Origin of the sequence: Dyadobacter beijingensis DSM 21582 (assembly GCF_000382205.1) — a bacterium.
Classification (GTDB): domain Bacteria; phylum Bacteroidota; class Bacteroidia; order Cytophagales; family Spirosomataceae; genus Dyadobacter; species Dyadobacter beijingensis.
The window spans coordinates 1,557,132-1,614,802 of sequence record NZ_KB907786.1 but is presented as its reverse complement, the minus strand read 5'-3'; the positions used below and the strand labels follow the sequence as shown (position 1 = coordinate 1,614,802).

Annotated in this window: 52 protein-coding genes, 1 tRNA gene and 1 pseudogene (2 of these 54 cut by a window edge); 27 read left to right on the top strand and 27 right to left on the bottom strand. The window is 52.4% G+C overall.

Annotation, left to right across the window (positions count from 1 at the left end; all coding sequences use genetic code 11):
- From H144_RS0106725 to H144_RS0106685, 9 genes are all read right to left on the bottom strand, one after another.
- Positions 1-60: the 5' portion of an MFS transporter gene (locus H144_RS0106725; RefSeq protein ID WP_019941286.1), read on the bottom strand. 1,074 nt of this gene lie to the left of the window's left edge; the window shows 60 of its 1,134 coding nt (coding positions 1-60); its start codon is at positions 58-60; its stop codon lies off the left edge, out of view.
- A gap of 72 nt (positions 61-132) precedes the next feature.
- Complete coding sequence (locus H144_RS0106720) at positions 133-882, bottom strand: metallophosphoesterase family protein (protein WP_019941285.1); 750 nt, start codon at positions 880-882, stop codon at positions 133-135.
- Positions 879-1,655, bottom strand: coding sequence for a metallophosphoesterase family protein (locus tag H144_RS0106715; RefSeq protein WP_019941284.1), 777 nt, complete (start codon positions 1,653-1,655; stop codon positions 879-881). Before H144_RS0106715 ends, H144_RS0106720 begins: the two co-directional genes overlap by 4 nt.
- On the bottom strand, positions 1,652-2,710 hold the full coding sequence (locus H144_RS0106710; RefSeq protein WP_019941283.1) for an ArsO family NAD(P)H-dependent flavin-containing monooxygenase: 1,059 nt from the start codon (positions 2,708-2,710) through the stop codon (positions 1,652-1,654). Before H144_RS0106710 ends, H144_RS0106715 begins: the two co-directional genes overlap by 4 nt.
- Positions 2,697-3,287, bottom strand: coding sequence for a hypothetical protein (locus tag H144_RS0106705; protein ID WP_019941282.1), 591 nt, complete (start codon positions 3,285-3,287; stop codon positions 2,697-2,699). Before H144_RS0106705 ends, H144_RS0106710 begins: the two co-directional genes overlap by 14 nt.
- A gap of 25 nt (positions 3,288-3,312) precedes the next feature.
- A complete protein-coding gene (gene arsB, locus H144_RS0106700; protein WP_026350471.1) occupies positions 3,313-4,347 on the bottom strand; it encodes an ACR3 family arsenite efflux transporter in 1,035 nt (344 codons plus the stop codon).
- On the bottom strand, positions 4,344-4,793 hold the full coding sequence (arsN2, locus tag H144_RS0106695; protein ID WP_019941280.1) for an arsenic resistance N-acetyltransferase ArsN2: 450 nt from the start codon (positions 4,791-4,793) through the stop codon (positions 4,344-4,346). Before arsN2 ends, arsB begins: the two co-directional genes overlap by 4 nt.
- A gap of 15 nt (positions 4,794-4,808) precedes the next feature.
- Positions 4,809-5,375, bottom strand: a complete 567-nt coding sequence (locus H144_RS0106690) for a DUF6428 family protein (RefSeq protein ID WP_019941279.1) — start codon at positions 5,373-5,375, stop codon at positions 4,809-4,811.
- 47 nt (positions 5,376-5,422) lie between these two features.
- Positions 5,423-5,755, bottom strand: a complete 333-nt coding sequence (locus H144_RS0106685; protein WP_019941278.1) for an ArsR/SmtB family transcription factor — start codon at positions 5,753-5,755, stop codon at positions 5,423-5,425.
- Positions 5,756-5,927: 172 nt separating this feature from the next.
- Here H144_RS0106685 and H144_RS0106680 point away from each other — a divergent pair, with 172 nt between their 5' ends.
- The 5 genes and pseudogenes from H144_RS0106680 to H144_RS34810 form a co-directional block, all read left to right on the top strand.
- Positions 5,928-6,629: a low molecular weight phosphatase family protein gene (locus H144_RS0106680; RefSeq protein ID WP_019941277.1), complete on the top strand. Its 702-nt coding sequence runs from the start codon at positions 5,928-5,930 to the stop codon at positions 6,627-6,629.
- A gap of 89 nt (positions 6,630-6,718) precedes the next feature.
- Complete coding sequence (locus H144_RS0106675; protein ID WP_019941276.1) at positions 6,719-7,333, top strand: sigma factor-like helix-turn-helix DNA-binding protein; 615 nt, start codon at positions 6,719-6,721, stop codon at positions 7,331-7,333.
- A 37-nt stretch (positions 7,334-7,370) separates the two neighbouring features.
- On the top strand, positions 7,371-8,252 hold the full coding sequence (locus H144_RS0106670; protein ID WP_019941275.1) for a phosphatase PAP2 family protein: 882 nt from the start codon (positions 7,371-7,373) through the stop codon (positions 8,250-8,252).
- 426 nt (positions 8,253-8,678) lie between these two features.
- Positions 8,679-8,870: a hypothetical protein gene (locus tag H144_RS0106665; protein WP_019941274.1), complete on the top strand. Its 192-nt coding sequence runs from the start codon at positions 8,679-8,681 to the stop codon at positions 8,868-8,870.
- Between the two features lie 8 nt (positions 8,871-8,878).
- A pseudogene (locus H144_RS34810) lies at positions 8,879-9,616 on the top strand (recombinase family protein); the annotation flags it as partial.
- Positions 9,617-10,400: 784 nt separating this feature from the next.
- Here H144_RS34810 and H144_RS0106650 read toward each other — a convergent pair.
- The 5 genes from H144_RS0106650 to H144_RS0106630 all read right to left on the bottom strand — a co-directional run bounded on the left by H144_RS0106650 (position 10,401) and on the right by H144_RS0106630 (position 15,418).
- Positions 10,401-10,472 (bottom strand) — tRNA-Arg (locus H144_RS0106650).
- 101 nt (positions 10,473-10,573) lie between these two features.
- Positions 10,574-11,245 (bottom strand): NUDIX hydrolase, encoded by a 672-nt coding sequence (locus H144_RS0106645; protein ID WP_019941273.1) that lies wholly within the window; start codon positions 11,243-11,245, stop codon positions 10,574-10,576.
- Positions 11,246-11,259: 14 nt separating this feature from the next.
- Positions 11,260-11,793 (bottom strand): hypothetical protein, encoded by a 534-nt coding sequence (locus H144_RS0106640; RefSeq protein ID WP_019941272.1) that lies wholly within the window; start codon positions 11,791-11,793, stop codon positions 11,260-11,262.
- A 281-nt stretch (positions 11,794-12,074) separates the two neighbouring features.
- Positions 12,075-14,081 carry a 1,4-alpha-glucan branching protein GlgB gene (gene glgB / locus H144_RS0106635; RefSeq protein ID WP_019941271.1) on the bottom strand — a complete coding sequence of 669 codons (2,007 nt, stop codon included), beginning with the start codon at positions 14,079-14,081 and terminating at the stop codon, positions 12,075-12,077.
- A gap of 128 nt (positions 14,082-14,209) precedes the next feature.
- Positions 14,210-15,418: a dipeptidase gene (locus H144_RS0106630; protein ID WP_019941270.1), complete on the bottom strand. Its 1,209-nt coding sequence runs from the start codon at positions 15,416-15,418 to the stop codon at positions 14,210-14,212.
- 188 nt (positions 15,419-15,606) lie between these two features.
- On the opposite strand from H144_RS0106630, the gene budA reads away from it, so the two are divergent.
- The 8 genes from budA to H144_RS0106590 all read left to right on the top strand — a co-directional run bounded on the left by budA (position 15,607) and on the right by H144_RS0106590 (position 23,822).
- Complete coding sequence (budA, locus tag H144_RS0106625) at positions 15,607-16,434, top strand: acetolactate decarboxylase (RefSeq protein ID WP_019941269.1); 828 nt, start codon at positions 15,607-15,609, stop codon at positions 16,432-16,434.
- Positions 16,435-16,488: 54 nt separating this feature from the next.
- A complete protein-coding gene (locus H144_RS0106620; RefSeq protein WP_157504479.1) occupies positions 16,489-17,499 on the top strand; it encodes an alpha/beta hydrolase in 1,011 nt (336 codons plus the stop codon).
- A 54-nt stretch (positions 17,500-17,553) separates the two neighbouring features.
- Positions 17,554-18,231, top strand: a complete 678-nt coding sequence (locus H144_RS0106615) for a response regulator transcription factor (protein WP_019941267.1) — start codon at positions 17,554-17,556, stop codon at positions 18,229-18,231.
- A complete protein-coding gene (locus H144_RS0106610) occupies positions 18,228-19,481 on the top strand; it encodes a sensor histidine kinase (RefSeq protein ID WP_019941266.1) in 1,254 nt (417 codons plus the stop codon). Before H144_RS0106615 ends, H144_RS0106610 begins: the two co-directional genes overlap by 4 nt.
- A gap of 170 nt (positions 19,482-19,651) precedes the next feature.
- A complete protein-coding gene (locus H144_RS0106605) occupies positions 19,652-21,169 on the top strand; it encodes a Do family serine endopeptidase (RefSeq protein WP_063826379.1) in 1,518 nt (505 codons plus the stop codon).
- A 54-nt stretch (positions 21,170-21,223) separates the two neighbouring features.
- Positions 21,224-21,799: a DUF4136 domain-containing protein gene (locus H144_RS0106600; protein ID WP_169409371.1), complete on the top strand. Its 576-nt coding sequence runs from the start codon at positions 21,224-21,226 to the stop codon at positions 21,797-21,799.
- Positions 21,796-23,088: a PqqD family protein gene (locus tag H144_RS31525; RefSeq protein ID WP_019941263.1), complete on the top strand. Its 1,293-nt coding sequence runs from the start codon at positions 21,796-21,798 to the stop codon at positions 23,086-23,088. Before H144_RS0106600 ends, H144_RS31525 begins: the two co-directional genes overlap by 4 nt.
- Positions 23,089-23,180: 92 nt before the next feature.
- Positions 23,181-23,822, top strand: coding sequence for an HAD family hydrolase (locus tag H144_RS0106590; RefSeq protein ID WP_019941262.1), 642 nt, complete (start codon positions 23,181-23,183; stop codon positions 23,820-23,822).
- Here H144_RS0106590 and H144_RS0106585 read toward each other — a convergent pair whose 3' ends face one another.
- The gene (locus H144_RS0106585) at positions 23,823-24,323 is read right to left on the bottom strand and encodes a DinB family protein (protein ID WP_019941261.1); all 501 of its coding nucleotides are present in this window, start codon (positions 24,321-24,323) and stop codon (positions 23,823-23,825) included.
- A 93-nt stretch (positions 24,324-24,416) separates the two neighbouring features.
- Complete coding sequence (locus H144_RS0106580) at positions 24,417-25,208, bottom strand: class I SAM-dependent methyltransferase (protein ID WP_019941260.1); 792 nt, start codon at positions 25,206-25,208, stop codon at positions 24,417-24,419.
- Between the two features lie 203 nt (positions 25,209-25,411).
- Here H144_RS0106580 and H144_RS0106575 point away from each other — a divergent pair, with 203 nt between their 5' ends.
- The 4 genes from H144_RS0106575 to map all read left to right on the top strand — a co-directional run bounded on the left by H144_RS0106575 (position 25,412) and on the right by map (position 28,484).
- Positions 25,412-26,227: an AraC family transcriptional regulator gene (locus H144_RS0106575; RefSeq protein WP_019941259.1), complete on the top strand. Its 816-nt coding sequence runs from the start codon at positions 25,412-25,414 to the stop codon at positions 26,225-26,227.
- Between the two features lie 167 nt (positions 26,228-26,394).
- Complete coding sequence (locus H144_RS0106570) at positions 26,395-26,769, top strand: VOC family protein (protein WP_157504477.1); 375 nt, start codon at positions 26,395-26,397, stop codon at positions 26,767-26,769.
- Positions 26,770-26,924: 155 nt separating this feature from the next.
- Complete coding sequence (locus H144_RS0106565) at positions 26,925-27,704, top strand: DUF3050 domain-containing protein (protein ID WP_019941257.1); 780 nt, start codon at positions 26,925-26,927, stop codon at positions 27,702-27,704.
- A gap of 15 nt (positions 27,705-27,719) precedes the next feature.
- On the top strand, positions 27,720-28,484 hold the full coding sequence (gene map, locus H144_RS0106560; RefSeq protein ID WP_019941256.1) for a type I methionyl aminopeptidase: 765 nt from the start codon (positions 27,720-27,722) through the stop codon (positions 28,482-28,484).
- Here map and H144_RS0106555 read toward each other — a convergent pair whose 3' ends face one another.
- The 3 genes from H144_RS0106555 to H144_RS31520 all read right to left on the bottom strand — a co-directional run bounded on the left by H144_RS0106555 (position 28,485) and on the right by H144_RS31520 (position 32,654).
- Positions 28,485-29,174, bottom strand: coding sequence for an SIP domain-containing protein (locus tag H144_RS0106555; protein ID WP_019941255.1), 690 nt, complete (start codon positions 29,172-29,174; stop codon positions 28,485-28,487).
- Between the two features lie 137 nt (positions 29,175-29,311).
- Complete coding sequence (locus tag H144_RS0106550) at positions 29,312-30,160, bottom strand: helix-turn-helix domain-containing protein (RefSeq protein WP_019941254.1); 849 nt, start codon at positions 30,158-30,160, stop codon at positions 29,312-29,314.
- Entirely contained in the window at positions 30,120-32,654 is a 2,535-nt protein-coding gene (locus tag H144_RS31520; protein ID WP_033402367.1) for a M1 family metallopeptidase, read from the bottom strand. The genes H144_RS0106550 and H144_RS31520 overlap by 41 nt, the downstream gene beginning before the upstream one ends.
- Before the next feature lie 201 nt (positions 32,655-32,855).
- On the opposite strand from H144_RS31520, the gene H144_RS0106540 reads away from it, so the two are divergent.
- From H144_RS0106540 to H144_RS0106530, 3 genes are all read left to right on the top strand, one after another.
- The gene (locus tag H144_RS0106540) at positions 32,856-35,225 is read left to right on the top strand and encodes a S9 family peptidase (protein WP_019941252.1); all 2,370 of its coding nucleotides are present in this window, start codon (positions 32,856-32,858) and stop codon (positions 35,223-35,225) included.
- Between the two features lie 31 nt (positions 35,226-35,256).
- Complete coding sequence (locus H144_RS0106535; RefSeq protein WP_019941251.1) at positions 35,257-36,045, top strand: 3-keto-disaccharide hydrolase; 789 nt, start codon at positions 35,257-35,259, stop codon at positions 36,043-36,045.
- A gap of 158 nt (positions 36,046-36,203) precedes the next feature.
- The gene (locus tag H144_RS0106530) at positions 36,204-36,971 is read left to right on the top strand and encodes an SDR family NAD(P)-dependent oxidoreductase (RefSeq protein WP_019941250.1); all 768 of its coding nucleotides are present in this window, start codon (positions 36,204-36,206) and stop codon (positions 36,969-36,971) included.
- Here the strand turns inward: H144_RS0106530 and H144_RS0106525 are convergent, their stop codons facing one another.
- A complete protein-coding gene (locus H144_RS0106525; RefSeq protein ID WP_019941249.1) occupies positions 36,972-38,255 on the bottom strand; it encodes a PQQ-dependent sugar dehydrogenase in 1,284 nt (427 codons plus the stop codon).
- A gap of 171 nt (positions 38,256-38,426) precedes the next feature.
- Here H144_RS0106525 and H144_RS0106515 point away from each other — a divergent pair, with 171 nt between their 5' ends.
- The 5 genes from H144_RS0106515 (at position 38,427) to H144_RS0106495 (ending at position 43,544) form a co-directional block, all read left to right on the top strand.
- The gene (locus H144_RS0106515) at positions 38,427-38,753 is read left to right on the top strand and encodes a hypothetical protein (RefSeq protein WP_019941247.1); all 327 of its coding nucleotides are present in this window, start codon (positions 38,427-38,429) and stop codon (positions 38,751-38,753) included.
- 208 nt (positions 38,754-38,961) lie between these two features.
- Positions 38,962-41,598 (top strand): glycoside hydrolase family 2 protein, encoded by a 2,637-nt coding sequence (locus H144_RS0106510; protein ID WP_019941246.1) that lies wholly within the window; start codon positions 38,962-38,964, stop codon positions 41,596-41,598.
- Positions 41,599-41,608: 10 nt separating this feature from the next.
- Positions 41,609-41,866: a hypothetical protein gene (locus tag H144_RS0106505; RefSeq protein ID WP_019941245.1), complete on the top strand. Its 258-nt coding sequence runs from the start codon at positions 41,609-41,611 to the stop codon at positions 41,864-41,866.
- Positions 41,867-42,079: a type II toxin-antitoxin system VapC family toxin gene (locus H144_RS0106500; protein WP_019941244.1), complete on the top strand. Its 213-nt coding sequence runs from the start codon at positions 41,867-41,869 to the stop codon at positions 42,077-42,079.
- Positions 42,080-42,365: 286 nt separating this feature from the next.
- The gene (locus H144_RS0106495; RefSeq protein WP_019941243.1) at positions 42,366-43,544 is read left to right on the top strand and encodes an AGE family epimerase/isomerase; all 1,179 of its coding nucleotides are present in this window, start codon (positions 42,366-42,368) and stop codon (positions 43,542-43,544) included.
- On the opposite strand, the gene H144_RS0106490 is transcribed toward H144_RS0106495, so the two are convergent.
- The 7 genes from H144_RS0106490 to H144_RS33195 form a co-directional block, all read right to left on the bottom strand.
- Complete coding sequence (locus H144_RS0106490) at positions 43,541-45,712, bottom strand: c-type cytochrome domain-containing protein (RefSeq protein ID WP_019941242.1); 2,172 nt, start codon at positions 45,710-45,712, stop codon at positions 43,541-43,543. The genes H144_RS0106495 and H144_RS0106490 overlap by 4 nt on opposite strands.
- Positions 45,713-45,757: 45 nt before the next feature.
- Positions 45,758-47,212, bottom strand: a complete 1,455-nt coding sequence (locus H144_RS0106485) for a DUF1501 domain-containing protein (protein WP_026350466.1) — start codon at positions 47,210-47,212, stop codon at positions 45,758-45,760.
- Positions 47,213-47,239: 27 nt separating this feature from the next.
- Positions 47,240-49,558 (bottom strand): PSD1 and planctomycete cytochrome C domain-containing protein, encoded by a 2,319-nt coding sequence (locus tag H144_RS0106480; protein WP_026350465.1) that lies wholly within the window; start codon positions 49,556-49,558, stop codon positions 47,240-47,242.
- A gap of 304 nt (positions 49,559-49,862) precedes the next feature.
- Positions 49,863-51,641: a DUF885 domain-containing protein gene (locus H144_RS0106475; protein ID WP_033402469.1), complete on the bottom strand. Its 1,779-nt coding sequence runs from the start codon at positions 51,639-51,641 to the stop codon at positions 49,863-49,865.
- Between the two features lie 99 nt (positions 51,642-51,740).
- Positions 51,741-53,273 (bottom strand): DUF1501 domain-containing protein, encoded by a 1,533-nt coding sequence (locus tag H144_RS0106470; RefSeq protein WP_026350464.1) that lies wholly within the window; start codon positions 53,271-53,273, stop codon positions 51,741-51,743.
- Between the two features lie 11 nt (positions 53,274-53,284).
- Positions 53,285-54,919 (bottom strand): DUF1800 domain-containing protein, encoded by a 1,635-nt coding sequence (locus H144_RS0106465; RefSeq protein WP_019941237.1) that lies wholly within the window; start codon positions 54,917-54,919, stop codon positions 53,285-53,287.
- A 40-nt stretch (positions 54,920-54,959) separates the two neighbouring features.
- The gene (locus H144_RS33195; RefSeq protein WP_169409370.1) at positions 54,960-56,156 is read right to left on the bottom strand and encodes a T9SS type A sorting domain-containing protein; all 1,197 of its coding nucleotides are present in this window, start codon (positions 56,154-56,156) and stop codon (positions 54,960-54,962) included.
- A 405-nt stretch (positions 56,157-56,561) separates the two neighbouring features.
- Here H144_RS33195 and rbsK point away from each other — a divergent pair, with 405 nt between their 5' ends.
- The gene (gene rbsK, locus H144_RS0106455; protein WP_026350463.1) at positions 56,562-57,473 is read left to right on the top strand and encodes a ribokinase; all 912 of its coding nucleotides are present in this window, start codon (positions 56,562-56,564) and stop codon (positions 57,471-57,473) included.
- On the top strand, positions 57,466-57,671 hold the start of the coding sequence (locus H144_RS0106450; RefSeq protein WP_019941234.1) for a nucleoside hydrolase. It continues 736 nt past the right edge of the window; 206 of the gene's 942 nt are visible here — the first part of the coding sequence; it begins with the start codon at positions 57,466-57,468; the stop codon falls past the right edge of the window. The genes rbsK and H144_RS0106450 overlap by 8 nt, the downstream gene beginning before the upstream one ends.

Genomic DNA, 57,671 nt, shown 5'->3' with positions numbered 1-57,671 from the left:
AAACGTCAAGCTGAACGATGCATACATTGGCAATTTTAACTCGTCAATATGCTTTTGCATCCTTGGGTGATGGATTTATCTAGCCTTCACAAACCTTTAATTAACGGTGAAGCATTTACACTTTCCTTAGGGCTAATATGCTTTTCTGAGACTATCGGCAAATGCATTGGGAAGCAGGCTCAGCTCAACAGCTTGCGCGGCTTTTTCGACATCGTATTTAATCCTGACAAACTCCAACTGAACGGAATTCTTTAGCATAGTGCCGGCTGATTGGTCAATCGTTAAAAGCACATAGCATGCTCGCGCGTCCCCGTCCTTGGGTTTACCCACAGAACCCGTATTGATCAGGTGGTGAAATTGGTCGCTACCGCCTTGACCTGAATTGATGATACGGTGATAAGGCTTGTGTGAGTGGCCAGAGCAAAGTATGTCGGCCTTAAATTCCTTTACCAGATCCACCATATAATCCTCTGATAGCTCCTGCAACAAATATTCGTTAATGCTTCTCGGGCTTCCATGGACAAGCAGCATGTGCAGCTGTTGATCATTAAGTTGAAATTCTAACCTCAGATGCCTCGGGAGTGTTAAGAGATAGTCCCTTTCCTTGCTTCCAACCAGCTTATACGCGTATTCGCTGTTTTCTTCAGTGTCGCAATCGCCTTTAGAAGGAAGTATCTTTGAAACTTTTAGGTCGTGGTTCCCGGCTATCGTAGCTATGCCATGTTTTCGGATCAGACCAATTACCTGATTGGGCCACACGTTGTAGCCAACCAAATCCCCCAGGCAGTAAACCGCGTCAGGCTGTTGTTTTTCCAGATCTTCCAACACCGCCTCAAAAGCGGGAAGATTGGCATGGATATCAGATAGAAGTGCTATTTTCATTTTCCCAGTCGTAGAGATTCCGCATATGCATCCGGAAGGATACTTTCTTCCACCGCCATGGCCGCTTTTTCAACATCGTACTCAAAACGAATAAACTCAACTGTGACACTTTCCTTGCTGGAAGTGGACGCATCGGCATTGATGTGCAGGATTACATAACCACCTCTTGGGTCACCATCCTTGGGTTTACCAACTGAGCCTATATTGATCGCGTGACGGAAATAATGAGTGCCGTCCCGCTCGACTGAGTCCAGGATCCTGTGGTAAGGTTTGTGCGTATGACCAAAAAGCATCACATCTGCCCCAGCCTGCTCCATGATCCGCAGCATACTTTTCTCGTCGCGATCTTCAAATAAATACTCGTTGATACGGCGGGGGCTACCATGTACCAGCAGCACTGAAAGTGGCTTATCATTTAAATGAAAATCCAATCGTAAATGGGCAGGCAACGTACGAAGGTAGGCTCTTTGCTCATTCTTCATAATCTCATTGGTGAATGCAATCGAAACCTTGCCGTTAGCCTTTTCATCATCGGTCTTATAAGCACACCCGCAGTCGTCACTGCTTCTGCCGATGCCAAAATCATAATTACCGGCTATGGTTGGTATCCCGCGTTTTCTAATTTCGTCTACAACCTCGTTAGGCCAGATATTGTATCCTACCAAGTCCCCAAGGCAGTAAATAGCATCAGTATCGCGGGTTTCAACGTCCTTAAAAAATGCTTCCAATGCCGGAAGATTGGCGTGAATATCTGAAAAAAGGGCAATTCTCATAAATCATTATTTAAGTATTCAATAATCTCAGTGACAGTCTGACGTGCCGAACGGCCTACCCCTATTAATGTTGCAGATGCGAAACCAGTGAAACTGCCATAACCCACCAGCCAGAGCCCGTTTAACTTTAAGGCCTTCGTGCCTTCACAGTCGACTTTTCCATCTTCATTGATGATGCCTAGATCTTTCAGGTGCCCTGTTGCAAAGCCAAAACCAGTACACCAGATCACCACATCAAATGGCTGGCTGCTGCCATCATGCCAGATAACGCCGTCTTTATAAAACTGCTTGAAGGTTTCGCGTGCATGAAGCACACCACGGTCGCGGGCCTGCTTTACAGGCGGTACCATCACGATGTTGCCTATGTTGTACTGGGCCGCATTAAACTCCCTCCCTTCCTTCATTGCATGGTATTTGGCCGATGCCACATCAAAAAGCACCCTGCCATCCACATCATCAGGTAAGAATTGTGGCTCTTTGGCTGTTGCCCAAACCGTGGTTGCCACCGTGGAAACTTCGGCCAGGATTTGCGCCCCAGAATTTCCCCCGCCGACTATTAACACGGATTTATCTTTGAAAGGAAGCGGGTTTTTATACTCGGATGAATGCAGCTGCTGGCCTGTAAACAAGTGCTTTCCTGGGATATCGGGGACGAACGGATTTTGAAAAGTACCGGTAGCCGAGATAATCACCTTGCCCAGATAATTTCCTTGGTCAGACTCTACCGTAAAAATGCCGCCCAGCTTTTTGACACTCATTACCTTGGCACCTCGCTGTATTTGGATTTGGTACCTTTCCTGATAGGCGTTCAGATAATCAAGCACATCTTGTTTTGAAGGAAACCCGCTTCCGGGTTTAGGCATGATCCAACCCGGCAAGGAGCTTTGTTCTGCCGGTGAAAACAAACTAAGTGAATCCCAGCCCTGTTGCCAAGCGCCACCACCATGTTGTTGGTCATCCAGGATGATATATTTCAGCGTTGTCCTGCGCAGAAAGTAGCCGCAAGCTAACGCGCTCTGTCCGCCACCGATAACGATCAGATCAAATACCTCCATGAGTCATCTGGCAGCAGTTCAATTTCTTGCAAACCCGCTCATAAACGGCGACCGGCTTCTTAAACATCAGAGCAGCGTGGAAAATCCCCATCAATATTCCCCCGGGGATTAACTGCGTGACCAATCCGGTAAAAATGCCGTATGTGGGAAGGCTTGAAAAGGTACTAATCAACACCAAACCGTCAGGCGTCAGGTGAAGCTTGATCACCAGGAAAACTGCAATGGATGCAAAATGAAAGCCATTTACCATTAAATGGATAATGTATTCCCAACGGGGTAGCCCGCCCATAAACGCCCTACTGTCTTTTTCCATGTATGCATCAAAACCTAATACGATAATGTCGATCGCGACCAAGGAAATGCCCACATAGAAAGCGAGATCTGAGCTACCCAAATAGAGAAAATAAAGGATCAAGGGAAACAATAGTGCCCTGATGGTATGGGTGATGTGCTCGTTTCTGCTCTCTGGGTGTAGGTAAAGTTTATACCGGACCAGGTGTAAATAAAAGCCGTCAAATATGGCAAGCAACGCAAAGCTGATCAATAGGATAATCGTTATTAAAAATGCAGTTTCCATTCGTCAAGGATTCGGTTTGTAATAGTTAAACTGAAAACTTCTTTTGCTGTTTGAGCGCGAAATTGACCATCAGGATCAGTACCGGCACTTCTATCAGCGGTCCAATCACAGCAGCGAACGCTGCACCCGAATCAATGCCGAATACCGCTATTGCGACCGCAATCCCAAGCTCAAAATTATTCCCTGCCGCAGTGAAGGCCAGCGATGTTGATTTGGCATAATCCGCGCCTGCACGTTTTGAAAGGTAAAAGGCAGAGAAAAACATGATTACAAAATAGATCGTCAGCGGCAGCGCGATGCGCAGCACGTCAAACGGTATACTGACGATCAACTGCCCTTTCAAGCTGAACATGACCACGATCGTAAATAGCAAGGCAATTAACGTGATTGGGCTGATGGCCGGAAGGAATTTTTTCTCGTACCATTCCTTGCTAAACAGCATGGTCAGTACGACCCTGGAAATAATACCCGCCAGAAATGGGATGCCCAGATAGATGAATACGCTTTGGGCGACCTGCCCGATGGTAATATTAACTTCAAACCCTTTTAGTCCGAAGAGAGGCGGCAAAATCGTCACAAACACGTAGGCATATACCGAGTAAAATAAGACCTGAAATATGCTGTTGAAAGCGACCAGCCCTGCAGCATACAAGCGGTCGCCATTAGCCAGGTCATTCCAGACAATGACCATTGCGATGCATCGGGCAATGCCGATCATAATAAGCCCGGTCATGTACTCGGGCTTATCAGGCAAAAAGATTACGGCCAGGCCAAACATCAGCAATGGCCCTACAATCCAGTTTTGAATCAGTGAGAGCCCCAAAATCTTAGTGTTGTTAAATACCTTCGGCAGCTCGGCATAGCGCACCTTTGCTAGCGGCGGGTACATCATCAGAACCAAGCCAATGGCAAGCGGCACGTTTGTCTGCCCTGAATTAAACTGATTGATGAAATCAGGTGTGCCTGGCAAGAAATAGCCGATTGACACACCGATAAGCATGGCTAAAAAGATCCATAAAGTCAGATAACGGTCTAAAAAAGAAAGCCGTGGGGTGTTCATGCGTTTTGGTGCTTTAAATTACGTTTCATGACAACAGCCGAAGATGGGCAAAGGGTGCTAAACTGTCTGGTCTGCTGAATGGTCTCGGGCACTTGCTCACGGTTCACTGGCGCGAAACCATACCGTTCAAAGTAATGGTCAGCTGTGGTTGTGATCAGATATACCGCTTCCAATCCTCGTTCGTCTGCACCTGTCAGTAGCTGCCTGACCAACTGCCCGGCAATACCTTTGCCCTGGTGGGTTGGACTGACAGCAACTGAGCGCAGCAGGCCGACGGGCCCGAAGAGTTCAAGACCGGCGACGCCAACAAGCGTCCCGTCTTGTTTCGCCAGAAGAAAATTGCGCAGGCCGGCTGGTAAATCTTCGGTAAGTAGGTCAGTTTTTTTTAGTAAGCTGACCACCAATTCTTTTTCTTCCGGCCTGGCATTATCGATTTGAATGCTCATAATTCTTTAACTTGATTAACAACATCCTGAACCAGGCTCGCAGCACACCGCCTCAGAAGCGACTAATTCCAGCTCCTGTTTGACCGGGGCAGGCGCGCAGCATGAGCCTTCCGCAGATGATGTGCCGCAGCTCTGGTTGCGTGTGAGCGCCTTGCATTGGGTAAAGTCCGGAACCAAGTTGACTGTGAATGTTTCGCCATCGGCAGCAAACTCACCCGGATACATCTGGCGCGTATCAAACTTTGAATTACCAAATTCGATCTTCACAGTTGCGTCCGGATCCAAAGGAAGCGTTTTTTCAACCAGGTTGACAATTTTAAGTGCTTTGCTGACCTTCATGGAGCGGTCCACCTCCTTCACCGAAGGCTCCCAAAGCTGCACGATAATCTCTGTCCAGCTATTCATTATCCCGCCGCAGTCCACCGAAACAATAGGCGCTTGCTTGATCTCGGTAATGTGGTAAGAGCTGTCTACAAACTTGCCTTCTTCATACTGGAATTGCAGATGTAAATCTGGATTTTGTTCTAGAGTGCTTTTAAATTCACCCCACGTCATTGGATTTAATTGGCTCATGGTTTTCATTGGTTAAATGCAATATTACGATTGATATTTTCAAAAAAATACCCTGCTTAATTACAGCAGGATGTAGCGAGGGCAAACGTCTCAAGCAAAGAGCCGAAAGTTTTTTGTGCTTCCTCCCAAACTTCGGGATTGATGCAATAACATACCCGGGGTGGGTTAATTTCCCCCTGAATAATCCCGATCCGTTTCAGCTCCTTCAAATGCTGGGATACGGTCGCCTGCGCAAGTTCGAGCTCATCGACCAGGTCACCACAAACACAGGCTTTCCTTGCAATCAATAGTTGGAGAATCGCAACCCTGGCCGGATGTGAGAATGCTTTGGCCAGATCCGCAATCCGGTTCTGTTGTTCGGTGAATATTTCGGTTTTCGTAACTCCCATGATGCAAATATAAAGACTGATTTTTCAATTGCAATATTACGATTGATTTTTTTGAAAACTTTTTCAGTCTGTAACATCCATGAAACCTAGTATGCTTAAACTTTTTTTTGCTCGATAGATTCTAATCGTATCTTTACGATTGATTTTCCATATTCACTGACAACAACCAAATATGAACCTGATCAATTTGTTGATAGTAACCTTTTTAAGCACAGTTTCAATTATGCCACGTGAAAGCACCACCAGTAAAAGATCCCTCAATCCAGAGCTGGCCTCCTACATTAATTCAGTAAAAAATGACTTTTCACACATACCTCAAGACCGAAAAGAAGAGCTTGACAAGATTACCGGGTACATCCAAAAGCAGGTGGATGCCGGCCAACCAGTGCAGCTGACCTATATCTGCACCCACAATTCCAGACGCAGCCATTTCGGGCAAATTTGGGCAGCAGCTGCTGCCGCATATTATGACGTCCCTAAAGTGAAGACTTTTTCTGGCGGCACTGAGACCAGCGCATTCAATGAGCGAGCGGTCGCTGCCTGTGAAAGGGCCGGATTTGACATAACCAAAACCTCAGAAGGCAAAAACCCTGTCTATAATGTAAGCTATGCTTCCGATACAGAGCCGCTTAAAGCTTTCTCAAAGAAATATGACGACAGCAGCAACCCTCAAAATAACTTCTGCGCTATAATGACCTGTTCGCAAGCCGACAAGGCTTGTCCGGCTGTAAAAGGTGCAACCGCTCGGGTCGCTGTCCCTTATGACGACCCAAAACAATTTGACGGTACTTCTCAGGAAACAGCCAAATACGACGAGCGCTGCAAACAAATTGCCACGGAGACATTCTATGTTTTCTCCAAAGTAAAGTTCTAAATCACGATCATTAGGTATTCGCCCTGTACAGGGGGGATTGCCGCATTTACGTTTATCGCAATATAACAATAGAATTCCATTGTTTCGCCATGAACACTTTAAAGAAGGTTGTCGAAAACTGGCAGGATTATCAGCTTACGATTCTAAATTACCTACGAAAGCATAGCAAAGACGAAATGCTTTCCGAGGATCTGGCTCATGACATATTTCTTAAAATATACGGTCTCAGCCTAAGGCCTGAATACCGTGTCCAAAATCTGCGTTCGTGGATTTTCCAACTGGCGCACAACACGTTAACCGATCACTACCGAAGGCCCATCGGAAAATGCCTGTGCACAGAAAATGTCGGTACCCTTTCTTTACATCCGGAGCAAAACCCATACTTGGAGCTGGCGGATTATGTCCGGCCTTTACTAACCTGCCTGCCTGAAACATATGCAAAGCCTTTGGCATTGGAGCTGGACGGGCTTCCACAAAAGGATATCGCCACAGAATTGCAACTGGACCTTTCCACTGCAAAATCCCGGATTCAAAGATCCCGTAAGAAAATGCACGGGCTTTTTTATGAATGTTTCCATCTGGAGCTCGATGCCTCAGGCCGGGTAGAAAACTTCGAAGTCAGGTCTGATTGTCAAACTTTGCAGCGGTTTCTATCTGAAATGCGACAAAGTTTTGCTCTGAGCATGCATCTTTTTGAAGCCTAATCCGTCATGGTGCAGTTAAATTAAAACTGTGCTCGATATGAAAACCTATTTTCTCTTTGTTCTGGCGCTAATGATCGCTCCATTGGTGCTAGCACAAAACCCACACGCAGCCGAGCCGATATCTGATCACTATAAACAATTGCATGCATTAAGTGCCCGGATAAGCCCGCAGAGACCTGGAATGGATACTGTTCATTATCCGCCGAAGGAATATGGCAGTTCATCCATCTATTTAATTGCCAAGCCTTATTATTTGACCGATCAGCAAGTTGAAGCGCTGAAAACCAGCGTTGAACCACCTGCCAATTCGTCTGACCAGACCCGGAAGGAGCTCGATTACCTACTTCAGCTGCAACAAGGCCGGTCCCCCGAGCAAGTGAAACGTGTCGAATTTTTGGGTGCAATTGGCTATTGGCCTTCCACTGATCTTATTCCAACACATCCTGAATACGCCCAAAACCTGAGAGATTTGTTTTTTGAGGGAAGTGAAATCCTGGGAGCTACCTGTACTGCCGACCGATACCCACAAACGGCAAAACTGCTTAAAGGGATCATGCGCGACATGAGGATCATGGAATTTACAATCAAGTATCATTATAACCGTCCACGTCCTTATCACCTTGAACCAAACCTAAAACCTTTAACACGAATCGGCTCACCCTCATTTGCAAGCGGGCACACCTTGTGGGCTTTCCTGCAAGCCTACACATGGAGTGAGCTGCTTCCACAGCGCCGGAATGAATTCATTAAACTTGCCGAAGAGATAAGACGCTCACGCGAGATCTTGGGGATCCACTATCCAAGTGATAATGAAACTGCTCGCCAGATCTCTCACAAGATGTTGGCTTACTTTTTTACCAATAAAGAGTTTCTAAGGGATTTTGAAGCCGCCAGGGCGGAGTGGAAAACAGACAATTGATGAGAGTTATGGTGACCTCCAACGTACCTAGGACATGAATTACAGTTTAACCAGAACTTTTTTGAATTTGGTGTACCATGAATCGACATTTCTCCAATAATTAACACCTAAATACAGCCAAACACCAAAATCTTGAAATTACGATTTAACGACCGTATTTGCGTACATTACTTCGTCTTTAACACCCAATCTTGTCTCTCATTTTCAAGCATTTAGGTATCGATTCAAGATCAAAAACAACTTGATGCGACATTTGTTTCGTTGCCGGTAGGATACTCAACTTCCTGAACTCCACAGGCAAAGGGCAAATAACCAAAGCTATTCTTCGGAACGTTCATCTCCGCGTCGACCCATTCGAAAATCGAAAGGGTGTTTGATCCCCGTTTTCACAGGCCTATATTAAGGTTGGGAGAAAAGAACGAGGGAATGGAAAAACAAAGCGAACTGAACAATGAGCAAGTATTGAGTGTCGTCAAACACCTGAAAGATATCGGCGAAGATATAACTATCGAACAAGCAGAAAAGATGCTGGAATCGATGCAACACCTGGCTACATTGGCCATTAATCAGTATTTTCGTAGGGCTTCTGGTTCGAAGCGCAATTCGTCAACAAAATAATCAATACCATGTCCAGAGCTATTCTATATGTCAGGGTAAGCACTGATGAACAGGCGGAAAAAGGCTATTCTCAGCGAGATCAAGAGGAAAGGTTGCGAAATTGGTGTAAATACAATTCCGTGGAAGTTGCCGAAGTGATCCTCGAGGACCATTCGGCAAAAACATTCTTGCGGCCAAAGTGGCAAATTCTACTTGCCCGATTAAGGGAGAATAAACGACTTCGGATTGATCAGATCCTATTTACAAAATGGGACCGGTTCAGTCGCAACGCTGGTGATGCCTACCAAATGATTAATATCCTTCGCAAAGCAGGTATTGAACCACAGGCTATCGAACAACCACTTGATATCCGAATTCCAGAAAACAAGATCATGCTTGCTTTCTATTTAGCTGCGCCCGAAGTCGAGAATGATCGTCGCGCGTTAAATGTCTTCCACGGCATGCGGCGCGCCAAGAAAGAAGGACGCTGGGTTGCCACCGCCCCGATAGGATATCGTAATGCCCGGTCATTTGACGGGAAAAAAATAATTGAGCCTGACACAAATAAGGCACCGATAATGAAATGGGTGTTTGAGGAGCTTGCATTAGGCAGATTTAACACCGAGCAAGTGTGGAAGCAAGCGGTCAGAAAAGGGCTAAAGTGCAGCAAAAACAACTTTTGGCTCGCAATTCGGAATCCGGTCTATTGCGGACAGATATTTATTCCCGAATTCGAAGGGGAAAAGGCACAGCGCGTGAAGGGATTGCACGAGCCAATCGTGTCGCCATCAACATTCAATTTAGTGCAGGATATGATTTCCGGACGAAAACGGAATCCTTTTCAAAAGCCAAAAATCGTTTCAGATGACAACCTTCCACTCCGGGGGTTCTTACGTTGTACCAAATGCGATAGAATGCTATCAGGAAGCGCATCGAAAGGAAGAAGCACTTACTACTATTATTATCACTGTTCTTCGTCGTGTGGTGTGCGATTTAAGGCGGACGACGTAAATGAAAAGTTCGAACGTCAGCTCAAGATGCTTGTAGCGCGTCCCGGCCGGATGAAAATTTATTCTGATTTGGTGCTTAGCAGCTACAAGGAACAGACGAAAATCCGGGAAAAGGAGCGGCGTGATTTGGTGGATGAACTGGACAAGATAAATGAAAGATTACGAAATGCACGGATCAAATTGGTCGATGGGCTTATCGCGACAGAAGACTTTGAGCATGTAAAATCCTTCTGCACAAAACGAATTGAGGAACTTGAAATTAAGCTCAACAGCTTTTCCGATGATCATGCAGAAATAGGTGCATATTTAAAGCATATCCTCACGGGACTCGAACACCTGCCAAAGCTTTATAAATCAGGCACTATTGAAGAAAAAAGACAGATAATTGGTTCGATCTTCCCAGAAAATTTGACGTTTGACGGAATCGAACATCGAACCGCTCGGCTGAACGAAGGGATCGATCTTATCTATCAGATAACGAGCAAGTTAAGAACACAAAAAAAAGGGACAAATGCGTTTAAAAACGACTTGTCCCTTAGGGTGCTCCCGAAGGGATTCGAACCCCTATCGATGGTACCGGAAACCATTATTCTATCCATTGAACTACGGGAGCAGTAGTGGCCTTTCCAGGCCGTATCGGGGTGCAAATATAGCCGCAATTTTGAATTTTGGCCAAATTAACACCGATTTGTTTTAAAAATTCGCACCGAAAATTTATAACTTTTTCAGCAACTCCCAGTCGCCCACGCTTTTCAAATAAAGATAATCCAGCAGCACGCCGTTTACATTGTTGATCAGCTTGTGGCCTTCGGCGAACGGGACGACGAATGTCTTGATGTATTCATGGTCTGAAAGTAGCCCCTGTACCGTGTTATGGTACGACTGGATCGCCTCCGAGGTCAGTTCCAGTTCGCAGTAGAACATGTACATCGCTTCGTCGCTCGTGCCTGTGGAGGGAAAATACGGGTCTTGGTTTACGCTGATCAGCTGTGATTTTTCGACGGCGATGCCCGTTTCTTCAAATACCTCGCGGGCCGCTACGGATGCCGCGTCACTTTCGCTGTCGAGCATGCCGGCGGGGTGTTCGTAGGTCATCGAACCGTCGCATATGCGGCGCTGCTGCACGAGAAGCAGGTATTTCTCGCCGGTCGCGATGTCTATAAAGCAGACGAGCACGCTTACCACTTCCCCTTTCAGGAAGCAGATCGGGGGGATTTTGTTGCCTTCCGGGGTCGTTGCGTCCGTATAGAGCAGCGAAAACAGCACTTCTCCGTGACCGTTGCGGCGGGAATACAGCTCGTCGATGCGGTGGATATCCAGCCCATTCGCGATCAGCCGGTTTTTCCAGAGGTTATATTTGTGCGAATCGGTCAGATTCTCTGCCATGTGACTTCGGTTACTCAATTGTACAATGGGAACGACAATGCCACGTATGGCACGCCGTAGGTGGTCGAATAGCGCTTCTGGCCATTATCGAGCTTGTAAGGCGCTGCGTAGGTCACCCGGCCGTGCGTGTAAGCGACTTTCACGCCGATCTGGTCTGTGATCCAGAACCGCACATAAACTTCCGATTGGCCGCTTTGCTTGTCCATCACGAGCGGCAGCACATTCACCGTCGCCGGGTTGCTGGCCAGGTATTTGTTATAATATTCGCCCCCCTCTCCGGCATAAAGGCCGCTGCCTGCATACAGTCCGCGCCGTTTCAGGCCGAACGCGACACCGAAAAGATCGGTATTGGCGCCGATATCAAATTTCCACAACCGGAAGTTCGCCCCGGCCAGGAAGCTGGCTCCATTAGCCGAAATACGGCCGAATTTAAGCGTGTCGGACGAAAGCGCGCTGCTCTTCGGGAACATGTCGGTGCGGCCGGCGTAATAGCCCCATGCCCGCACGCCCCAGCCCAGCCGAAACCAGCGAAAATTGTTCAGGCTCAACTCCTGATGATATGTGACGGAAGGAACCCAAACTTTGTCCTTATAACCAAGACCAACGTCGATTCCCGATGTAACGCGGGATATATCCTGGGAAAAAACTTGTATTGAACCTAGAAAAACAAAAAGAACTATTAAGCGGATACTTTTCATTTGATTCGTGATGTTTTGATCGGCAAAGGTAAAAAAATAAGGCAGAGACCACAGCCTCTGCCCAAAGATCGTCTGCGAAATAAGTAAACGGTAGACACCAATCAGTCGCCGGACCGTTGCCTGTCAGCCACTTATTTTCGCGCAGCTGCTACTTTTCTTAATACAACGGCGCCCAGCGGCGGCAGATCCAGCATCAGCGAGTTCGCTTTTCCGTGCCATTGGTGGCTTTCCGCAGTTACCGGGTCGTAGTTGATGACCCCGCTGCCTCCGAAATGCTCCGCGTCGGAATTGAATATTTCCTGCCAGCTTCCCTCGGAGATCACGCCCACGCGGTAGCTCCTGCGCGGTATCGGCGTGAGGTTCAACGCGATGATCAGGTTCTTGGCCGGGTCGGTCGACTTGCGGGCGTACACCAGCACCGAGTTTTCGCGGTCCTGGGTGTCGATCCATTCGAAACCATCATGCGAGAACGAGTAGTCGAACAGCGCCGGTTCTTCCTTATACAATTTGTTCAATGCCTTCATGCATTCGGCAATGCCTTTGTGCGGCGCAAATTCGAGCAAATGCCAGTCGAGGCTTTGCTGAAAGTTCCATTCGGAGGTTTGACCAAATTCCCCACCCATAAAAACCAGCTTGGTACCGGGGTGGGTGAACATATAGGTGAACATCAGCCGCAGGTTCGCAAACCGCTGCCATTCGTCCCCCGGCATTTTATTGATCAGCGACTTTTTCCCATATACCACCTCGTCGTGCGAGAAAGGCAGCATAAAGTTTTCGGAAAATGCATATACCAGGCTGAAAGTCAGCTGGTCCTGATGCCATTTGCGGAATGCCGGATCTTTTTCGAAATACTTCAAAGTGTCGTTCATCCAGCCCATCATCCATTTCATCCCGAAGCCCAGCCCGCCTACGAATACCGGCCTCGATACGCCCGGGAATGCGGTGGATTCCTCGGCGATGGTCTGCACGTCGGGAAATTCGGTGTATACGGCTACGTTCATTTCGCGCAGCAGCGAAATCGCTTCAAGGTTTTCCCGGCCGCCGAATTCATTCGGTATCCACTCGCCATGCTTGCGCGAGTAGTCAAGGTATAGCATCGATGCTACCGCGTCGACGCGCAGGCCGTCGGAATGGTACCGGTCGAGCCAGAATATCGCATTACTGATCAGGAATGACCTTACTTCGTCCCGTCCATAGTTAAAAATGTAGCTTTTCCAGTCGGGATGGTAGCCTTTGCGCGGGTCTTCGTGCTCGTACAGCGCCGTGCCGTCGAAGCGGAAAAGACCGTGCTGGTCGCCCGGAAAATGCGACGGTACCCAGTCCATATAAACGCCGATACCGGCCTGGTGCAGCTGGTCGACTAGGTACATCAGCTCCTGCGGCGTGCCCATGCGCGACGAACACGAGAAGTACCCGGTAATCTGGTAACCCCACGATGGCGCGTACGGGTGCTCCATAATCGGCATCAGCTCCACATGCGTAAAACCCATTTCCTTCACATAGGGCACGAGGCTCTCGGCAATCTCTTTGTAGGTAAGATGCCTTTCAGGGTCCGAAGGATCGCGCTGCCAGGAACCCAAATGCACTTCGTACACTGAAATAGGCGCATTCAGCTTGTTTTTCTCCTTGCGCACCTTCATCCACTCGGCATCGCCCCATTCATACCAGGTATCCCACACGATGGAGGCGGTCCGAGGCGCTACCTCACACCATAGCGCGAATGGGTCAGATTTTTCGAGATGCTGGCCATTCTGGGAAACGATATAGTATTTGTAAACTTCACCTACCCCCACATTCGGTATCCATCCCTCCCAAATCCCTGAACTGTCCCAGCGCGGCGCCAGCGAATGACCGCCGTGGTTCCAGCCATTGAAATTCCCGATTACCGACAGGTAAGTTGCATTGGGAGCCCATACGGCGAAGTACGTTCCTACCACGCCATTCACCTCCATCACATGCGATCCCAGTTTTTCGTAGAGCTTATAGTGCTTGCCCTGACGAAACAGGTGTATATCGAAGTCTGTAAAACGGCTAATGGTTTCTACCGCACTCACCGACTGGGCCGCGACGGGGGTACCGGCCTCTTCGGCAGGATCGATGGTTGCGTTTGTTTTTTTCTTTCCGGTTGACTTAGCCATTTGTAATTCTTCAATTAATGTGTAATCCGTTCGAGGACGTAAGATTTACAATTTTATTAAACTATTTATTAAAATGTATATATTTTTTACTCCCTCAGTACTGCTCCGGGCACGGCTTAAAGCGCTTATCAGATGTTACCGGCGGCCTTTTCTACCTGATCCAGAACGCGCATGATATTGCCGCCCCAGATCTTTTCGATATCCTTCGCCGAATAGCCTCTTTTAACAAGCTCTTCCGTAATGGCGCCGATCTGGCTCACATCCTGCAAGCCGATCACCTCTCCCCCTCCATCCATATCCATGCCAATGCCCACATGGTCCACGCTCGTGAGCTTGATCACGTGCTCGATATGGTTCACCGCGTCCTGCACGGTAGGCATGTCCGACTTGTACTTCTCATTAATCGCCTTCATTTCATCGCGCAGTGCCTTTTTATCGGCATCCGAAAGGTCTGTCTGACGGATCTTCAACCGCAGGGCTTTCAGCGACATCTCGTGCGGCTCGGAAGGCTTTTTCACAAAGCCGGGCACGAAGTTGATCTGGATCACACCGCCGTTCTTTGCCAGCGTTTTGATCATATCGTCGGTCATATTCCGGGGCACGTCGCACAATGCGCGGCACGACGAATGCGAGGCGATCACCGGCGCTTTCGTCAGTTTGATCACATCGTAGAAAGTAGAATCCGACACGTGCGAAATGTCCACCATAATGCCCAGACGGTTCATTTCCTTCACCACATCTTCCCCAAAAGCGCTCAGCCCGTTGTATTCCGGGCCATCGCCGTCCGTCGAAGAGTCGCAAATGTCGTTGTTGAGCGAATGCGAGAGGGTAATGTAGCGCAGGCCGAGGTCGTAGTACAGTTTCAGGTTCGTAATGTCCCTGCCCACCGGCCAGCCATTTTCCATACCGATAAATACGGCGCGTTTGCCCTCTTTTTGCAGCCTGTAAGCATCTTTCGAGGTCACAGCCAGGCCGGCGGTCTGCGGGTTCGCCTTCACGGCCGCGTGTATTTTGTCAAAAATGGCCAGCGCCTTTTGCTTCGCTTCGGCGTTGGCAGCCTCGGTACGCTTGCCCTGGCCGAGGTACACGGCGAAAAACATCCCGTCCATGCCACCGCGGACCATGCGCGGGAAATCGATCTGTGAACGGTCCTTTTCAAAATCGTGCTCCACGGCCACGTCGAAGCCTTCTTTCATCATATTAATGGGCACATCGGCGTGGGTGTCGATCGTCAGCGCGGCCGCGTGGATCTTCTTGGCCTTGTCCGACATCACAGGTGGGGCGAGTTGCGCATGCGAGAGCGCGGGAACGAGTAACAGGAGTAAAAACCTTTTCATTTTCAGTGTAATTGGTGATTGGTGAAGGAATATTAGCAGTTTTTAAATTGATCCTTTTTTTCTGAATTATCAACTGCCGCGCGCCTTTCCCTGCTATTCTGCAAAATATACCCGGCAGGTTACCATAACTTTGTAAAAATTCGCCCGTATCCGTTCTTTTGTAGCGATTTCCGAAAACCTTTGCCTGCATGACACCTCCGCTTCCATTCCATAAGATCCGCCATCATTGGCTGATCGCCGCATTCATGATCATAGCCTCCATCGCCCCGGCACATGCCCAGCGGGCCAGGAGCGCGCATTCCGCGCCGGCCGACCAGGACTTCATGTACCAGTATTCCATCATCGACGCGCTCATGGCGGGCGTATTCGACGGCGACCTCACGATCGGGCAGTTGAAAAAGAAGGGCGATTTCGGCGTCGGCACATTCAACCGCGTCGACGGGGAGCTGCTGATTGATAAGGGGCATGTGTACAAAGTCAGCTATAATGGCTCGGTAAAGGAAGTCCCGGATACGGACAGCACGTCCGCGGCATTCGTGAAGTTTTTCAAAGCCGACACCATCATCCGGCTCGAAGGGCCGGGCCTTACCTATGAAAAAGTGCAGGAACAGCTCACGCATTTGCTCAATCCCAACGGCATTTATGCATTACGCATTCACGGTACGTTCCCGACAATGACCACCCGCGCCGAAAAACCGGCCGACAGGCCCTACACGACCCTATCGGCACATTTGAAAGAAAATCAGGTCGTTTTTGAATTGAAAAACACGAAGGGTATTTGCAGCGGCTTTCTGCTCCCGCCCTACCTGGCTCGTACCAATGTGCCGGGGTATCACTTGCATTATTTAGCGGACGACCACCGTTCCGGCGGCCATATCTTCCGGTTCACGGCCGATGCGGTTACCGTCGAAGTGGATATAGCCAAAGGTTTCACGATCGAAAACAACACCAATGCAGAATTTGGTAAAGTGAACCTGCAACCCGACCGCGGTGCCGAACTGAAAAAGATTGAATAGTTGCCACAACACCGCCCAGCACATATCTTTACGGTCGCCCAGCGCATGCTTACCATGAAACATCGCCTTCTCTATCTCTTCATCATTGTCCTGCACACCGGCATTGCCCACGGGCAGGTGACCTATTTCGCAGATTTGCTGGGTAAAGGTTTCAAACAGGCCACCATCGTGCAGCCTTCCGACTATGAAGGCAGCGTTACCTGCACCATTGTCCGCAAAACAACGCCAGAGAAGAGCAGCAAAGCGGTGCTGTACATACACGGCTTCAACGACTATTTCTTCCAGGAGGAAATGGCGGAGCGTTATTTAAAGGAAGGTTTCAATTTTTACGCTGTCGATCTGCGGAAATGCGGGCGGTCGTGGCTGAGCCATCAGAAGTTTAATAACGTCCGCGATCTGGCCGAATATTACGCCGATATCGATACGGCACTGGCCGTGATCAAAGGTGAAGGCAATGAAAAAGTGCTCCTAAGCGGGCATTCGCTCGGCGGGCTCGTGGCGTCACTTTATGCAAGCGACCGTGTGGGAAAAGAAAAGTTCGACGCGGTGTTGCTGAACAGCCCGATGTTTACCTTGAATATCAAATCAGGCCTCAAAAAAAGCGCATTGCCCTTGCTCATCAAAAGGGCTGAAAAACATCCCGAATCGAACTTCGACCTGGGTATCAACCCGCTTTACGGCGAAAGCCTGCACGTTACGGCGCACGGTGAATGGTCGTACAGCCTCGGATTGAAGCCGTTTATCGCGCCGCCGGTAAACCTGGGGTGGCTGCGCGCCGTGCACAACGCCCAGGAGCGCGTGGCGCAAGGCATTCAGATCAACAAGCCGGTACTCGTACTGCACGCGGCCCGATCCATCGACGAAAAGAAGTGGAGCGACATTTTCTTCACCGGCGACGCCATCCTGAATGTAGACGAGGTGGCGCTCCGGGCACAGAATATCGTCGGCCAATACAGCATCCAGGCGGTGCAGGGCGGCATGCACGATCTTGTTCTTTCTAAACAACCCGTGCGCGACGAGGTATATTCGACGATTTTCAACTGGGCGAAACGCACCGTGAAGTGATCACTTCAGATTTCCTCCAAAATTTGTAGTTTGCTTTGTACAAAAGACAAGGCTATGAAACTGCTGCTCATTGAGGACGAAAAAGCGCTGGCTACCAGCATTCAAACCTATTTCCAGCGCGAAAACTTCATTTGCGAATGGGCGGCAGACTATCGGACGGCGGTGGAGAAGATCAATATTTACCGCTACGACTGCGTGCTGGTGGACCTGATGCTGCCCGACGGCGACGGTCTTAATGCCGTGCGGGAGCTCAAACGCAGCTATCCCGAAACCGGTATCATCATTATTTCTGCCAAAAATTCACTCGACGACCGCGTTACCGGCCTCAACCTCGGCTCGGACGACTACCTCACCAAGCCGTTCCACCTCTCCGAGCTGAATGCCCGCGTGCAGGCCGTGATCCGCAGACGAAACTTCCAGGGGAGCCAGCAGATCCGCTTCGGCAAAATCCAGATCGACCCGCAAGAGCACCTCGTGCAGGTGGAACAGCAGGAAATCGTGCTTACCCGCAAGGAATACGACCTGCTCGTGTACCTGATCGCCAACAAAAACCGCGTGCTCACGAAGGAATCCATTGCCGAGCACCTCTGGGGCGACGATGCCGACTTAATGGACAATTTTGACTTTATATATACGCATATTAAAAACCTTCGGAAGAAGCTCATGGACAAAGGCTGCCCCGATTACCTGAAATCCATTTACGGCGTCGGCTATAAATTCAGCGAGCAATGAAACTCCTGGAACGCATATTTCGCTATCAGCTGCGTGCGTCGCTCGGCGTGCTCGCATTAGGCGCGGTCCTGTTTTATGTTTCGGTGAACCACCTGGTCGACCAGGAAGTAAACCGCGATCTGGTTCGAAGTCAGGCGAAGGTAAGCTGGCAACTCCGCCACCTTGGCGTGCTTCCGGTTTACATTCTCCAACTCGGTGACAGTCTGCAAATTGAACCGGTGGAATACGCCGGCCGCATCCGGGCGGTAGAACGCAATATGCTGAACAAGTCGACGAATGAATACCAGCCCTGGCGCCAGCTCATTTTCTACGAACAAGTCGAAGGGCAAATGTACCAGGTAACGATCAGCAAGTTATTATCTCAGCGTCAAGAGCTTATGAAGGCCGTCGTCATGACGGTAACTTTTATCGTTGCGCTGCTGCTCATTTCGCTTCTCGTGATGAACAGCCGGCTTTCCCGACGGCTTTGGAAGCCCTTTTACAAGACATTACACGCGCTTGACTCCTATGCGCTCGAAAAACACGAAGTACTGACTTTTCCTAAACAGCAGATTATTGAATTTCAACAACTTAACCAATCCGTAACCCAATTTACGGACCGGCTCGCAGCCACTTACCAGAACCTGAAAGAATTTACCGAAAATGCTTCGCACGAGATCCAGACACCGCTGGCGGTGATATTATCGAAAATCGAGGGGCTGTTTCAGGACGAGAGCCTCAAAGAATCGCAGCTCGTGGCGCTGTCGGAGATCAGTGAGGCGGCTAACCGGCTGGCAAAGCTCAATCAGGCATTATTATTGCTTACCAAAATAGAAAACCGGCAGTTTCTGGCGGGTACCGAACCGATTAACCTCGTGCCGGTGATCAACCGGAAACTGCGCGACCTGGAAGATCTGATCGAGCAGCGGGAGATCACCGTGAAGACGGAAATTGAGCCGACGGGACCCGTTATGCACCCCGCATTGGCCGAAGTGCTGGTGAACAACCTGCTCACGAACGCGATCCGGTACAATGTGGCGTGCGGCACCATCGACATTACCCTCGCGCCGGGCAGGCTGGTGGTCCGCAACACAGGCACGCCGATCAACATCGACCCGGAACTGCTGTTCGAGCGGTTCCGCAAAGAGGGAACGCATTCGGCCTCGCTCGGGCTGGGGCTCGCGCTCGCGAAGACGATCTGCCAGGTGAACGGACAGACGCTGACTTACAAAACAGACGGTCCATGGCACACGCTCACCGTGGATTGGTAACGATATACAAGAATTTTCATGGCTAGTAGTGAATTAAAGGGAGGGTTTCTGACCCTCCTTTTTTTATGTACTTCAAAAAAATACGCAACTACAAAATGTCTTCAGAATCTCCACAGAATTGCGACAGGATCACTGCTGAAATTTGAATACACTTAATCAATTCGACAGCAATGACAACAACTCGTAATCTCAGAAAAATAGCCGCAGTGGCCATTGTATCCGCTTTTTTGGGCGGCACCTCCTATGCTACCTACGAACATTTCGGCAAGCCCGACACCATTTCGACGTGGGTCAATAATGCCACCCCGTTTATCAAACAGGCCCGGCTCGATGGCAAGCCCGCTGCCGAAGGCCCGGCCCCAATGATCCCGGCCGATTTCTCTTTTGCCTCCAAAAAAGCCACAGCAGCCGTGGTACACATTAAATCTACCCTAAAACCGGAACGCACGGTGAGCCAGATGGAAATCCCCGACGAGCTGAGGGACTTTTTCGGCGGCCGCAGTCCATTCGGTCAGCAGGCACCGCAGGGTAAGGGAGAGAAACCGCAGGCTAGCGGCTCCGGCGTGATCATCAATCCCGACGGCTATATCGTCACCAACAACCACGTGATCCAGGGGGCCGAAACATTGGAGGTAACCCTGGCCGACAAGCATACCTACAAAGCCAAAGTAATCGGCAGCGACCCGAATACGGACATTGCATTGATCAAAATCGAGGTGAAAAACCTGCCGGCGCTGTCATTCGGCAACTCGGAAAATGTGCAGGTAGGCCAATGGGTGCTCGCCGTAGGTAACCCGTATAACCTCACTTCGACCGTCACCGCGGGTATTGTGAGCGCCAAAGGCCGCAGCATCAATATCCTCGGCGAAAATGCCAAGGCGCCGATCGAATCGTTTATCCAGACCGACGCGGCCGTTAACCCCGGCAACTCGGGCGGCGCGCTGGTGGACCTGAATGGTAACCTGATCGGTATCAACACCGCCATAGCCAGCCAGACCGGCTCATTCGCGGGTTATTCGTTCGCCGTCCCTTCGAGCATTGCGCACAAGGTGGTGGAAGACATTTCCAAATTCGGCTCTGTGCAGCGCGGCTACCTCGGCGTGGGCATCAGCGAAGTGGATGCGGCGAAAGTGAAATCGTTCGATCTGAAAGTGGATGAAGGTGTGCGCGTCGAAAGTTTTGCCGACGAGAGTGCCGCGAAAGAGGCCGGCATTAAAATTGGTGACGTGATCACGAAAATCGACGGTCATGCCATTAACAGCGTGCCGCAGCTGCAAGAAGCCATTGCCCAGCACAAACCATCCGACAAGGTAACGGTGAATGTCAACCGCGACGGCGCTGATAAAGTGATGAATGTGACTTTGAAAGGCATTTCGGAACCCACCGTCGCCGACCGCTCTGCCTCCGCGATAATGGAGCAGCTGGGCATTGAACTGAAAGACCTGAGCAATCAGCAGAAAAAGGAATACGGTATCGGCTCCGGCGCGCAGGTGACGGCCATTAATGCAGGCAAAATCCGCCAGGGTACCGATATGGAGGAAGGTTTTGTGATTACCAAAATTGACAAAACACCGGTTGCCAACGCCCGTGACGCGGTCAAAATACTGCAAGGCAAGAAAGGCGGGGTGATGATCGAAGGGCTTTATCCCGGCAACGATGAAACCCAATATTTCGCCATTGGTTTATAAGTAACCCGGGCTTCCGGGAATCAATTCCGGAAGCCCTCAATGCAATCATTCAACATGAAAAAGAACCTGATTTTGTTGGGAATGCTGACCGTGCTGGGCAGTGTGGTGCTCGCGCAAAGTCCCCAACAGCCGGCGATTCCCTCCGGCAAGGCATTGACCTACAACTGGATTGTACCCGATATGAAAACCAATCAAAACCCGATGTATGCCAGCTCACTGTCCCGTCACCGCATCCAATCGGCATTCGACAAGGCGCTGGAAAGCCGGGGCCTGACGCGCAACACGCAGCATCCCGACCTGCTCCTGCAATTCCACACCTACACGCAGCGTGTGCGTAAGAACTACTACGGAGGAGGGGGTTACCCATATGGCGCCTACCCGATGATGGGCTGGGGCCGCTTCGGCTGGGGATTCCCCTACTATGGTGGCTTCGGCGGCTACGGATACGGGGGTTACCCCTATTCCACTACCGGCACGGACGGTACGCTCGTACTCGACGTGGTAGATACCAAATCCGGGGATATTATCTGGCAAAAAGCCATTTCCGGTGATGTGAGCAATCCCAACCGCCTTGAAAAACAGATTAATAAGGGTGTTAAAAAGTTGATGAAAAACTTCCCTGTGTCATGAAAAAGCTCCGATTCTTTGCCGCACTGATGCTCTCCGCCGCCAGCCTCACCGGCTACGGCCAGGATGACCAAAGCCTCCTCAAAGCCATTGCACCTTACAATGACGACGTCCGCAACGATATTCTGACAGCTACGCAATATCCCGACGTACTGGCCAAACTGGCCCAAATACGTGACAGAAGCAGCAACGGGTTTCAGCAGGTGATTCAGGATTATGCTCAAAAAAACCAGGCGTGGTTCTATGAAGTGAGCCGCTATCCCGAGCTGATGCATAAACTGGCAACACTTCCCCGCAAAACCTCCCGCGAAGCAGTCGACGGCCTGGCGGCAAACACCGACCCGGCTGCGGAACTGAAAGAAGCGGCCTGGAAACTTTACAATAACCACCACAGCGACCTGGTGAAAGTCGATAACCTGAACGAGGAGGCTGCCAACGCATTTCAAAGTATGATTGCGCTGCTCAACCCCGACGCGCAGCAGGCATTCAAAACGCTGGAAGAAATGCCCGACGTGCTCTCGCTTCTCAACGACCATGCCGACCTGGTTACCCGTCTCGGCGAACGTTACAAAGACGCCCCGGCCGACGTCCGCAATGACCTGGCCACCCTCCACGACCAGCTCGAAGCCCGGAACAAGGAAGAACTCGCGGCTTACCAGGACGAATTGAAGCAAAACCCGCAGGCAATGCAGGAATTGGGCCAGGCATCGCAGGAATATGCTTCGCAAGGCGGTTACAGCTATCCGGCGCCTACCGGCGACAAAGTGGTGAACTACGGCAGTCCTTACTCCTACTGGTTCGGCTACCCCTACTGGTACGGCTCTGCGATGTGGTATCCCGGCCTCTATGGCTACGGTTCAGGCTTCTATCTCGGCCTCGGCGGCTATCCGACGGTGTACGCAATGCCTTCGCTGGGCTTTTCGAGATGGTTCTTCGGCGGCGCATACCGGTATTACCCACACCTGTACCGCCAGTACGACCACTACTACCGCACGATCGCGCCACGCCAGTACGCCTACTCGCCCAGAACGGCATTCATCGGCTCGGCCGCGCGCCATTTCAACCCATCGGCCGGCACGCGTTCCTACCTGTTCGACAGAGGCCAATCATTCCGTTCTGCACCGCGTTCGCTGAATGGACAGGGTTACCGGGCGATGCCGAGAGGTAATTCATACAGCGCGCCTTCGCGGTCTTACGGAGGGTCGTTTGGGGGAAGGACATTTAACGGCGGAGGCGGCGGGTATAGCCGGGGTGGATTTAGCGGCGGAGGTTTCCGTGGGGGACGCCGCTAATATCCCGTCCGAACGTCTACGTTCGGACGAAGTCTTCGGATTTCACAAATTATCCCCGCATCTTTACGGCCGAACCTTTACACCTGTTTACCATGCAGATCAGCGATCTCAAAATCCTCTTTTTCGACATTGGCGGCGTTCTTTTGAGCAATGGATGGGGCCATGAATCACGCATCCTGGCAGCCGAAAAGTTTGGCCTTAATTACAAGGAAATGGACCAGCTCCACAATTTCATCTTTAACGTCTACGAGATCGGGAGCGTCAACCTCGACCAATACCTTGATACCGTGATATTTAACCACCCGCGCGACTTTGTCCGCGAGGATTTTAAGGAGTTTATGTACTCGCAGTCGGTGGAACTGCCCGGAATGCTGGCGTGGCTGAAAGAGTGGAAGAAAGACTGCGGTTTCCGCATTATTTCTATCAACAATGAAGGCAAGGAACTGAACGACTACCGCGTTCAGAAGTTCAAGCTGCATACTTGTTTCGACGCATTCATTTCATCCTGCGAGGTCAAAATGCGCAAGCCCGATCCGCGCATTTTCGAACTGGCGATGGGCATCGCGCAGGCGACGCCCAGCCAGTGCGTGTATTTCGACGACCGGATTATGTTTGCCAATATGGCCAAAACGCTCGGCCTTCGGGCATTTCAGCATACCAGCTTCGAATCGACGAAGGAAATTCTCGAAGAACTTAAAAAAGAACAATTCGACCGTTTCGGGCCTCCGCGCTGATCAGAACGTGGGATCGTCGGCGGACGGGCCGTAAATCGACGGAACGGCAATGTCGTTCAGGCGCATGTACACGGTCAGCTGCCCGCGGTGGTGCACCCAGTGGTTGATCGTCGAGCCGACGCCCTCGCGCCGGGACTGGGTAAATAGCACCTGGCCCTGGCGTTTGAGGTGAAACGGGGCATCGAGATCGTCGTCGGTAATGCCGGCCAGCGACTTCTTAGCCCCCGCGAAAACCTCCTCATAATGCGCCAGCAACTCCTCGTTCGTCGTAAATTCGAAGCGTTTGTAAGTGGCGAAATCCACCTCCCCCTGTTCCACCATAAAGGTGATCCAAAGCGGTATTTCGGCCACCAGCAGCGTCAGGTAACCCATCGCCATCGATTTTGGATGCGGTTTGTAGTCGAACAAAGTCACCGGAACGCGTTCCAGGCATTTGCGTGTAGCGGTATATTCCGCTTCCAGCTCCTTGATGTAAGCCTCGGTTAAGATTGTCTTGCTCATAGGATAGTTTGTTGGTTTTCAACAACATTATAAAAATAATGCCGCAGCTGACCGCCACGGCACGATGCAATCCGATCCAGATTATACGTCAATTCAAAGCGCCAGTATGGCAATGCTCGTCCCGCCGATGTGCCGGATGCCGCGAAACCGGATGTCGTTCTGGTACAGCTCGTTAAGCGCCGTCCATACGCCGGGCCAGTTGGTGTAGTCGTGCCAGATGATGATGCCGCCTTTGCGCATGATGGCAAACACCTTTTCGCTGTCGTTCATCACATATTCATAGGCGTGCGAGCCGTCGATAAACGCGACGTCCACGGAGTTGATGTATCCGTTGAAATCGAACGAGGCCGAGTCGCCAAACACCTGGCGGATTTTGGAGGCCGCGGGATGGCCCAGGAACCGCTCTCCGGAAACTTCTTTTTTGACGTAACGCACCTCCCCTTCCTCGATTTCCATTTTCGTCGTAGCCAGGTCGTCGGCCGGCAGGTCGAGGGTGATGATCTCCGTATCACTGCCCGTATTGAGCGCCATATTTAAAGTAGTCCGCCCCTGAAACGTCCCGATCTCGAAAATGCGGTGCGGGTTCCATTTCTTGACGAGGTTGCTGATCACTTTCAATTCAAATTCGGTCGTGTGCCCGAAACCGCATTCGTAGACACCTTCGTAAGCAGCACCGTCGTTCCCGAAAAGCTCGAAAACATCGGTTTTGGGAATGATAAACGGGTCTACCGGCGTGGCGTCACCATTTTGATGCCCGTTATAGCTGTTATACAATTTCAACAGCTCTTCCCGTGAACCGGAATTCAGCATTCCGAATGTCATGGTGTAGCCAACTCTTTTTAAAACACCTGCATACAGACGGAGGTTATCGAGTGCTTTGCTCATAAATGTGTATGTATTAAATTGAATGGTTTCAGGGGTGCAGCAGACATTAGTCCGACTTTTTGACTGTCGGGTTTCAGGGGGCCTGATCGTCTGTTGATTGAAAAGTATTGATTTACAAATAAATACATAAAAACCATTTTTCAAAATCCGTGCCATGGAATCCAGCCAGGACATAGCGGTGGTTTTCTAACGGTGACAATGATATGGATCGGACCCCGGACATTCGCGGCTTGTACCTGCCCGTTCAGCCTACCGTGAAACAATCGGCCGGACGGGTAACCTACCAGGAATTCGCCCCGGACGCAGCGTTACAGGGAATTATTTACTGCTACTGGCAGCTCAGGACCACATTACCGCTCGACGAACCTTTCATATACCGCGTCGTGGCGGACGGCTGCATCGACATTTTTTTCGAGCTGAATAACCCGGTTGAAAACTTCGTCATGGGCTTTTGTAAAAAATACACGGAGTTTCCCCTCGAAAATAGTTTCAACTACGTGGGTGTTCGGTTTTTACCCACGATGTTCCCCCAACTCTTCAAAATCAATGCGGCGGAGCTGAGCAACCGCTTCGAAGCGCTGGACGCGGTGGTCCCCGAAACGGCAGAATTTATCGCCTCGCATTTCGAAGCCGGAATGCCTGCGGCTACCATCAAAGCGCTTTTCGACGACTATTTCCTGCGCCACGTCGCCGGCGTCGCATTCGATCCCGATCCGCGGCTGTATCAGGCCCTTTCCATCATCCTGCGGAATTACGGCGTGGTCAATGTCGAAAAAGACCTCGACACCGGACTCAGCCCGCGGCAGCTCCGGCGGTTGTTCGAATTTTACATCGGCGATTCCGCCAAGACATTCAGCCAGGTCGTGCGGTTTCAGCATATCCTTCGTGCCAAGCCTTCACAGCAGAGCCTGCGGGAAAACAAGCTGTTTTACGACAACGGCTATTACGACCAGGCGCATTTTATCAAAGAATTCAAAAACCTGTACGGCGTAACGCCGGGGAAAGCGTTCGGGAGGTGATTTTGTCCGTTTTTTACAATCCTGTGCGGGCTCGGAAGCCGAAATTGCGTCATCGGTTCACTTCAAACGAACAGCCTATGAAACGGTACATCGTATCACTCGCCTTGATTTGCATGAGTATTTGTGCATTTTCCCAAACCAATTCATCAACCAAAACCAAACGCAACATGAAACTGAACGCCGGCATTATCACGTCCAAACTCGCTGAAACCAGAGCTTTTTACACAGAAACGCTCGGCTTCGGTGTCACTTTCGAGAATGAGTTCTACCTGCTGCTCCACACGCCGGGTGGCGGTTCCGAAATCAGCTTCCTGCTGCCGGAACACCCGTCGCAGCAGCCACTGTTCCACCAACCATTCCAGGGCCAGGGCATGTACCTGACCATCGAGGTCGATGATGTAGATAAACTCTACAACGAGCTGAAAAAGAAAGGCACCGACATCCGGATCGATCTCCGCGACGAACCCTGGGGCGACCGCCATTTCGCGATACTCGACCCGAACGGTATTGGAATTGACCTTGTCAAATACTCGCCCCAATAACGGGTTGGCAAAAAAACGCCGCGCGGGTAACTTTTGCCTGGCCCGCACGGCGCTTTGAATAAACCTCGCGAAATTGTCTCTTTCCCGCTCATTTTATTTGCTGTTCTGAACAATCCCGCGATCACAAGGGTTTACCAAAAAGAACAATGCAAACAATGAACGATCACATTACCAGAATCCAGCAGAACATCGAGCCGCTGCGCCAGCAGATCATCCAGCACCAGGTTTATTCGGTTATCAAAGACATTACCGACCTGCAAGTTTTCATGAAATACCACGTGTATGCCGTGTGGGACTTCATGTCGCTGCTCAAATCACTTCAAAACAGCCTCACGTGCACCTCCGTGCCCTGGTTCCCGACCGGCGATGGCGAAACGCGCCACCTGATCAATGAAATCGTGACCGGCGAAGAATCGGACGTGGACATGGATGGCGCCGTCAAAAGCCATTTCGAACTGTACCTCGACGCGATGGCGCAATGCGGCGCGGATGTCGGCGAGATTAACCGGTTTATCAACGTCTTGCGGGAGACAGGCGATTTTGACAAGGCATTTGACGCGGCCGGCACGCCGCAGAAAGCCCGTGAATTTGTCGGATTTACCTTCGATACCATCGCCACCGGCAAGGCCCACCTTCAAGCTGCCACCTTCACTTTCGGGCGCGAAGATCTGATACCAGGAATGTTTATGTCCATTATCGAAGATATTCACCGACACTTTCCCGACAGCATTTCCATTTTTAAATACTACCTTGAAAGGCACATCGAAGTGGACGGCGACCACCACAGCCACCTGGCCCTGCAAATGACGGCCAACCTCTGCGGCGACAACGAGGCGTTCTGGCAGGAAGCCGAAAAAGCGACCATCGCCTCCCTCGAACGGCGCATCGCGTTGTGGGACGGGGTATACGAGGAAATTGAAAAAGTTTTGAAATAAGATATTGACCGTTATATGTCTATTACCAAAGAATACGAAATGCAGGGCATGCTGGAAGCCAGCCGCGCGGTGGCAACCACCCTGCGTGCTATGCGCGAACATGCCAAACCGGGGATGACGGCTAAGGAGCTCGATGATTTCGGCGGCGAAATGCTGACCAGCCTCGGTGCGAAATCGGCGCCGAAACTTACCTATGGCTTTCCCGGCTGGACCTGCATCAGCGTTAACAACGAAGTCGCACACGGCGTACCGTCGGAACATAAGGTATTGCAGGAAGGCGACCTTATCAATATCGACGTGTCTGCCGAATTGAACGGATTCTGGTCCGATAATGGCGGCTCGTTCGTGCTCGGCGAGGACATTCATGGCCATAACCAGCTCGTGAATGCTTCCAAACGCATTCTGAGCAAAGCATTAAGCCAGATCAAAGGCGGCGTGCGCATCGCCGACATCGGGCGGCTGATCGAAACCGAGGCGAAACGGTCGGGCTATAAGGTGATCAAAAACCTCGCAGGCCACGGCGTGGGCCGCAGCCTCCACGAGGAGCCGCACGAAATCCTCAACTATTATAACCGCTACAACACCAACCGCTTCCGGAAAAACAGCGTCGTCGCGATTGAAACATTCATTTCTACCGATTCGACGACCACCGCTACCGAGCGCGACGGATGGACGCTCGTTGGCTCGCGCGGCGGATATGTGGCGCAGCACGAGCACACGATCGTCGTGACGGACGGCAAGCCGGTGATCCTCACCGCCATGAACGGGATTTTCGATTAGCTACGACCAGAAACCCTGCACCTGGATGCCTAGCGGCGAATCCGACCGTTTTTTAAGCTCCTTCCGCAGGCGTACGCAGGTAGGAATGTGCCCCGAGATATAGATGTTCGAATGGTCCAGCGCTTTGTCGCTGGTCCATTTCAGCATCGATTCCAGCCCGCCGTCGCCATTCTTGCGTACCGGCTGGATATTCCAGTTGAAATACTCCTTGAACTCCTCCCGGTGGTTTTCATCGGCGATGGTAATGGCCCCGCTGATCGGCCGGTTGCCGGCCAGCTGCTGCAAAGCCAGATAATGCCCGATGCTGCTCATATCGCCAAACACGACCATTTCTCCCGCAGGTGCAGGCCGGTGCATGGTCGCGCCCACGCCTACGTAGGTAACGGGGTCGCCTGCACGCAGCGAGCGTATCCATTGCGCGCCGGGGCCGTCCTGTTCGGCATTGATATATAATGTACAGGTACGGATGTCCTCGTCCCAGCCGGCTGGGGTATAGTCGCGGTAAATGCCGTCGCCGACGCGCACCTTTATGTGCTGCACGCGTTTCCAGCTGCTCATATCCATATCGGGGAAGTGGACGTCCACTTCGAAAAAGGTGGCAGGTTCCCAGGCCCGGATCGCGAGGACGGTGCCTGTTTTTCCAAATGCGGTTTCAAGCAAATGAAGCGCTTTCTGTTTGATGATATTCATTTCTGTCCGATTGGTGTTGTTTTCTGGGCTGACGATCCAGCCGAATATTTACTTTACAAAACAACACGCGCGGGCGGCAACAATAAAGGGAAGAACAGGGGTAATGATTGGACAAATCGCGGTTCTACCCGCATCCGCTATTTGCGGTACTCGTCCCGGAACTGCCCCGCCGATTTACCCGAAACCTTCCGGAAAAGTCGTGAGAAATAGGTCTGGTCGTCGTAGCCGAGGGCGAATGCAATCTCCTTTACATTCAAATCGGTGTAATAGAGCAATCTTTTCGCCTCCATCATTACCTCGCTCTGGATCCAGTGGCTCACCGGCTGGCCCGAGGTTTCTTTCACCACTTCATTCAGGTAGGATGAGGTAATGTTCAGCATACCCGCATAATCCGAAGGACTTTTCACAGTTTTAAAATGCTGCGACAAAAGTTTGCGAAACTGCGAAGTAAGTGCCGACGGACGGGACTGCGCCGTCCTTTGCAGGATTTCCTTTTCAAATAAAGAGGTGAAGAGCCCAATGCACGTTTTCAGCATCGATTGTATCAGCGGCTGGCCATACCGGGCAGGCGCCTCATAAAATTCCAGCAGCAAACCGAGGCTGCGCGCCAGCACATCGGCATAGCCGGCATCGACATTCGCTGGAAAGCCGTGCAGGGCATATTCGTCCACCACAGCCCGGTGATGCTCGTCGAGCAGGCTCAAATCCACACCCAGAAACCAGCCATACGAACCCGCCGTTTCGAGCGGGTAATGCACCTGGCCGGGCATAATGCAGAACACGCCGCTGCCCCGGAGCTCGATCTCCCGAAAATCCACCATCAGCCGCGCGTGCCCGTCTTCCTGGAAGAAGAAGTTGCCGTGATCGTCGCGGTGGGCATCCATGTAGACGCCGTTCATCCGGTTCATACGGTCTATGCGTTGCAGGGAGATTCCCAGCCCCGATTCATCGCTGAGATAATGCAGGGGAATGTTCTTGCCGGCCATAAGTCGCGGATAATTTTACCGAGCGATCGAGCAGGTCCGTCGCTTGCAGTATCTTGTTTTTCAGAAAATAAGGGTAATTGGAATGCTCGTTCAAAAACGCTTGCGCTATGCGGGCAGCTTCCGGCGACGCGTGTCCTGCAAAAGTATTGTGCAGCCATCGGGTGGGAAAAAATATATCGCCCGTCAGCTGGATTTCCTGCAACATGTCGAGTGAAGGCCGGAGATATTTCAATGCACTTTTCGCACGCAGCGGGTGATGGAGGTAGGCCAATGCATCCAGCACCCAAGCCTCTTTCTCCCGGTTCGATTCTTTTTTCAGTGATTCAAAAAACCTGTCGCGTTCGGCTTCGTCGGGGCTGAGTGCCGGTATCACAAACTGCATCCGCGCCTTGCGATCGGGATTTTGAGTAGCATGAAGCTGCTGGCTGAGAATCGTTTTGCCATCGCCATTCCCTTTCAACGCCAGTTCGTAGGCGAGCGAAATCTTGTCCTCCTCCGATAGTACCAGCCCTTTCACGACCAGCTTTCCGGTCCACAAGCCGTGCATTTTCTGCCATCCGTCGCCCGTCGATGCCAATGCCTTGAATGCGCGGAAATAGGAAGTCTGAATCCCTTTGTCCTGCGTACCGTTCAGCAATTGCCAGAGGGTATTTTCCAGCTGCATTTGCATTTCTGCCCGTTGTTCTGCATTCAAAAACACCCACCAGGCGCTTTGCAGATTGGCCAGCAGGTAATCCACCAGCAGCGGGTTCTGCTCTTTGGCCAACGCATTCAATGTATAACCCGCCAGCTTTGCCGGAGCCGGGCCGTCGCCGCGCAGTAATCCTTCCCAGATGTTTACCAGCATCGCGCCGCGGAACACCGGGTCGGCGAACAATGTATTCTTACTGCCATAATTTTCAAAAAACCACTTTTTCGAAGCGGAATCCATTTTAAAATAGCCATATCCCGTTCCGTCATTATTCGGAAAAGCCAGGCTGCTATTCCCTTCCTGAATGCTTTTCAAAACCAGCGGCTGCTCCCAGGCACGCCCCTTCACCGAATCGGCGGCCTGCACCAGCTTGCCTGCCTGCACATCGTACGAAGGCATACCCGGGGTTTTCACCCACACATTGCTCCATGAAGCGATATCCTGCGGCGTACGCTTGTCGATAATGCCGATCAGATCGTCCCAGCGGGCATTTTTGAATGAATAGGAGCGCAAATATTCTTGCAGGCTTTCCCGCATGATCGTCCCGCCGATCTTCCTTTCCAGCTGCCGCATCACGATCGGCGCCTTCATATAAATGATCGCGCCGTAAAGCGTGCCGGCATTTTTGAGGTTGCCCAATTGCTGCAAAATAGGGTTAGTGCCCGCCGTGCGATCGACCTCGTACGCATTCGGGTAATGCGCGAGCAGGAAACGCAGGTCGTGGTTGACCTCCGGGAAACCCGGATGCACGATTTTCGCGGCCATAAAGTTGGCAAACACCTCTTTGAGCCATACGTCGTTGAACCACTCCATCGTCACCAGGTCGCCGAACCACATGTGCGCCGACTCGTGCGCGATCACGCTCGCGCGGGCCATTCTGCGGTTCACCGATGCATTTTCATCCAGGAACAAGGCCGGCTCATTGTAAAAAATCGACCCCGGATGCTCCATTCCGCCATATTGAAACGAAGGCAGCAGCACAAAATCGAACTTCCCGAACGGGTAACCGATGCCCGTATAATCTTCCAGCCACGCCAACGATCTGGCATGGAGCTGAAACACCTCATCGCGGTTGCGCGCCACTTTGGCCGTGTCGGTTTCGCGGTAATACATCGTCATTTCGCGGCCATCGAGCACTTGCGTAGCCTTAAAAAACTTCCCGGCCGCAAATGCGAAAAGGTACGAGCTCACCGGCTTCGTAGCCCCGAAACGGTACACGGCCTTGCCATTTTCCATCGTCTTGGCCTCCAACCCGCCATTCGAGACAGCCTCCCAGCCTTCGGGGGTCTTCAATGTGAGTTGGTAGGAGGCTTTAAGATTAGGCTGGTCGAAGAGAGGAAAACACGTCGAAGCGCGGTCTGGCACGAAGAGCGTATAGAGATAATCCTCGCTCCTGTTGAGCGACAAATCCCCCGCCACAAAATCGATCTCCAACTCGTTTCTGCCCGTAACCAAATGCTTTGGTTCAATGACAATATGCTCATTCACAAACTGATAATCCGCCTTTCCACCCGCTACACGCACTTCCTTCAAATGCGCGGCATCGACATTAAAATCGAGCACCAGCGCCGAATCCAGGGAATGGAGGTGGAACGAAATCGTCTCTTTCCCCAGGATCTTGTCCGTCTTGCCAGCGGGAATATCCAGTTCGATGGCATACCGGATGCTATCGATATTTTGCTTGCGATACTGATTCAAGGCAAACGAAACACCCTTTTCGGGAGCAGAACCGCTCGGCTGCGTGCAGGCGAAGAAGGCGACAACCATCGTCGCCATCAGTAGTAAGGAGCGTATTGAATTCATCAGATTAAGGATACGCTCAAAAATAGCACTTCCATTTTAATACGAAATGAATGTTTTCGCAGATTCTGCTACGATGCGTAACGTTTTTGTATATTGTAATTGAAGAGTACAACAACATCCGGCTCATTTAGGCCATTCCTTATCAGGATAAGAAAGTGGTGCATAGCCACTGATATCACCGTGAATTTCTAACCATAAAACATGAACCACGTTTACAAAGTCGCGTTTTTAGTTTCTCTTTTTGTCAACACCCTTCAAGCCCAAACACTCCCCCCTCTTACCGTCGAGAAAATTATGCGGGACCCGAAGATCTGGATCGGGACTTCGCCGACGGATATCACATGGGCCGACGATTCTAAAACGGTGTATTTCAACTGGAACCCGGATAAAAATCTCGCCGATTCGCTGTATGGGTATTCGCTTGCGGGGAAGAAGATCAGTAAGGTAGCCCCGGCCGAGCGACGGCGGCTGCCGGGTAAGAACGGCGTTTATAACCGGGCGCATTCGTTGCGGTTATACGAGAAGAATGGCGATCTTTTTGTTGTGAATTACAAGGATTTCTCCGTCCGGCAGCTCACCAATACCACCGAGCGGGAGACTGATCCGGCGTTCAGCGGGAATGAGCAGGCGGTGATTTTCGAAAGGGGTAATAACCTTTTCAGCATCGCATTGTCGTCCGGGCTCGTGAGCCAGCTGACCGATTTTAAAACCGGCCCAAAAAAGGCCGACAGCAAGCCCGGCGAACAGGAAAAGTTCCTCCGCGCCGACCAGCTCGCGATGTTTGAAATACTCAAAGAAAGAAAGGATAAAAAAGACGCGGGCAAGAAGATTACCGAGGCCGATAAGCCTGCCCGTCCGAAAGAGATTTACCTCGGCGAAAAAAGCGTATCAGGCCAGCAGCTGAGCCCCGACGGCCGGTTTGTTACCTACCGGCTCACACAGTCCGACAAAAACGCCAAATCGACCATTGTCCCTAATTACGTAACGGAAAGCGGCTTTACCGAGGACATTCCCGCGCGCACCAAAGTGGGGGCGCCCGCGGCGGAAAGCGAGTTTTGGGTGTACGACATTCAGAGAGATACCGCGCGCAAAGTTGCGGCAAACGACATTCCGGGCATTCACGACAAGCCCGATTACCTCAAAGATTATCCCGCACAGGATTCGACCTGGAAGAAAAAGGAACGCAAGGTGATTTTTCACGGCCCGTTCTGGTCGGATAATGGGCAGTATGCCGTGGTGGTGATCCGTTCGCTGGATAGTAAGGACCGGTGGATCATGCAGCTCGATCCCGTGACCCTCTCGCTGAAACTACTCGACCGCCAGCGCGACGAAGCGTGGATAGGCGGGCCGGGAATTGGCGGTTATCCGCAGAGCGCCGGCGAGATCGGCTGGCTCGATACGCAAACGATCTATTTCCAGAGCGAGGCTACCGGCTATTCGCATTTGTATGCATTCAATCTGCAAACCGGCAAAAAGACGGCGCTTACATCCGGCCGGTTTGAAGTGCAGAATGTGGTGCTTTCGAAGGATAAGAAGACATTTTATCTCATTACCAACGAAATACATCCCGGCGAGCAGCACGTGTACCGCATGGCCGTGACCGGCGGCGCCCGTACGCGCCTCACACACACGCCCGGTGCGCATGAGATGACGCTTTCGCCCGATGAGAAGAACCTCGCTATCCGCTTCTCGAAAAGTACCGCGCCCTGGGAACTCTACCTGCTCGACAATGCTGCTGCCGCATCGAAAAACAACCAACCGGTGCAAATTACCCGGTCCGTTTCGCAAGAGTTCCTCTCCTATCCCTGGCGCGAGGCCAAGGTGGTAACCATTAAGGCGGGCGACGGGCAGGACATTTACGCACGCGTCTACGAGCCGAAGCAATCGAACGGCAAGGCGGTAATATTCGTGCACGGGGCGGGCTATTTGCAGAATGCGCACAAATGGTGGAGCCAGTATTTCCGTGAATACATGTTTCATAACCTACTCACCGACAAGGGGTACACGGTACTCGACATGGATTATCGCGCGAGCTCCGGCTACGGCCGCGACTGGCGCACAGGCATTTACCGCTTCATGGGCGGCAAGGATCTCACCGACCATACCGACGGCGCTCAATGGCTCGTCAAAACCTACGGCGTAGATCCCAAAAAGATCGGTATTTACGGCGGCTCGTACGGTGGGTTTATCACGCTGATGGCCCTTTTCACGACGCCCGACGTGTTCACTGCCGGGGCGGCATTGCGGCCGGTCACGGATTGGGCTGCCTACAACCAGGGCTACACGGCCAATATCCTCAACGAACCGCAGGCCGACAGCCTCGCTTACCGAAAGAGCTCTCCCATTTACCATGCGGCGGGTTTGAAAAACAATCTGCTCATCTGCCACGGTATGGTGGACGTGAACGTGCATTACCAGGACGTGGTGCGGCTCTCACAACGGCTCATCGAGCTGGGCAAAAACAATTGGGAGCTGGCATCCTACCCGATGGAGGACCACGGTTTCGTAGAAGCATCGTCGTGGACGGACGAGTACAAGCGCATTCTAAAACTGTTTGAGGAGAAATTGTAGGGCAAATGCCTTATAGGACAAACAAAACCGCATGATGAACCAACATTTTCCGAAACTGAAAAAGATCATCCTCGCCCAGGCCATCGCCGCGATTGCATGCGCAGGCCTCGCGCAGGCACAGGTAGGCGTGGGCGTGAAAGCCCCCAAAGGCGCCGAGGTGTACCTCGACGGCAGCCGCAAAATGCTCGACGAGAAATGGATTTATTGGGAAGGCCCACGCTTCGCCGCCAAACCGCCGATCAAATGGACCGTCGTGAACGACCCCGTGGACAAAGGCACGGTGATCAACTGCAACGACCCGGCGTCCGCAGGCGGCCTGTACGGCTCGGCGGACATTGTGACCAAAAAACAGTTTAAGGATTTCCGCGCGCACGTGGAATTCCTGATCACGAAACCGGGCGGCAACAGCGGCGTATACCTGCAAAACCGCTACGAAATCCAGGTGCTGGACGGCGATACCACTTCACACGGCATGGCAGCGGTCATCAATGAATCCAAATCACCTTACTTTGCGTATAATGGCATCGGCAAGTGGAATTCGTATGACATTCTTTTCCGCGCGGCACGTTTCAAAGACGGCAAGCTGGTGGAGCAGCCGATGGTGACCTTGTATTTCAATGGAAAAAAAGTGCATACCAACCAGAAAATCAGCCAGGTATGGGGCGGCAAAAACTCCGGGATCGACGGCGGTAACGACGGCGGCAAGGGCATTACCGACACGCCCGGCGGCTTGAAACTGCAATCGGAAGGCCACGACGTGTATTACCGCAATATCTGGATCAAGGAAATGGAGCTGGACAAGGCGGATACCAACTTTTGAAACGCCAGCCGATCGATCAGTCCCTTGGTGGGTAACACGGGCCCTTACAAAATTCAAAGGCGTTGGTACTTTCCCGTGCGGGCGTTCGCCGCTTTGCCCCACGCATCATCAGAAACTGGCATGGGTTTGTTAAGGCTGCGGCCTTAAAAGCCCATGTTATGAAACTATCCGAACAATTTAAACTCAACGGGAAAACCGCATTGGTGACCGGCGCCAGTCAGGGGATCGGCAAAGCCATTGCGCTCGCATTGGCCGAATACGGCGCTAAAATCATCCTGCATTACCGCAAGGATCGTTCCGAAGCGGAAGCCGTAGCCGACGAAATACGGCGTGCGGGCGGTGAAGCGAACCTGGTCCATGCCGATCTCTCACGCTCCGGCAGCGCCGCATTCATCGCCGAACAGGTGGGACAACTGGGCAAAACGCCCGACATCCTCGTGATCAACGCATCGGTGCAAATACCGGCGGAATGGGAGCAGGTCACGACGGAAGATTTTGATAAACAGGTGAATGCCAATTTCAGATCTACCTTACAGCTCATGCAGGCATTTGCCCCGGCGATGGTTTCCAAAGGCTGGGGAAGGATCTTGACGATCGGGAGTGTGCAGCAAACGAAACCCCACCCGGCGATGATCGTTTACGCCGCTACCAAATCGGCGGTGTTGAATATGGTGCAGAATGTGGCCATGCAGCTGGCCGACAAGCATGTGACGGTCAATAACCTCGCGCCGGGCGTCATCGGTACGCCGCGCCTCGAACAGGACGTCCCGCCCGTTCCCGAACGTATCGACAAACGTCTGGAAACACCCAGCGGCGCCCTCGGCGAGCCGCAGGACTGCGCCGCAATGGCCGTCCTGCTCTGTTCGGAAGCAGGACGGTTCATTACAGGGCAAAATATCTTCATCGACGGCGGAATGAGCCTTTGATTACTTTTTATTGTAAGCGATTTTGAAGATCGTGCCGTTGAGGTCGTCGGTCACGTACAAGGCGCCGTCCGGTCCCTGCGCGAGGCCACACGGGCGGTGCTGGATCGGGCCGGTCGGTTTTACGAGATCGGTACCGGCGAAGTTGTCGGCGAAAATCTCCCATTTACCCGGCTTACCATTTACAAATGGAACGAATGCCACCAGGTAACCTTTTTTCAGCTCCGACGACTGGCTGTGGAATGCGATGAACGCGCCGTTTTTATACCGCGCCGGAAACATATTGCCGGTGTAGAACATCAATGCATTCGGGCCGAGGTGGGCCGGAAACGCCACAATCGGGTTCACGGCTTTTTCGCCGCCGGTTTTTTTACCATCACCGCCATATTCCGGCGCAAGCATCTTTTTGTTCTGGAAATGGTCGTAATAAATGTACGGCCAGCCCGCGTCGTCGCCCTCTTTCAGCTGGTAAAGCGTTTCGGAAGGCAGCTCGGCGCTGTGTTTCGGGGTATAATACTGCGGGTACATATCGTCGAACTTCCCGCGGCCGTGCGTGGTGGCGTACAAAGCATTGGTTTTGTTGTCCCAATCGATGCCCACCGCATTCTTCACACCGGTTGCGAAACGGGTGCCGTCTGAAAACTGCTGATTGGCTTTTCCGGCCTTGAAACGCCAGATACCGCCCGCCGAATCGAGGATCGAGCAGGGCGACATGCCCTTGGCCGAACCTGCTCCCCGGCAGTTGTCGTTCCAGGAACCAACCGTCACGTAAATGTTGCCCGCATTATCGAGCGCAAGGGGTTTCGCATTGTCGCGGCCGTGGTCGCTGAGGCCGCTGATGATCTGTTCAGGTTTTTCAAAATCGATGACTTCGTCCTTTTCATTCAGCTTATACCTGAAAACACCTTTGTTGGAAGAGCAGTACAGGTAACCGTTCTTGATGGCAATGCCGGTGCCGGGGTAATCGCCGAAAAGCTTCTGCTCGTCGATCGCGCCGTCGCCGTTCGTGTCGCGCAGGAGGTAAATGCCCTTACCGTCTTTGAGTTTGGAAAGCTTTACATACATGTCGCCGTTTTTACCCACCACCATATGCCGGGTAGCGCCAAGGCCGGTAGCAAGTACCGTGGCCGAGAAACCGGCGGGAAGCTTCACTTCTTTGGCTTCGATGGGCGTGAAAAGCGGGGTTTTCTGATCAGGAGTAAGGGTTTCGGAGCGGTAACCGAACAGCGCTGCCGCTGCTGCCAGCACGGCCGCGGCGCCGGTCGACCGGATTAATTTTCTTTGCATGCAATCGTAAAATTGGGTGAAAACATTTATTTTAGACAAAAGCACGGCGGCGCGATTTTTTACCGCGTTGCGGCTGGTTTCCCTGCAATCCGGTTTGGGAATGCTTTTTTAACCTGAACCGGAAAACAGGAAACATCACCTGACTTTTAGTACACTTAACCATTGACGATTATGGGCCCATACGATGATGACGACGAAGTATATGACGATGACCTCCCCGGAAATTATCCCGCAGAAGAAGATATTTACCGCCAGGGGCTCATCGACCCGGATATAGATCCCGAGGATATTTCGCGGGTCAAACGCAAGCTGGATATCGACTCGGACGACTGGAACGAAAAATCCTTCGAAGACGACGTTACCGGCGACGACCTGGATGTGCCGGGCTCGGAATATGACGATGAAGATGAGGAGATCGGCCGCGAAGACGAAGAGAACAATTATTACAGCCTGGGCGGAGATAACCACGAAAGCCAGGAGGAAAACCAGGGCGACTAGCAAAGAGAAATGCCCACAAAAAAGCCTGATGCACTGAGTGTCAGGCTTTTTTGTGCGATTCTAACTAGCCTGAGGTATTTTTTATAAAAATTTAATAATAAAAGGAATGTTCGTCAATATTTTAATTAATGCAATATCCTTTCTTGTTTATAGGCATTCGGATCAGATATATTTGTCCGATCGCCGATAACGACAAATTCTGTTTCTTATGACTAACCTGCGAACCCTCCTCTTCTTTGTGACCTGCCTGTGGGCAACGGCCGCCGACGCCCAGCGCTACGAGCTCCGCGACAGCTGGCAATGCATTCCCGTTTCCAAAATGAAGGAACCCGGTACGACTATTTCATCGCCCGGCTTCGCCCTGAAAAGCTGGCTGCCGGCCGTGGTGCCTGGTACGGTGCTCACGACGATGCTGGCTAACAAGCAGGTGCCGGACCCGTTTCTCGGGATGAACAACAAGCATATACCGGATATTTTCAACACCGGAAAAGAATACTACACCTATTGGTTTGTCAGGGATTTTGAAGAAAAGGCGGATGCCGGGCAGGAAGTGTGGCTGCATTTGCGGGGCGTCAATTACAGCTGCGATGTGTTTCTCAACGGTAAAAAACTGAATGCGAAACTGCATTCGGGCATGTTCCTGCGCCAGACTTATAACATTACTGCTCACCTGAGCAAGACGGGCAAAAACCGCCTCGCCGTGATCGTTTACCCGCCCGATGTGGTGGGCAACCCGAACGGCGGCCAGGGCGGCGACGGGACCATCGCACGAAACGTATCACACCAGTATGTGGCTGGTTGGGACTGGATCCAGCCCATCCGCGACCGCAATACGGGCATTTGGGACAAGGTAACGATTGAAAAAACAGGAAAAATCAATATCAAAAACCCGCACGTGGTCACGCTCGTGCCAGGTAAGCGTACGCCGGGCGCAACGCAGCAGCCCGCGACCATTCGCGTCACCGCGGAGCTGGAAAACCCCGGTAATGTGCCGCAAAAAGGCATTCTGCAATATAGTTTGGATGGGAACAGGGTGTCCAAAGAAGTTACCGTGCAGCCGCATTCCACCTTGGAGGTAAAGCTCCCCGATCTCTCACTCAAAAACCCGAAACTCTGGTGGCCGAACGGCTATGGCGCGCAGGATTTGTATGATCTGAAAATGCAGTTCACGCAAGCCGGAAAAGTGTCCGACACAGAAGACATTCAAGTGGGCGTACGCGAAATCCAGGCCGACTGGAACACGACGACCCGCAGCAAGCAAATCTCCGTGAATGGCCAGCGCGTATTCATCAAAGGCGGCAACTGGATCATTTCCGATGCCATGCTCCGCTTCTCCGACGAACGCTACAATGCCGAAGTGCGGTTCCACCGCGATATGAACCTGAACCTGCTCCGCATCTGGGGCGGCGCATTGACCGAACGGCCGGAGTTTTACGAAGCCTGCGACCGTTACGGGATTCTCGTTATGCAGGATTTCTGGGGCTCCGGCGACTGCAACGGCCGCTGGGTAGACCCGATGAAAGCCGACGACCAATGGACGCGCCGGAAATATCCCGACGACCATAACCTGTTCCTGGAATCGGCGGCGGATCAGATCAAAATGATCCGCAATTACCCATCCCTCGCCATCTGGTGCGGCGGGAACGAGATTACTTTGCCTGTGGACATCATGACGCCCCTGCGCGACTCCATCCTGCCCGCGCTCGACGGCACCCGCTGGTTTGTAGACTATTCCAACTCCGACGATATGTCGTTCAACGCGCTGGGCGGCAATGGCGACGGCCCTTACGGCATCCAGCCGCTCACCCGTTTCTGGAACTACCGCACGTGGCCATTCAATTCCGAGATCGGCTCCGTGGGCGTCGGCGACCACCATTCCCTGGAAAGGTTTTTACCGGAAGCCAACCGCATTGCCCCCGCCTACTCGGCCGAAACCCGCCGCGAGAAAGTGGATTCGGTATGGCAATACCATAAATACATCGGCTACGACCACCACATCGAGCCCTACGGCAAAGCTACCGACATGCGCGACTTCGGCAAAAAGGCCCAGCTCGTCAACTACGACCAATACCGCGCATTGATGGAAGGTTTCAGTGCGCATATGTGGGATTGGTACACGGGCGTGATCATATGGAAGACGCAAAACCCGTGGACGGCGCTCCGCGGCCAGATGTACGACTACTACCTCGATCCGAACGCCTGCCTCTATGGCTTGCATTCCGGCAGCGAGCCGCTGCACGTGATGTACAACCCGGCCGATACCGCCGTCGCGATTGTGAACAATACTTTCAAACATCAATACGACCTCATGCTCGTCATTGACGCCATCGATATGAAGGGTAATGTGAAGCAACTGACGCAGGTTTTCGTAGAAATCGGCCCGTCCACAACCCGCAAGATCATCGATATTAACCGGGAAATCAGGGAAATGGCTAAAAAAGAAGGCATGTTCCTTTCCCTCCGACTGCTGAACCTGGACAAAAAACCGGTTAGCGATAACCTCTACTGGCTCCCTGATGCTACGGGCAACCACAGCGGCCTGCAAGCCATGCCCAAATCTCAGGCCACGGCAACGGCCCGGACCATTGCCAAAGGCAAGGTAGAAGTAACCCTGAAAAACCCCGCCAATGCCCCGCTGGCATTCTTCAACCGCCTTGCGTTGGTAGACCCAAACACGAAGCAGCGCATCCTGCCGGTGTTTTACGACGACAATTACATTTCCGTTTTACCCGGCGAGAGCAAGACCGTGGTAATGGAATACACGCCGCAGAGCGGCCTGGTGCCGGTGGTGTCGGTAGAGGGGTGGAATGCGGAGGAGCAGTTGATTCAAATAGCTGAAAAATAGTAACTTTGGTATGCAACCAACGCTGTATACCGCTATGCTGAGAATTGAAGGAACTTATCAAAACGGCAGGATTGAACTTGATTCGGCACCTGTTATTGATTTGCCGGTAAAGGTAATCATCACTTTTCCCGAAATAGATGGGCCTGTGAAATCCGACGCGAAGTCGCTCAGATGGAGTGATTTTTCTTTCGACCGTAGCCGACAGTTGCTGAAAGAACTAAAAAGCTCGTTGGCAGAAGAAGTTATCTCGGAAAGACGCCATTCCTGAATGCGTATTTTTCTCGATACTTCTTCGCTGATTAAACTATATCACGAGGAGCAGGATAGCGAGTTCTTCAAACAGCTCATTATTGAAAATCCGGTTTCATCGATTTTCCTTTCCGAGCTCGCGCGGGTAGAGCTACTGTCCGCATTATGGAAAAAACAGCGGACCGGAGAACTGACCAGGGAAATTGTCGGGCAAACCATCCGGCTTTTTTGACGAGGACGCTTCGCAATTTGCATGTACGCCCATAGACGACCATATTATCGGAACGGCTTGTATGCTTTTGAACCAATATGGCACGGATGGCCTGCGCTCGCTCGACAGCATTCAGCTTGCGACAGCGCTCGCATTAAAGACGAAGCGGACCTGTTTGTAACATCCGACCGCCTGCTCGGATCATTGCTTGAAAAAGAACAGCTACGTACCGCATGGTAGCAGAAAATCCAGCAAACAGTATGAACTACCCCCAGCCTGCTTTTTCCTAAAAAATCAACCCGGAAATATGGCTGCTTTTACGCCTGACGCATTTAGGAAAGAGTTTGTTGCGATACTCGATTATTGGGAAAAATATGGGCCGGACCCGGAGAAAGGCGGGTTCTACGGGCGGGTGAATTACGAGAATGAGCCGGTGAAGGATTCGGCGCGGTCGGTGGTGCTGACCGGGCGGATTTTGTGGACATTCTCGCTGGCGCACCGGTTGCTGAAAGAGGCCAAATATTTAACCCTCGCCGATCGCGCTTACCAGCAGCTGGTGAAACATTTCTTTGATCCAGAATATGGCGGCGTATATTGGTCTGTGAATGCGGACGGCTCGCCGCTGGAAACGAAAAAGCAAATTTACGGCAATGCATTCGCGATGTACGGGCTGGCGGAATATTACCGCGTGACGCACTTTAAACCTGCACTGGAAAAAGCGAAATCTCTTTTTGAAATCATCGAAAAACACGCTTTCGATCCCCAAAACGGCGGTTACCGGGAAGCATTTGCCAGGGATTGGTCGGCTACGGACGACTATATCCTGAGCAAAAGTCCGTGGATCAAGAGCATGAACACGCATTTGCATCTGGTGGAAGCCTACACCAACCTGTACAGCGTCTGGCCCGACGCGAAACTCAAAAAGCAGACCGCCGGCATGCTCGACGCCATCATCACCCACATCGTGAACCCCAAAACCGAAACCATGCAGCTCTTTTTCGACGAGCAATGGAAGGCGAAGGACAATATCGTATCATTCGGGCACGATATCGAGGCGTCGTGGCTGCTGTTTGAAACGGCGGAAATACTGCACGACGAGAAGCTGATAGCCCGCATGAAGAAGAAATCCATCGCGATGGCTACCGCGGCATCGAAAGGACTCAGTGCCGACGGCGCATTAAACTACGAATACGACCCGGAAACCAAACACACCCAAACCGACCGCAGCTGGTGGGTAGCGGCCGAGCAGCTCGTCGGATTCTATAATGCTTACCAGCTTACCAAAGATTCCCAATTCAAAACGAAGGCCGAAAAAAGCTGGGATTATATCGTCAACGAGTTCATCGACCATGAGCGGGGCGAATGGTTCGGCACCGTCAAGGAAGACGGCACGCCGGTGAAGGGCGACAAGATCAACTTCTGGAAATGCCCCTACCATAATGCCCGCGCCTGCGCGGAAATGTGGCGCAGGGTTTCGAAAGTTTAGTTCAAAAACATCTCGTCCACGAGCAGCAATGCGCGGTTGCCTTTGCTCCGATGCCATTCGGGGATTTTGCTGAGCGGCCTGGCTACGATTTTGATAAAAGAAACCTGCTGCGGCTTGAAACTCCCCTCCACGCTCCGCAGCGAGGCCCGCTCGCCTTTGACAGGCATCGGTGCCTTGAATTTCGCGAGCAACTTCATGTTGTCGCGCGTGGTACCACCCCAGATCTCGACGAGTTCGGGCGGGAAAATACCTGTATCTTCCTCCACCATATAGCGCACGCCGAGCGACGACAGCATGACCGGCGTTTTGAATTCCGATTCGAATGCCATGTCGTTGTTCCTAACCCCCGCCCAGTTGTTGGCCCAGGCGGGATTGTTAGCTCCGATAACACCCAACTTATGATCAAAAAATGTCTTCACGCCCTCGGCCTGGTGCACGCGGTTGAGCGGCGCGAGCAAAGTGCCGCTATCAGGCTTATAGGCGCTTTTGAAATAATCGAAAGTGACCATATCGCTGCCGTACCACCCTTTTTTGTAGGCCTTGGCGCGTACCGTCGTATTTTGCCTGATCACCGTTTTGTGGTCCAGCAAAGGCGATGTTATGCTGTCGGGCTCGGAGCCGTCGAGCGTGTAGCGTACGTCCACGCCTTTGATCGGGTGCTGAATGTCGAGCGTAAGCGTCTGCGCGAAAATAGGCGACGCATTTTTCATCTGTGGCGGATTGAGTTTCAACGGGTTCTTGCCATCGTCTTTGAAACCGCCGATGATGGTCATGCCTTTGTTGGCTTGCTGCAAATGCTGCACGTCCGCGGCAGAGAGCTTTGTATCCCACACCGCCACCGTTTTGACGCTTTTTAATTGCGGCAGCAAGCCTTTCAGATCGTTCAAATTTAGCCTGGTGCCTGACAATGTAAGATTCTGTAAATGTTTCAGGCTGCCCAGTTCCTTCAATCCCGCAGCGGTCACTTCCGTGAAGTTGAGATCGAGTTTTCGCAGGTTTTCAAATTGGGTAATGCTTTTCAGGTCGGCGTCTTTAACAGGCAGTTTATTTAAATTCAATGAGACAACCTGCTTGCGGATGTCGCCCAGCTCGTCGATCTGCTTCACATTGTAAGCGGCAGCATTATAAATGTTAACGGCTAGCGCCGGCGATTCGCGGGCGAGCGGGAGAATTGTGCGGTAGTCGGTATTGAGTTCTTTGACTTTGTCCTCGTCGGCTGCCGCGAAATCGTATTCCTCTTCCTGCGCCTGCGGTTGCAGATAAGCCGTTGCCAGCATTCTCAGCGAATCCGAGGCGGGTAGTTCGGTCAGTTTTTTGTCAAAATCGGCTTTCTGTTTAACCCATAATGTAAGCAGCGCGATCTCCTGCAAGGTAAGCTGCGCCTTCCCCGACGGCGGCATGTGTTTCTTCTCCTCCATCGGCAAATGGACGCGCTGCAACAGCAGGCTCATTTGCGGGTTGCCGGGAATGAGCAGCTTGCCGGATTTGCCGCCTTTCATGATCGACTGCGGGTCGGTGAGGATCAGTTCGCCTTTCAGTTTGTCGGGGTTGTGGCAGCTGGTGCATTTTTGTTCGAGAATGGGGCGTATTACATTGGTATACACGACGGCCTCGTCCAGCGGCACCTCCGCCACGGTCTTTTTTGAAATGGGCTCCCAAATGAAATCGCTCCCATGCGTGAGCGCTGCGCCGTAATGGCCGGTCATCACCAGTGCTACAACGGTAATGAATGCGCCGCCACGTGCCGCCACGGCCTTGTACCATTTGGCATTTCGAACCCAGTAAATCATGGAAGCCAGGAAGAAAATCCCCGCGCCCGTCCATTTGTGCCAGGTAAGCGTGTCGCCCGCGTAACCTTCCTCACGGGACAAAAAGAGCCCCATTATCACCGTCACTGCCGCGAAAAGCGCACCTATGAGCAGCAGGCCTTGCAGAAAATTGCGGTAGAATGCATTACCGGCATATTCCGGCCTGAAACGGAAGAATTCCAGCAGCATCGCCAGCAGCAGGATCACGATCGGGAAGTGCAGGATGAGCGGGTGCATGCGGCCGATGGTTTGCAGCCAGGCCGGGATCACCAGTTTGCTTTCGAAGAGCAGTAAAAACAGTACGAAGATATTGGCAGCGACTAGTACCTGCTCTGCGAAAACCCTGAGTTTCAAATGCATTTAAAATTTCACCAAAAATTGACCTACAAAAAACACTAATAAGGATCAGGCGATAATGTCTCGCACGACTTTGCCGGACACGTCGGTAAGCCGGTACCGACGACCCAGGTGCTTGAATATCAACTTCTCGTGGTTCAATCCGAGTTGATGCAGGATTGTCGCCTGGAAATCGTGGACATGCACGGGGTCTTTTGCAATGTTGTAACCGAGCTCGTCAGTTTCGCCATACACCATGCCGGGCTTGATACCGCCGCCGGCCATCCAGATCGTGAAGCAGCGCGGATGATGGTCGCGGCCGTAATTTTCGGGCGTCAGCTTGCCCTGGGTGTAGCTGGTACGGCCGAATTCACCGCCCCAGATCACCAGTGTTTCGTCGAGCAGCCCGCGCTGTTTCAGGTCGGTAACCAATGCTGCGGACGCCTGGTCGACGTCCATGGCCTGCTTCGTGATTTCGTACGGCAGGTTACCATGCTGGTCCCAACCCTGGTGGTATAATTGTACAAACCGCACGCCGTTTTCGGAGAGCTTGCGCGCGAGCAGGCAGTTGGCCGCGTACGTACCCGGCACGAGGCATTCGGGACCGTACAGCTTGATAATGTCATCCGATTCTTTCGACAGATCCATTACCTCCGGCACGGCGGTCTGCATGCGGTAGGCCATTTCGTATTGCTTGATCTTCGTCGCAATCTCGGGGTCGCCGAATTCCTGGTACGACAGATCATTCAGCTCGGAAAGCTTGTCGAGCATATCGCGGCGTTCTTTCCGGTCCATGCCTTCCGGGTCGCGGAGGTACAGCACCGGGTCCTCGCCCTTGCTGAACTGCACGCCCTGATGCACGGAATCGAGGAAGCCGTTGGACCACAATTTGGAATAAACCCCTTGCCCGTTACCGACGCCGCGGGACAGCAGAACCGTGAAGTTCGGCAGGTTTTTGTTCTCATTACCCAACCCATAGCTCAGCCAGGAGCCCATACTCGGGCGGTTGCCCTGCTGCGAGCCGGTTTGGAGGAATGTCAGTGCCGGGTCATGGTTGATCGCCTCCGTGTACATCGAGCGCACAAAGCACAGGTCGTCCACGATTTTGGAGGTGTAGGGCATCAGGTTGCTTACCCACGCCTGCGACTGGCCATATTGTTTGAAATCCACAAAAGAACCCACGAGCGGGAACGAGGCCTGGTTGGCCGTCATGCCCGTCAGGCGCTGCGTACCGCGTACGGAAGGCGGTATTTCCTGCCCGAACATCTCGCGCAGCTTGGGTTTATAATCGAAAAGTTCCTGCTGCGACGGCGCGCCGTTTTGAAACAGGTAAATCACCCGCTTGGCCTTGGGCGCGAAATGCGGGATACCCGGCGCCAAACCTTCCTCTTCCAATCCGCCTCCGCGCAACAGATCGGGCATGAGCAGCGAGCCCAGCGCCACGCTGCCGATCCCGAGGCTCATCGTCGAGAGGAAACGCCGTCTGTTGAAACTAAATCCGTGTTCTATGATTTCCTTATCCATTTTCATCCGTCGCCGTGCATGCCGGCATTATGATTTGGTGATGGTTTCTTCAAGATTATAAATCGTGGAAATGACGCGCATCAGCGAGGCCAGCGCCTTTTTGTCCACATTTCGCGTGAGCGGGTACTCGCCTATCGCCACCATTTTCTCGGCGCGCTGCGGCTGTATTTCCTTCAATTCCTGCTGGTAATAGCCAGTGAGCACGTCAAGCTCCTTCTGGCTCGGTTTGCGGCACACGATCTGCCTGAATGCCTTGGTGATTTTCTCTTCTGTCGTGCTTTTTTCCTGCAACAGCCTGGCAGCCAGCACCCGCGAGGCTTCCAGCACGGCCGGGTCGTTCATCATCACGAGCGCTTGCAGCGGGGTGTTGGTTTTCAACCGCCTTACCTCGCACAAATCGCGATTGCTGGCATCGAAAATAGCCATGGTGGGCGGCGGCACCGTACGTTTGATGAGCGTATACATGCCCCGGCGGTACAGGCTGGCCCCGTGGTCCTGATTATAAACCGACAGCAGCCCGCGCCCCGAAGTAGCGCCTTCCCACAAGCCTGCCGGCTGGTAGGGCTTCACGCTCGGCCCGCCGATGGTGCGGTTGAGCAGCCCGGCACTGGCCAGGACTAGGTCTTTCACAAACTCCGCATGCACGCGGTAGCGCGGCCCGCGCGCCAGGTACACATTATCAGGGTCGATGGCCAGGTTCTCCTTCGTCACCACCGCCGATTGCCGGTAGGTGGCCGACATGACCATTTGTTTCACAAACCGCTTGATATCCCAGTTATGCTCCATGAAATCCACTGCCAGCCAGTCGAGCAGTGCGGGGTGCGTGGGCAGTTCGCCCTGCATACCGAAGTCGCCGGAGGTTTTGACAATGCCTTTTCCGAAGAACTCCTGCCAGAGGATATTCACGTAAACCCGCGCCGTAAGCGGGTTACGCTTGTCGAACAGCCATTGCGAGAGGCCCAGGCGGTTTTTAGGGTATTTTTTGTCAAATGGTAGTATGGCCGTCGGAGTACCGGCCTGTACTTCCTCGCCCGGCGCGTCGTAAGCGCCGCGTTTGAGCACGTAAGTCTTGCGTAATGTGTCCAGGTCGCCCATGACCGAAACGATAAGCTGGTTGGTATCCGGCTTATTCACGAACGTAAGAATGTCTTTCACATCCTGGTCGCTGATCTGCATGAGCGGCTTTTTCGCGTAAGTTTCCGGCCCGCCGATCACCGACTCGATCCCCACCTCGTTCACATTGTTGAAGAATGCGAACATCTGGTAATACTCTTTTTGCGAAAACGGGTCGTATTTGTGATCGTGGCAGTGCGCGCATTCCAGCGTAACGCCCAGTAGTCCTTTACCAAACAAGTCGTTACGGTCTGTCACATACATAATGCGGTATTCCTCTGGGATCACCCCGCCCTCTTCCGTGATCTTGTGGTTCCGGTTGAAACCCGTGGCGAGCAGCTGCTCCTTGGTATGGTTGGGCAGCAGGTCGCCGGCGAGCTGCCAGGTCACGAAGTCGTTATAATGCATGTTTTTATTGAAGGCGTGGATCACCCAGTCGCGCCAGGGCCATTGGGTGCGGTAGCCGTCGTCCTGGTAGCCGTGCGAGTCGGCATAGCGGGCCAGGTCCAGCCAGTGGATCGCCATTTTCTCCCCGTATGCCGGGTTGGCGAGCAGTTTATCCACCATTTTTTCGTAGGCATTCGGGCTGTTGTCTGCCAGGAACTCGTCCATGAGTTGCAAGCTCGGCGGCAGGCCGGTCAGGTCCAGGCTCAGGCGTTTGAGCAGGCGTTCCTTGTCCGCTTCGGCGGCAGGTGCGAGGCCTTTTTGTTCCTGTTTTTCAAGGATAAAATAATCGATGCTGTTCTTCGCCCAGTCCTTGTGTGAAACTTCGGGCAGTCTGGGCTTTTTGGGCGCAACAAATGCCCAGTGCTTTTCATATTTGGCACCCTGCTTGATCCATTTGCCGATCAGGTCGATTTCCCGCTCGGTCAATTTCAGATTGGAAGCCAACGGCGGCATTCTCATGGAAGTATCCTCTGTCACCAGCAGCAAATAGGCCTGCGACTGATCCGGTTTACCGGCTACGAGCGCGTGTGCCTTGGGATTGTCCTTCAATGCGGCAAATGCGCTTTTGGGGTCGTCGAGCCGCAGCCCGGCCTCGCGCTTGTTGGCATCGGGGCCGTGGCAGGCCAGGCATTTATCGGAAAGAATGGGCCTGATATCGAAATTGTAACTCACCTGCTCGGGCAATTTCTCTTCCGCGGCGCCTCCGGGCTTGTTGTTGCAAGACTGGAAGCCCAAAGCAGCGACCATCGCCCCGGTCAGCAGCAAAAAACGCTTCTTCAAATTCATGTTCATGGGTTCAGGTTCATTACTGGCACATTTGTTAGTCTATTTATACATAACTAAAAAAATGTACATTTATTGAAGCAATAATGCCAAATAGCGCTTAGGGAACTATCCTGTTCTATACTGTTCAAGTCGAATTATTTTCCTTTTTTTAACAAAGGAAATTTTCGGCTATTCTACTGACAACTATTGCATTGGCAATGATTTTCGCGCATTGCACGTCTTCACGGAGGGTTAATTTAGGCTAAAAACAAGAAGAGCAGCCCCGATACCGGCGCTGCCCTCCCCCCGCAAGCTCATTGCAATGCTATTTTCCTGCCTTGATCCAGGCATTCACTTTTTCTTCCAGCAGTTTCAGGGGCACGCAGCCCGATTCAAGCACCAGCTTGTGGAACGCGCGGATATCGAACCTGGCACCCATTTCCTTCTCCGCTTTGGAACGCAGCTCCCGGATTTTCAGCTGGCCTATTTTATAAGACAATGCCTGCCCCGCCCCCGCCATATAGCGTTCGATTTCGGCGGTAATGCTTTCTTCCGATTCGGCCTCATGGTCCAGCGAGTACTTGATCGCCTGGTCGCGCGTCCAGCCTTTGGAATGCAGCCCGGTATCCACCACGAGGCGGATCGCCCGGTGCATTTCCGCACTCAGCATACCGAAATACTGGTACGGGTCCGTATAAAGGCCCAGCTCTTTGCCCAACGATTCCGTATAAAGCGCCCAGCCTTCGCCGTAGGCACTGTACCAGAGGTTTTTACGGAATTCCGGCAATGCGGTATTCTCCTGCTGCAAGGAAATCTGGTAATGGTGCCCCGGAATGGCCTCATGCAGGAACAGGCTTTCGTCGGACACGATATTGTACTCCTTTGCGTCGGGCACAGGCACGTAGAACACGCCCGGGCGAGAGCCGTCCGGCAGGCCCGGATTGTATTCCGCCGATGCCGACGCCTCCCGAAATGCCTCCGTACGCCGTACTTCGAATGGCGTTTTCGGCGTCAGGTCGAACAGTTTGGGCAGGTTCGGCTTCATGCGCTCGTGGATTTCGTTGAAATGCGCAACCACCTGCTCCGCCTTTGTGAATGGCATCAGCTTTTTATTGCTCCGTACCGCATTGAAAAACGATTTCAGATCGCCCTGGTAACCTACCTGCGCTTTCACTTTTTCCATCTCCGAAGAGATCCGCGCCACTTCCTTCAACCCGATCTGATGGATTTCCTCGGCCGTCATTTCGGTCGTGGTGTAGTATTTAATATAGTAATTGTAAATCGCCTTGCCATTCGGGAGCGCGTCGAAACCATCGGAATTGCGGCCCTCCGGCATGTATTCCTTTTCCATGAATGCATGCATTTTCTGGAACGTCGGGATCACTTTCGACTCCACCATGACGGCATATTCCTTTTCCAGGCGCGCCTTATCCTCTTCCGAGAAGTCTTTCGGGAAGTTTTTCACGGGTGAATAGAACAAATGGTCTTTCACTGCCCCGTGGTCCATATCCGCCAGCTGCGGGATCACCTTCTTGATGAGCGGCGCAGGCAGCACGTAACCGAGCTTAATGCCCTTCCGCATATTCACGACGGCGGTGTCGCACCATACGACGAACCCGTCCACGCGTTTGAGCCAGTTGTCGTAGTCCTTTACGGTTTTGAATGGCTGCAAACTGCTCCCACTGGCCATCTGGCCGATCATCAGGTGGGTGGAGAAAATCTGGTTAATCGGCAGCAGCTCGGTCGGGAATTTCAGTCCTTCGAGGTTCACGCTGCACTCCCATTCGATCAGGTCCCAGCTCACCTGCTCTTCGGCGGTAAGGTTGGCGCGGTCGTATTTGGCAAGCTCGTCCTGGAACTTGCGGTAGAACGCCGTCATCTGCGCTTTTCCGCCCTGGGTGAGGTCGTCGGACATTTTATCGTTGTAACGGTTGTCGCCGTTCATGGTCGCTTCCAGCGGGTATAGCGGAAGCCTTTCTTCATAATATCGGGCAAAAACTTCGCTGATTGGCGGCATCTTCTGTTCGGTTTTTTCTGATTTTTTCTCACACGCCAGCATGAGCATAGCTGCCGCGACGAATGCGTAATAGGCCAGTTTTTTCATAAATATCATCGGTTGAGATAGTGTAAAGTAAACAAAAAGTGCCGGAAGAAATCAAATGTCCTCCGGCACTTTCAGCAATATGGTGGGGCAAGCCCGTGCTTACCCCGTGGTATTAATCGTATAATTTCCGAGGATATTCAGCTCCGCCCCGCCTTCCACCTGGATGTTGCGGACGGTGATATTCTGGCCAAGCGCCACGACGTGTCCCGCATTAACCTTCACATAATCGCCGGGTCCCGGAGGCCGTCCCGCCGACCAGATCGACCGGTCGAGCCACGCGCCGGACGCCGTCGATTCGATGACGTTCGAGAACAGGGAGGTGGTTTTAAAATTCCTGAAAAGCAATGAGTCCGTCGCGGAGCCCTCCGCACCGAACCAGTCGCGCAGGATGTCGGAGTAAATCCGCCTGAAATCTACCTGCATTTTAATTTCCTGGTTCTCGTTCGTCGGCGAAGTGGTCGGCGGTTCGAGATCGTTGTTCAGGTCCGGCACCACGCCCACCATCTGGCGCCTGATACCTGTCCCGAACACGAACATCGGTGCCGCTACCCCGTGGTCGGTCCCGCGTGAGGCATTGGAATTGGCCCGGCGGCCGAAATCCGAGAATGTCATCCCTACCACGCGGTCGGCGGTGCCCTGCGCCACGAGGTCGTTCTGGAATGCCGCTACCGAGTCCGAAAGCTTTTTAAGCAGGTTCGCGTGCAGGCCCACGGTGGTGTCGCTCGCGGTCACCTGATCGCCGTGCGTATCGAACCCGCCCAGTTCCACAAAATATATTTTCGTCTGCAAACCGCCGTGAATGAGTTTAGACACGATTTTCAGCTGTTCCGAAAGCTCCGACGTCGTACCTGCGGCCGGATAGGTCGCCAGGTTCTGGCCCAGGTCATACGCACGCTTGATCTGCCCGGAATAGCCGGTAGAAAGCACCTGCTGCTGCCGCACGTGCTTGATCATTTCGCCCGCCTCGAAGGCAGGCAGGTCCGACGACGCCATCGCCTGGCCGCCATTGAGCAGCGCATAAAAGTTGTTGACGTTCTCCACCGAGATATTCATCGGGCTTTGCGGCCCCAACAGGCTCGTCGAGTTAAGCACGCCTATCTGCAATGCCAGCGGGTCTTTCATCTGGTCATTGGGATAATTCTGCGGATAGCCCGGAAAACGCTGGTTCAGATAGCGCCCGGCCCACCCGCTGTTCACGTATTGATTGGCATCCGTTGCCGTCATCCAGATATCCGACGAACGGTGGTGCGACTGGTTCGGGTTTGGATACGACACCGAGTTAACGATCGCGAGCCTCCCCTGGTTATACATCTCGCGCATACCGGTCATCGACGGGTGCAAGCCCGCCTCCGCCATGCCCGAAAGCGTCAGCACCTTGTTCTGCGGGATCGCGATGTTGGTGCGGATGGACTGGTATTTGGAATAATATTGCAGCGGAATGACCGTGTTGAGGCCGTCGTTGCCGCCATTAAGGTAAATGATGACAAGTATGCGGTCGCTATTCGCAGCCGCGGTTCCCATGAGCGATTGCACGAGGGACGAGCGGTTGCTGAGACTGGTTATGCCAAATCCGTTTACCATTACAGGTAGCGCCATGGCTGAGGCGGATGCCAGAAAATCTCTCCTTTTCATAAAATTGCTATTTAAAACACCTCATATTCAGCCATCCTGATCATGTACCGCATCAGCCCGGCACATCTGTTCCTGACGGCATTCTGCGCATTGATGTTGGTAGGGCTCGTGCGGTAGGCATTCAGCTCGTACCGCCATTCGATTCTCGGCAGGTTATTCATAAAAACAACATCGATGAGGTGGTTTTTCTGGGCCGTGGTCAATTCGAGCGCGAACAGGTTTTCCGTGAACTTGGCCAATATCTCGTCCGGCGTGAGCGCCGGGCTGGCGGCAGTATTGTTGAAATTCGGTTGTATCTCCTGAATCCATTTCAGGAAATCGATTCCCAATGTATAGCCGGGCTTGATCACCAGGTTGGGGAAAATCATCGAGTCGCTGTTGCCGCGTCGCGCGGTGATCGTCGAGCCATTGATCCAGTTCTTGGAATAACCCGTCTGATAATAAGGCGGATACCCGAATACCAGCGGTTGCGTGAGGATTTCAAGGTTCATCCCCCCCATTCCCCACAGAAAATATCTTACGTAATTAATATAGGCAGGTGTGTCGGTCATCAGGTCGGGCAGCGGCTGTTCGAAATACCGGCCCATCCCGATCATGTATTCCATCGGCGATTTGATGATCGCGCCCACGTTTTGGTCGTCGAAGAAAATCTGGCTTTTCAGCAGTTTCTCCAACACCGGTTTGATGTTGTAGTTGTTTTCCGGGCTGGCAAAAAATGCCGCAAGTGGAATGATCACATTGTTTTCGATATCCTGGGTCACGTTCTGGTTCACATACCAGCGGTACAGCTTGCGGCAAATGTGTTTGGGCGTTTCCGGGTGCCTGAGTAGCATATCGATCAGCTCGTTCATTTCCACGTCCCCGGCCGTGTCGTCCGTCCGGCCCTGAATGGTAATGCCGCCGTATTTCGACGAGAAAGTCTTATTGGAAGTTTCGTGGTAATTTTTACTGAAATAGGACGTAAAGTCGCTCGTGCCGTGCACGTAGTAGTTGGTCACCATCCAGCCGGTAAGCACCTTGGAAGCTGCTTTCACGTCTTCCTCCGTATAGTTCGGGTTACCGTAGTAGTCGTGCTGCCCTACGGTGAACAGCTCCTGCAACTCCCGCGCGTAGTTTTCGTTCGGATGCTCCTTGTTGTTGCCGTGGCCGTTCTGGTAAATGAGCATGGCAGGGTCTTTCGTGATCCCGATCGTCATGGTCTTGAAATTACCCAGGCTGTTGTCGCGGAGGAATTTCAGGTAGCGGTACATATAGCGGTAGTCGGCCATCACGTTCTGCGACACCACGAAATGGTTTTGCCAGAATGCCGTAATTTTCTCCAATACCGACGGTTTGCCGTTTTGCAGCAGCATCAATCCCACCCACCAGTAGCGCAAATGCACGCTATGCTCGCCGCTCTTCGATGAAATGAACGGAAAACTGGTCAGCGGTTTCTGGTAATTGGGGCTCGTGTTCGTCAGATCGATCGGCGGCGGCGGCGAGGCGGTAAATGATACGTTCGCGAACAGCTGGTCCACCGCAGCGCCCGGGTTCAGGCCGGTAAACGCAGCTATTTCCGATTTGGTGGGACCGAATGTAGCTCTTCTGAGCAAGTGTGCTGCCTTACTGGCCGTTAACGGCGCGGTATAAGGATCAAGATAAGCCATAAGTCATTGAATTAAAGTTTCCGTACGGTTGAACGCATGATCATCTGCTGATCAGGACCTTGTATGATTTTGACAACCCATCGGTAAAGGAGAATTTTAAAAGGTACAACCCGGCCGGCATGCGGCTCACATCAATGCCGTCGCCGGATGGTTCACGTGACGCGTACATCGTGCGCCCGGCCGCGTCCGTCAGACGCGCGGTCGCGAGGTTTTGGAGGATATTTTTAGAGAAAAACAGCTTTTCGGACACGGGGTTCGGAAATACCGCCCAGTCGGGCGTGCCGTCCATCCGCACCTTGACAATGCGGCTGTAAGCGAATGTCTCGTCCTTGTCCACCATTTTCAGGCGGTAGTAGTTGTCGCCGGCCAATGCCCCCGCATCGGTAAATTCGTAGTTCGTCGAAGTAAATCCTCCCGTAGCGTTCTCGCCGCGGGCCGCCACTTCGCCAATGCCCTGCCAGGTCTTTGCATCACCGCTCCGCTCGATCCCGAAATGGCTGCTGTTCACCTCCGAAGACGTCTGCCAGGTGAGGTAGCCCGCGTTTTCTTTCGCCGTGGCCGTGAAGTTTACCAACACGACCGGCAACGCGCCGTCGCGGAGTGCGGCTAATGTGTATACGTTGAATGTACTGGGTGGGATGTCGACCAAGGTCGTGAGCGATCCGGCATCCGGCGTGCTCGCTGCACCGAAGATAGAAGTCGCGTCGATCGACGACGGAATGTTCACCCATTTGGTACCGTCCCAGCCTGCGATAGTGAGCTTGCTCAGCACGCGGTTCGCGATCAATGCATTCACGGCACTGTTGGCATTCCAGGAAAGCGTGATGCGCGTCGGCGCCGTACCGTTAATGTCCCAGTATTCCTTATTACTGACGGCGATCAGTTCGGTCATCATGCTCGAAGCCGCGAAAGGCCCGCCTTCCGGCAGCACGCCATAGTCGCCGCCCGCCGGGTTGCTCGTCACGGCCACACTCGGATCGACACCATAGTACGCGCCGATTGCCTGATCCGACGCTACGGCGAATGGTCGCAGCACTTCATTGTCACCTACCGGGAAAATAAACGACTCGGAACCCGCCTTTTTCACATACCCATCGATGTAACCGTCATCTCCCAATACGCCGGAAGTCACTGACGCTCCAAAACTTACGACACCAATAGGGAAGTCTCTTTTGGTAAAGATCGCACCGTTATCCTGCGCAACTGCGACCTGGTTACATTCTATTAAAAAGAGCAAGAATAGTGTTATAGAACAAATTCTAGACATAGTGATAATTTTCTTCAATACTACATCAAATATAAAATAAATCTGTCATATGACGTGTTACAAAATTGTACCAATTACTTCTACAAATTAATTATCAACCGGTAAAATACACTAATTATCAGGCAAATGGCCCGTGGATACGCCAAAAATGGCGTTTTTATTGTCAAAAAAATTTTTAAAAGTATTCTACAAGTGCCTTAATAAATTTGTACAGGCACATAAAACATTCGCTCTTTTTTATTTTGATTCCACACTTTGAATACGGAATTGGGTACCTTAATTTGCACACACCCCAATGGCACGCAACATTCGTGCAGGACACCCGGGCAGTGAAGTGAGATTTAGGGGGAAAATTCAATCAATCGAAGCATGGGCATGACAGAAAAAGTGCTGATCATCGGCAGCTCCAATACGGATATGGTGGCACGAACGGAGCATTTCCCCAAGCCGGGTGAAACGGTGCTCGGCGGGACGTTCCTGATGAACCCCGGCGGCAAAGGCGCCAACCAGGCCGTAGCAGCGGCAAGACTCGGTGCCGACGTGCGTTTTGTTGCCCGCACCGGCCCGGATATCTTCGGCAAACAGGCACGCGAAGGATTTGAAAAAGAAGGCATCGACACGGATTTCATCAGTCAGTCCGAACTGGCTTCCGGTGTTGCCCTCATCACGGTCGACGGTCAGGGCCAGAATGAAATTGTGGTGGCTTCCGGTGCGAATATGGATTTTCATCCACACCACATTCCCGAAGCCGTGTTCGACGGCGCAGCGTGGGCACTGTTCCAGCTCGAAATCCCCGCCGCCACCGTGCAATGGGCGCTTTCGCAGTGTGCCGCAAGGCAAGTCCGCGCCATCCTGAACCCCGCCCCCGCCATGCCGTTAGGGCCCGAATTTTTGAAAGGCCTCTATTTGATAACCCCCAATGAAACGGAAACGGAGCTCATGACGGGCGTGGAAGTAAACAGTGAAGAAGCATTGCAGCAAGCCGCAAAGACCCTGTTCGACGCTGGCGTGCAAAACGTCGTCATTACCCTCGGCAGCAAAGGCATTTACCTGGCCAGCGAGGATTTTACAGGCATCATCGCCGCGCCGGTAGTCGAAGCCGTGGATTCGACGGCCGCGGGCGATGTATTCAACGGTGCGTTGCTGACAGCCCTTGCCAAAGGCGCCGGCCTCGAACAAGCCTGCCGCTTCGCATGCCGCGCCGCCGCGATCTCGGTCACACGGATGGGCGCGCAAAGCTCGGCCCCTTATCAACACGAACTGGAACCCTTTGACATCCATGTATAAAATACCCGTTATCATCGATTGCGACCCCGGCCACGACGATGCCCTCATGCTCATGCTCGCGCACGGAAGCGGCATGTTCGACATCCGGGCCGTTACCATTTCGGCCGGCAACCAGACGCAGGCCAAAACCCTGCAGAATGCATTGAAGATCCTCACGCTCATCGGCGCTACCGACATTCCGGTGTACCACGGCGCGGA

Excerpts from the sequence above, each read along its gene's own strand:
- H144_RS0106720 (WP_019941285.1), bottom strand. The coding sequence starts at position 882 with ATGAAAATAGCACTTCTATCTGATATCCATGCCAATCTTCCCGCTTTT.
- H144_RS0106715 (WP_019941284.1), bottom strand. The coding sequence starts at position 1,655 with ATGAGAATTGCCCTTTTTTCAGATATTCACGCCAATCTTCCGGCATTG.
- H144_RS0106710 (WP_019941283.1), bottom strand. The coding sequence starts at position 2,710 with ATGGAGGTATTTGATCTGATCGTTATCGGTGGCGGACAGAGCGCGTTA.
- H144_RS0106705 (WP_019941282.1), bottom strand. The coding sequence starts at position 3,287 with ATGGAAACTGCATTTTTAATAACGATTATCCTATTGATCAGCTTTGCG.
- arsB (WP_026350471.1), bottom strand. The coding sequence starts at position 4,347 with ATGAACACCCCACGGCTTTCTTTTTTAGACCGTTATCTGACTTTATGG.
- arsN2 (WP_019941280.1), bottom strand. The coding sequence starts at position 4,793 with ATGAGCATTCAAATCGATAATGCCAGGCCGGAAGAAAAAGAATTGGTG.
- H144_RS0106690 (WP_019941279.1), bottom strand. The coding sequence starts at position 5,375 with ATGAAAACCATGAGCCAATTAAATCCAATGACGTGGGGTGAATTTAAA.
- H144_RS0106685 (WP_019941278.1), bottom strand. The coding sequence starts at position 5,755 with ATGGGAGTTACGAAAACCGAAATATTCACCGAACAACAGAACCGGATT.
- H144_RS0106680 (WP_019941277.1), top strand. The coding sequence starts at position 5,928 with ATGAACCTGATCAATTTGTTGATAGTAACCTTTTTAAGCACAGTTTCA.
- H144_RS0106675 (WP_019941276.1), top strand. The coding sequence starts at position 6,719 with ATGAACACTTTAAAGAAGGTTGTCGAAAACTGGCAGGATTATCAGCTT.
- H144_RS0106670 (WP_019941275.1), top strand. The coding sequence starts at position 7,371 with ATGAAAACCTATTTTCTCTTTGTTCTGGCGCTAATGATCGCTCCATTG.
- H144_RS0106665 (WP_019941274.1), top strand. The coding sequence starts at position 8,679 with ATGGAAAAACAAAGCGAACTGAACAATGAGCAAGTATTGAGTGTCGTC.
- H144_RS0106645 (WP_019941273.1), bottom strand. The coding sequence starts at position 11,245 with ATGGCAGAGAATCTGACCGATTCGCACAAATATAACCTCTGGAAAAAC.
- glgB (WP_019941271.1), bottom strand. The coding sequence starts at position 14,081 with ATGGCTAAGTCAACCGGAAAGAAAAAAACAAACGCAACCATCGATCCT.
- H144_RS0106630 (WP_019941270.1), bottom strand. The coding sequence starts at position 15,418 with ATGAAAAGGTTTTTACTCCTGTTACTCGTTCCCGCGCTCTCGCATGCG.
- budA (WP_019941269.1), top strand. The coding sequence starts at position 15,607 with ATGACACCTCCGCTTCCATTCCATAAGATCCGCCATCATTGGCTGATC.
- H144_RS0106620 (WP_157504479.1), top strand. The coding sequence starts at position 16,489 with ATGAAACATCGCCTTCTCTATCTCTTCATCATTGTCCTGCACACCGGC.
- H144_RS0106615 (WP_019941267.1), top strand. The coding sequence starts at position 17,554 with ATGAAACTGCTGCTCATTGAGGACGAAAAAGCGCTGGCTACCAGCATT.
- H144_RS0106610 (WP_019941266.1), top strand. The coding sequence starts at position 18,228 with ATGAAACTCCTGGAACGCATATTTCGCTATCAGCTGCGTGCGTCGCTC.
- H144_RS0106605 (WP_063826379.1), top strand. The coding sequence starts at position 19,652 with ATGACAACAACTCGTAATCTCAGAAAAATAGCCGCAGTGGCCATTGTA.
- H144_RS0106600 (WP_169409371.1), top strand. The coding sequence starts at position 21,224 with ATGAAAAAGAACCTGATTTTGTTGGGAATGCTGACCGTGCTGGGCAGT.
- H144_RS31525 (WP_019941263.1), top strand. The coding sequence starts at position 21,796 with ATGAAAAAGCTCCGATTCTTTGCCGCACTGATGCTCTCCGCCGCCAGC.
- H144_RS0106590 (WP_019941262.1), top strand. The coding sequence starts at position 23,181 with ATGCAGATCAGCGATCTCAAAATCCTCTTTTTCGACATTGGCGGCGTT.
- H144_RS0106585 (WP_019941261.1), bottom strand. The coding sequence starts at position 24,323 with ATGAGCAAGACAATCTTAACCGAGGCTTACATCAAGGAGCTGGAAGCG.
- H144_RS0106580 (WP_019941260.1), bottom strand. The coding sequence starts at position 25,208 with ATGAGCAAAGCACTCGATAACCTCCGTCTGTATGCAGGTGTTTTAAAA.
- H144_RS0106575 (WP_019941259.1), top strand. The coding sequence starts at position 25,412 with ATGGATCGGACCCCGGACATTCGCGGCTTGTACCTGCCCGTTCAGCCT.
- H144_RS0106570 (WP_157504477.1), top strand. The coding sequence starts at position 26,395 with ATGAAACTGAACGCCGGCATTATCACGTCCAAACTCGCTGAAACCAGA.
- H144_RS0106565 (WP_019941257.1), top strand. The coding sequence starts at position 26,925 with ATGAACGATCACATTACCAGAATCCAGCAGAACATCGAGCCGCTGCGC.
- map (WP_019941256.1), top strand. The coding sequence starts at position 27,720 with ATGTCTATTACCAAAGAATACGAAATGCAGGGCATGCTGGAAGCCAGC.
- H144_RS0106555 (WP_019941255.1), bottom strand. The coding sequence starts at position 29,174 with ATGAATATCATCAAACAGAAAGCGCTTCATTTGCTTGAAACCGCATTT.
- H144_RS0106550 (WP_019941254.1), bottom strand. The coding sequence starts at position 30,160 with ATGGCCGGCAAGAACATTCCCCTGCATTATCTCAGCGATGAATCGGGG.
- H144_RS31520 (WP_033402367.1), bottom strand. The coding sequence starts at position 32,654 with ATGAATTCAATACGCTCCTTACTACTGATGGCGACGATGGTTGTCGCC.
- H144_RS0106540 (WP_019941252.1), top strand. The coding sequence starts at position 32,856 with ATGAACCACGTTTACAAAGTCGCGTTTTTAGTTTCTCTTTTTGTCAAC.
- H144_RS0106535 (WP_019941251.1), top strand. The coding sequence starts at position 35,257 with ATGATGAACCAACATTTTCCGAAACTGAAAAAGATCATCCTCGCCCAG.
- H144_RS0106530 (WP_019941250.1), top strand. The coding sequence starts at position 36,204 with ATGAAACTATCCGAACAATTTAAACTCAACGGGAAAACCGCATTGGTG.
- H144_RS0106525 (WP_019941249.1), bottom strand. The coding sequence starts at position 38,255 with ATGCAAAGAAAATTAATCCGGTCGACCGGCGCCGCGGCCGTGCTGGCA.
- H144_RS0106515 (WP_019941247.1), top strand. The coding sequence starts at position 38,427 with ATGGGCCCATACGATGATGACGACGAAGTATATGACGATGACCTCCCC.
- H144_RS0106510 (WP_019941246.1), top strand. The coding sequence starts at position 38,962 with ATGACTAACCTGCGAACCCTCCTCTTCTTTGTGACCTGCCTGTGGGCA.
- H144_RS0106505 (WP_019941245.1), top strand. The coding sequence starts at position 41,609 with ATGCAACCAACGCTGTATACCGCTATGCTGAGAATTGAAGGAACTTAT.
- H144_RS0106500 (WP_019941244.1), top strand. The coding sequence starts at position 41,867 with ATGCGTATTTTTCTCGATACTTCTTCGCTGATTAAACTATATCACGAG.
- H144_RS0106495 (WP_019941243.1), top strand. The coding sequence starts at position 42,366 with ATGGCTGCTTTTACGCCTGACGCATTTAGGAAAGAGTTTGTTGCGATA.
- H144_RS0106490 (WP_019941242.1), bottom strand. The coding sequence starts at position 45,712 with ATGCATTTGAAACTCAGGGTTTTCGCAGAGCAGGTACTAGTCGCTGCC.
- H144_RS0106485 (WP_026350466.1), bottom strand. The coding sequence starts at position 47,212 with ATGGATAAGGAAATCATAGAACACGGATTTAGTTTCAACAGACGGCGT.
- H144_RS0106480 (WP_026350465.1), bottom strand. The coding sequence starts at position 49,558 with ATGAATTTGAAGAAGCGTTTTTTGCTGCTGACCGGGGCGATGGTCGCT.
- H144_RS0106475 (WP_033402469.1), bottom strand. The coding sequence starts at position 51,641 with ATGAAAAAACTGGCCTATTACGCATTCGTCGCGGCAGCTATGCTCATG.
- H144_RS0106470 (WP_026350464.1), bottom strand. The coding sequence starts at position 53,273 with ATGAAAAGGAGAGATTTTCTGGCATCCGCCTCAGCCATGGCGCTACCT.
- H144_RS0106465 (WP_019941237.1), bottom strand. The coding sequence starts at position 54,919 with ATGGCTTATCTTGATCCTTATACCGCGCCGTTAACGGCCAGTAAGGCA.
- rbsK (WP_026350463.1), top strand. The coding sequence starts at position 56,562 with ATGACAGAAAAAGTGCTGATCATCGGCAGCTCCAATACGGATATGGTG.